Below are 56,981 nucleotides of genomic sequence, written 5' to 3'. Positions count from 1 at the left end.
TCATCCTGTTCTAAAGCAGGCCTCGCATCGCATGCCCCTTGTAGACGCCGAGGATGCGGACTTTCTCGGAAAAGAACCGCAATTCCTCCAACGCCCGGCGCACGTTCGGATCGTTCGGATGGCCTTCGATATCGGCGTAAAACTGCGTCGCCACGAATTTTCCGCCGAGCTGGTAGCTTTCCAGCTTCGTCATGTTGATGTTGTTGGTGGCAAAACCGCCGAGCGCTTTGTAGAGCGCGGCCGGAATGTTGCGGACGTTGAAGACGAAGGTGGTGACGACCTTTTCTTCCGCCGAATTCCGCTGCGCCCATTCCTCGTCGCGGGACAGGACGACGAAGCGGGTGACGTTGTTTTCCGTATCCTCGACATTTTCGGCGATGATCTCGAGCCCGTAGAGATCGGCGGCAAGACGTGGCGCCAAGGCGGCCATCGAGCGGTCGCCGGTTTCCTGCACGAGTTTCGCCGCCCCTGCCGTATCGCCGGCGATCACCGGCTTCCAGCCATTGGCGCGAACGATCTTGCGGCACTGGCCGAGCGCGTGGATATGGCTGTGCACCGTGCGGATCTCGTCCTTGGTAACACCGGGCAGCACCATCAGCTGGAAGCGGATCGGCATGAAATATTCGCCGATGATGTGCAGTCGCGACTCCGGCAGCAGATGGTGGATATCGGCGACGCGCCCGGCGATCGTGTTCTCGATCGGGATCATCCCAATATCGGCATCGCCGTTGTCGACCGCCGTGAACGCATCCTCGAAGGTCTGGCAGGGCAGCGGCTCCATGGTCGGAAACATGTCGCGGCTGGCCATGTCGGAATTGGCGCCGAATTCGCCCTGAAAGGCGATCCTGTTGGTCTTGATGTTCATGATGGTTCCGTCAGTTCGACTTTGCGGAGAGGATGCGCCGCGCTTTTTCGAGGTCGGCGGGAGTATCGACACCGAGCGGAACCGTGTCAACGATCTCGGCGTCGATGCGCATGCCGGCTTCCAGCGCCCGCAGCTGCTCCAGCGATTCGCGCCTTTCGAGCGTTGAGGGGCCGAGCGAGACGAACCGTTCGAGCGCCGCGCGCCGATAGGCATAAAGGCCGATATGATGGTAGAGCGGCCCCTGGCCGTAAGGGGCGGTTGCCCGCGTGAAGTAGAGCGCGTGCAGCCGGGCGGCGGAAATCGGCGAGCCGACGATCTTGACGATGTGCGGCGCGGTCTTGTCCTCCTCATTGTCGATTTCGGTCGTCAGCGTGCCGATATCGACCGCCTCGTTTTCGAGCGGGCGCAAGGCCGCGCGCACTGTTTCCGGATCGATCGTCGGCAGATCGCCCTGGACGTTGACGATGATTTTTGCCTTTCCATCCGGATCGACTTTCGTCAGCGCCTCAAAGATCCGATCGGAACCCGATTGATGATCCGTGCTGGTCATGACGACCTCGAAGCCGGCAGCGGCCACGGCATCGAACACCTGGGTGTCGTCGACGGCGACGACGACGCGGCCGATGGCTGCTTCCCTGGCGCGCATCGCCACCTGCACGATCATCGGCAGGCCGCAAATATCGGCCAGCGGCTTGCCCGGAAGGCGGGTGGAGGCCATGCGCGCCGGGATCAGCACCAGCACGCCATCTAAATTTGAATCACTCATTGTTCAGGCCTTCTATTCCGGGCTGGAAAGTGTCAAAAAGTCTCACGCGCAAGACCATTTAGACAGTTGCAACGAACAGCCAAAAGACATAGGTTCCGCGCGATTTCAAGATGGTCCGGTTTATGATCTGCCGGCTGCAAGGGGAGCATTGCAGATGAATTCATACGTCAATACGGCCGTCGGGGCGCTGCTCGGAACGATTTTCGTTCTGATGTCGGTCTCTATCGCGTCCGAAGGAATCTTCCATTCCGAAGCACCGGAAAAGGAAGGTTTCGCGATCGTTGCCGAAGAGGCGCCCGCTGCTGGCGGCGAGGCTGCGCCTGCCGTTGCCGTTCCGATTGCGCAATTGCTCGCTTCTGCAGATGCCAAGGCCGGCGAGACGGTCTTCAAGAAGTGTCAGGCCTGTCATGACGCCACCAAAGGGGGGCCGAATAAGGTCGGTCCCAACCTCTTTGGTGCCGTTGATCGCCCGATCGCCTCGCATGAAGGCTTTGCCTATTCCGCTGCCATGAAGGATTTCTCCAAGGGCGGCAGCGAGAAGTGGACCTTCGAAAACCTCAACAAGTTCCTGCTGGCGCCAAAGAAGGACATTCCAGGCACCGCAATGGGCTTCGCCGGTCTGGCGAAGGATCAGGACCGCGCCAACGTTATCCTCTACCTGCACACGCTCGCCGATTCGCCGGTGCCGCTGCCGGATCCGAACGCCGCGACGCAGTAGCACGGCAGACATCGCAGGACGTTGAAGCCCGGCCCGCAAGCCGGGCTTTTTCGTTGTGCGGTAACAACATGCGTAAAGCAAAGACCTCAGGCGCCGAGGAAATAGGCCCAGAGCGAAACCGTGATGGCGCCGAGCGCCGTCGTCACCGTGATCGTCGAGGCGGCGAGGCTGTGACCGACGCCGAAGCGATTGGCGATCAGCCAGGCGTTGACGCCTGTTGGGACGGAGGAGGTCAGCACGATCGCTGCCGTCCATTCGGGGCTGAGACCGAGAAGACGGCTCGCCGCCCACACGCAGCCGGGCAGCAGCAGCAGCTTCAGGCTCGAGGTGACGCTGGCGATGCCGAGATTGCCGGAGACGCCGTATCTCTCCAGCGCCATGCCGAGCGATATCAGCGCCGCCGGGCCGGCAATGCCGGCGATCTGCCCGACGACCGTTGCCATCGTTGTCGGCATGGTGAGACCGGAAAGGTGCATGGCCATGCCGGCCGCAAGCCCGATCACCAGCGGGTTGCGTACGAGATTGACTGCGATCTGGCGGAGCACGAGCATCATGCTGCGATCGCTTTTGCCGGCGATCTTGCGCTCGGCATGCTCCATCAGCACCGTGCCGGCGACCATCATCACCGGCAGATGCACGGCAAGCAGGATCGACAGCGCCACCAGCCCTTCGTCGCCGACGGTCCGCTCGACGAGCGGCAGGCCGATGAAGATATTGTTGGCGAAGGCCGAGGACACGCCGGCCAGCACGCCGATCCGTTCGTCGCGGTTAAAGAGGCGTGTGGCGGCGATATGGCCGGCGGTCCAGGTGATGGCGACGCCGGAAAAATAGACGATCCAGAGCCGGAAGGGCGAGGCGCCATGAAAATCCGCCTCGGCGATGGTGCGGAAGAGCAGAAGCGGCACGGCGATCTTGAAGACGAATTCGCTGAGCGCTTCGCCGACATTCGACGCCATCAATCCGCTGCGAACGATCACCCAGCCGATGAGAATCAGGATGAAGATGGGAAGGACGTCGAAAATGATGGCTGACATGCGGGAGGCTGCTCTGCGCGGGGGAGTATACGACTTCTACAGCGCCGCGTCTCTTCCAGAGGCGCAAAGGACGCTGTAGTACTTAGAATTAAGGAATTATGCAGTAGCAGCAAACGGCTTGGATTGAAAAGCCAATCGCCGCCCGATCCGGCAGCCCGGGCATCCGAAAGCAAAAAAAGCGGGCACAGCCCGCTTTTCCGCTCCGGCCTCGCCGGATATCCGGATCACGAAGCTGCCAGTTCATCCGTGGTCAACATCGCGCCGGTAAGATCGAAGGGATCATCCCTCGTGCGCCCGACTGCAACTGAAAGCTGCTCATGCCGGTCTTCTTGCGAGTATTTCTAGATATTGAAAATGACAGGGACATGACGAATAGGCGGCACTTTTGCGAAGAAATAGAGAGACCATCCACCATTTATCCTTCCAAACCGCGGAAATTTCGCTAAGACCAAACCCCGGCTATCACAAACTCCGGGACCCCCCATTTCATGACAAGATTCGATGTTCTGACAGTCGGCAACGCAATCGTGGATATCATTGCCCGTTGCGACGACCAGTTCCTCATTGACAACCAGATCACCAAGGCGGCGATGAACCTTATCGATGCCGAACGCGCCGAACTCTTGTATTCGCGCATGGGACCGGCGCTCGAAGCTTCCGGCGGCAGCGCCGGCAACACGGCGGCGGGCGTTGCCAACCTCGGGGGCAAGGCCGCCTATTTCGGCAATGTCGCCCAGGATCAACTCGGTGACATCTTCACCCACGACATCCGCGCTCAGGGCGTCCACTACCACACCCGGCCGAAGGGCACCTTCCCGCCGACGGCGCGTTCGATGATCTTCGTCACCGAGGACGGCGAGCGTTCGATGAACACCTATCTCGGCGCTTGCGTCGAGCTCGGCCCGGAAGACGTCGAGACCGACGTCGTGGCCGACGCCAAGGTTACCTATTTCGAAGGTTATCTCTGGGATCCGCCGCGCGCCAAGGAAGCGATCCTCGATTGTGCCCGCATCGCCCATGAAAACGGCCGCGAAATGTCGATGACGCTGTCCGACAGCTTCTGCGTCGACCGCTATCGCGGCGAGTTCCTCGATCTGATGCGCTCCGGCAAGGTCGATATCGTCTTCGCCAATCGCCAGGAAGCATTGTCGCTCTACGAGACCGACGATTTCGAGGAGGCGCTGAACAGGATCGCCGCCGATTGCAAGATCGCCGCCGTGACGATGAGCGAGAATGGTGCCGTCATCCTGAAGGGCCGTGAGCGTTTTTACGTCGATGCGATCCGGATCAAGGAAGTTGTGGACACGACGGGCGCCGGCGACCTGTTCGCCTCCGGCTTCCTCTATGGCTACACGCAGGGACGCTCTCTCGAGGATTGCGGCAAGCTCGGTTGCCTGGCTGCCGGCATCGTCATCCAGCAGATCGGTCCGCGCCCGATGACCTCGCTTTCCGAGGCCGCCAAACGGGCAGGGCTTATTTGAAGGCTTCGCCGGGATAGGCGCCCCAGATCTCCGACTGCGCCACCCAGCCCGAGGCGCCGTCGGATTCGGCGCGGCACCAGTCGCCGTTGCATTCGCCGATCGTCAGCATCACGCCGGGTTCGAGCTTGGCGACGATCGAGGCGGAGGGCTGCGCGTCGCGGCGCAGGTTGACATAGATGCCCTTGCCTTTGGTCTTCATCCACGGGGCGGCGATCGCCGCGCGCTGGCCTGACAGCAGCGACTGGTTAACCCAGCCTTCGGTGCCGTCGGCATCGCGGATGCGGCGCCAATTGTCGTATTCCTGGATGATCTCCACCGGCAGGCCGGATTTCAGGTACATCCACGACACGGCGTAATCCGTTCCCGGACCGATGCGCAGGTTGACGCGCTTGGATTTCAGCGTGACGAAACGCGGCAATGGCAGTCCGCTTGGCCCCTTGGCCGCCTGCGCATGGGCGAACTCGACGCTTCCCATGGATGCAGCCAGAGCGATGGCAAGGGCGAGGCAGGACTTTAGGACTTTGCTGCGCATGGAAGTTTCCGTTTGCTCGAATTCGCGGGCAGGCCCGGCCTGCTCGCGGTCCGGGCTCTGACATTCCCCGGCTGCACCACGAGTTTTGTTTGTCTTCGCGTGCGGGTCTGGTAGAAAATGCCCGGAATGGGAAAATTATCACCCCTCTTGGTTAAAGACCTCTGAACAAGGCACCACAGGCAGCCATGACAGCGAAGAAAAAACCGAAGGTCTACATCACCCGCAAGCTGCCGGATGCCGTCGAAACCCGGATGCGCGAACTCTTCGACGCCGAGCTGAACATCGACGACGCGCCGCGTTCCGTTCCCGAGCTGATCGCCGCAGTCAAGACCGCCGATGTGCTGGTGCCGACCGTCACCGATCGCATCGACGCGGCGCTGATCGAGCAGGCGGGACCGCAGATGAAGCTGATTGCGAGCTTCTCCAACGGCACCGATCACATCGACGTCGAGGCGGCTGCGCGCAAGGGCATCACCGTCACCAACACGCCGAACGTCCTGACCGAAGACACCGCCGATATGACCATGGCGCTGATTCTCGCAGTTCCGAGAAGGCTCGGCGAAGGTGCGCGCGTACTGACCGACAAGCCGGGCGAATGGGCAGGCTGGTCTCCCACCTGGATGCTCGGCCGGCGCATTCACGGCAAGCGCATCGGAATCGTCGGCATGGGCCGCATCGGCACGGCGGTGGCCCGCCGCGCCAAGGCTTTCGGCCTGTCGATCCACTACCACAACCGCAAGCGCGTCAATCCGGCCGTCGAGGACGAGCTGGAGGCGACCTATTGGGAAAGCCTCGACCAGATGCTTGCCCGCGTCGACATCGTTTCGGTCAATTGTCCGTCGACCCCGGCGACCTTCCACCTGATCTCGGCCCGCCGTCTGGCACTGCTGCAGCCGACGGCCTATCTCGTCAACACCGCTCGCGGCGACGTGGTCGATGAAGCTGCGCTGATCAAATGCCTGAGGGAGGGCCGGATTGCCGGCGCCGGCCTCGACGTCTTCGAAAACGAGCCTGCCGTCAACCCGAAGCTCATCAAGCTCGCCAATGAGGGCAAGGTCGTGCTGCTACCGCATATGAGTTCGGCGACGATCGAAGGCCGCATCGACATGGGCGACAAGGTCATCATCAATATCCGCACTTTCATCGACGGTCACAGGCCGCCGAATCGGGTACTGCCGGGGCGTTGAAGCGCTGTAAATCAGGTGACGTGGATCGGAGCCGCAAGGACCTTGCGCATCTCGCCAAATGTCGTCCTGGCAAAGCCGGGATGCGCCTTTTCGGCGGTTCTGGAAAATCCCCAGGCGGCAAAGACGGCGTGGTTGTCGGTGAGTTCGATGCGCGTTTCCAGCCGCAAGGCGGGAAGGTCGAGCGCCACAGCGGCCTCCTCGGCAATTGTCAGCAGCCGTTTGCCGAGGCCCTTGCCCTGCACCTCAGGCAGAACGGCGAGCTTGCCGACGTAGAGACAATCGGCTTCCGGCCGCAGGAAGAGGCAACCGACCAGCTTTTCGCCGTCGATGGCGACATGGCCGATCTCGGTCCCGGCCTTTTCGGCCAGTGATGCCGTCGTCAGCTTGAGCGCCGAAGATGGCGGGTCGATCCTACCATTCATGGAGGCGAAGGCGGAAAGGATCAGCGCCAGCAGTTCATCCCAGCGCGTGAAAGTCTGATCAAGCGGAACAATCCTCATCCCGCCTGTCTCTGTGTCGTACGGCGCCGTTTGTAGCGGATGGTGTCGAAGCGGGCCGAGAGCGCGTCGTAGAGCAGCAACCGCCCGACCAGCGGTTCGCCGGTGCCGGTGACGAGTTTGATCGCCTCCATCGCCATCATCGTGCCGATGACGCCGGTCAGCGCGCCGATGATGCCGGCCTCGGCGCATGCGGGAATCAATCCGGCCGGCGGCGCTTCCGGAAACAGGTCACGATATCGAGGGTTGGGCGATCCGTCCTCAGCCGTCTCATAGGGCTTGAGAACCGTCAACGAACCATCGAAACGCCCGACGGCGCCGCTGACGAGCGGGATGCGCGCTTCATCAGCCGCATCGGCGGTGGCATAACGGGTGTCGAAATTGTCGGAGCCGTCGATCAGCAGATCGAAGCCGGAGAGCTGACGGCGGGCGGCCTCCGGGGAGAAGCGTTCCTCGAAGCGGATCAGTCGGACATGCGGATTGAGCCTGGCGATGGCGAAGGCGGCACTCTCGGTCTTCAGCTCGCCGATCGTGCCGGAATCATGGATCACCTGGCGCTGCAGGTTCGACAGCGACACCCGGTCGTCGTCGACGATACCGAGCGTGCCGACGCCGGCTGCGGCCAGATATTGCAGGACCGGCGCACCGAGACCACCGGCGCCGATCACCAGCACGCGGGCGGCTTTCAGTTTTTGCTGGCCCGCGCCGCCAATCTCGGGCAGCAGGATGTGGCGGTGATAGCGCGCGATTTCTTCCGGGCTGAGCGGTTCCATGGCGCCGATGTTATCATGACGCCCGACGCCGGGAAAAGCCGCTTCGGTCATTCGAACACCCTTCCGTCGGCCACCGTGAAAAACTGCGCCCTGTCGCCGAGTGTTGAAAACATCGCGCGGTCCGTTCCGGTCATGAAGGCCTGGCCGCCGAGCCCGTCGATAAGGTCGAATAACGCGGCGCGGCGACCCTCGTCGAGATGGGCCGCGATCTCGTCGAGCAGCAGGATCGGCGCATGGCCGGTGAGATTGCCGACGAGCCGCGCATGCGCAAGCACCAGGCCGACAAGCAGTGCTTTCTGCTCGCCGGTGGAGCAACGCTCCGCCTCCATCGCCTTTTCGCGGTGATGCACGATGAGATCGGCCCGGTGCGGCCCCTCAAGCGTGCGTCCTGCGCCGGCATCGCGGTAGCGGCTCTCCGCCAGCATCTGCGCGTAATCGTCCTCAAGGTCGACCGAGGGGCGCGAGAACTGACCGTCCATGAAGCCTGAGAGCTGCAGCGATGCCGAAGGGAAGGGGGACGTTTCGCGGGTTTCCTCGATCAGTCGGGTCAGCAGGCCGAGCATCTCCTGCCGGGCGAGCGCCATGGCGATGCCGAGGCTTGCCATCTGCTCCTCGATGCCGGCAAGCCAGGAGGGGTCGAAGCGGCCTTCATCCAGCAATTTGTTGCGGCTGCGCATGGCGCGCTCGAAATCGCTGGCGCGGCGGCCATGGGCGGGATCGAGCGACAGCACCAGCCGGTCGAGAAAGCGGCGCCGGTCGGAAGAGGCGCCGGTAAAGAGCCCGTCCATCGCCGGTGTCAGCCAGAGAAGGCGCAGATGGTCGGTCAGTTCGTCGGCAGTCTTTGCCGTCGTGCCATTGATGCGCAGCCTGCGGGCGGTGGTCTCCTCGCCCGTTTCGATGCCGGTGCCGATCTCGACGTCGCCCTCCATGCCGTCGAGCGCGGCGAAGATCGAAAAGCCGCCGGCCGCGCCGACGCGGGTAATGTCGCCATAAGCCGCGCGGCGCAGACCGCGGCCAGGCGAAAGCAGCGAGACTGCCTCCATGAGATTGGTCTTGCCGGCGCCGTTGTCTCCCGTCAGCACGGCATGCCGACCGTCAAGGGCAAGGGCCGCCGCCGCATAGTTGCGGAAGTCTGTCAGCTTCAGACGGGAAAGAGAAACCTTGTGCGGCATCGAATGTCCGGAATCGTAAAGCGTGACAGCTAAGCCCAAGCGGCGCTGATGGCAAGGCTGGCAGCTTTTTGGCCGCGGATCGTGTACCGCCGCTGCTGCCGAACGTCCGGACGCGGCGGCTGGCGCCACAGCCATGGACTTTCGAAATTCGGTTAAAAGTACAACCATCGGAGATGGCCTGACATCGCCAAACCGATCCCGCCGACAGTCATTGCCAATGTCTTCCAGCTCCGGATATTCAGGGTTTGCCGCCATCCTCTAAGGCTACTGACGTTACGTAAAGCCCAAAAAAAGTTGGTTGAATTTTGCAACTGTTGGGTTGAGTTATCCGATGCAAACGATATGGTAAACGGACCGTTTATGTATAAGAGAGTGATGAAGTGCCAGATCCGGTTGATATTATCGTCGGTCGCAACGTCAGACAGTTTCGCGCCCTTCGCCGTGTTTCCCAGCTCGAACTTGGCGAAGCACTCGGACTGACTTTCCAGCAGATCCAGAAATACGAGAAGGGGGCGAACCGCGTTTCCGCCAGCAAACTGCATCAGATCGCGGTTTTTCTCGACGTCGACATCTCCGCTCTCTTCGAGGGTGCCGGCATGTCGCCATTCGGCAGCCGTGTCGAACTCAGCCCCGACGCTTATGCGCTTGCGCTGAGCTACGACAAGCTGAACTCACCGGCAGGCAAGGAAGCGGTCAAGACCATCGTCACCCTCATGATGGGCGAAACGGCCGAAACCACCGCCTGATTCCACCGCAGCAATCACGGTTCCCACGGAAAGCACGACCTATTCAAGGTCTGGATGGCTTCCGGGACACCTGCGGGTGTGCAGCAATATTGGGGGATGACCTGCATCAGAACAAAGACCGGAAGCAGACCGCCTGATTGAGGTTTGATGCCGCGCGCTTCAGTGAATCTCGCATTCGTGCAGCGCCATCAGCAGATCGTCCTGCGTCTGGTGGCCGGCATGATAGAGGTCGATCGCGATGCTGGCGATGGAAAGGCCTTGCTGGCTGCGAAGCTTGATGTTGCGCTCGGCGCACCATGTGTAGATGGCGCCGGCGAGAACGTCGACGTCTTCGGACTGAGAGGAAAAGGCTGGCGCCATGGTCGATACCCTTGGGTTTGGTTGTCCCTCGCTAGAGCGCCGCGCTAAGGACGCTCTATCACTTTGATGTGGTGCATGACCCCGAAAATCGATTCCGATTCTCGGGGTCATGCACTGACGGCAGAGACTGAATTCATTTGGAAAACTTGCAAGCGGCATCATCTGGCTGCGTTAACGCAAGTCGTCGTCCCGTCCGCCGCCGTATCGATCCGGGACAGATTCGCCGGCGTGGACGGTGAATGTCGCAAATTGGGACTCGCGCAACAAAAAAGCCGGAGACGCCTCCGTCCCCGGCTTTTCGTAATGGGCATGTCGATCACAGCTCAGCCTTCGAAGAATTCCTTCATGCGGGCAAAGAAGCCCGTCGATTCGGGATTGTTCTCCTTGGAGGAAAGCTGCTCGAATTCCTGAAGCAGTTCCCGTTGGCGCTTGGTGAGCTTCTGCGGCGTCTCGATCTGGATCTGGATGTAGAGGTCGCCCGTCTGCACCGAACGCAGCACCGGCATGCCCTTGCCCTTGAGGCGGAACTGTTTGCCGACCTGGGTGCCCTCGGGCACGGTGACGCGCGACTTGGTGCCGTCGAGCGTCGCCACGTCGAAGGTTCCGCCGAGCGCGGCCGTCGTCATCGAGATCGGAACGGCGCAATAGAGATCGGCTCCGTCGCGCTGGTAGAATTCATGCGGTTTGACGGACAGGAAGATATAGAGGTCGCCTGCCGGTCCGCCGCGGGCGCCGGCCTCGCCTTCGCCCTGCAGCCGGATGCGGGTGCCGTCCTCGATGCCGGCGGGAATATTGACCGAGAGCGAACGCTCTTCCGTCACCCGACCCTGGCCATGGCACTTCGGGCAGGGATCGGGAATGATCTGGCCGCGGCCATGGCAGGTCGGGCAGGTCCGCTCGATCGAGAAGAAGCCCTGTGCCGCGCGCACGCGCCCCGTTCCCTGGCAGGTGCCACAGTTCTTCGGCTGCGTGCCGGGCTTGGCGCCCGAGCCCGAACAGACGTCGCAGGTGATCGACGTTGGAACCCGGATCTGCGCCGTCTTGCCGGAGAAAGACTCTTCCAGCGTTATTTCCATGTTGTAGCGAAGATCGGCGCCGCGCTCGCGGCCGCCTGACGAGCGCTGGCGCGCGCGCCCTCCACCCATCATCTCGCCGAAGATGTCCTCGAAAATGTCGGAGAAACCGCCGCCGGCAAATCCGCCAGCGCCGCCGCCCATGCCGCCATGCTCGAAGGCCGCATGACCATACCGGTCATAGGCCGCCCGCTTCTGCGGGTCCTTGAGCATCTCGTAGGCTTCGTTGATTTCCTTGAACTTCCGTTCGGCGTCCTTGTCATCCGGGTTCTTGTCCGGATGGTATTTCATCGCCAGTTTGCGAAAGGCGCTCTTCAGCTCTTTCTCGTCCGCCGACTTGGCTACACCCAGAGTTTCGTAAAAGTCCGCTTTTGCCATTAAGGATTAAACCCCGGAAATGGATTTCCGGCTGCCATGGTGAGCAGCCGGATCAGATGTTGAAGCATAACCACGCCGTCGCGGATTACGCGGACTTCTTGCGGTCGTCGTCCTTGATTTCCTCGTAGTCGGCATCGACGACATTGTCGCCGCCTTCCGCGGAGGCATCGCCAGCAGCGCCGCCTTCGGCCTGCTGTGCTTCATAGATCGCCTGGCCGAGCTTCATCGACACTTCCATCAAAGTCTGGGTCTTGGCCTTGATGTCGTCGGCATCGGGCTCGGATGCTTCCGACGCCGTCTTCAGTGCGGCGATCGCATCCGAGATCGCGGTGCGGTCGGCCTCGGAAACCTTGTCGCCATAATCCTTCAGCGACTTTTCCGTGGAATGGATCAGGCTTTCGGCCTGGTTCCGGGCTTCGACGGCCTCGCGGCGCTTCTTGTCCTCGGTGGCATGGGCTTCGGCATCCTTCACCATCTTCTCGATGTCGGCGTCGGAAAGACCGCCGGAAGCCTGGATACGGATCTGCTGTTCCTTGCCGGTGCCCTTGTCCTTGGCCGAAACCTGCACGATGCCGTTGGCGTCGATGTCGAAGGTGACTTCGATCTGCGGCATGCCGCGCGGCGACGGCGGCAGGCCGACGAGATCGAACTGGCCGAGCAGCTTGTTGTCGGCAGCCATTTCACGCTCGCCCTGCGAAACGCGGATGGTCACGGCCTGCTGGTTGTCTTCGGCAGTCGAAAACGTCTGGCTCTTCTTCGTCGGGATCGTCGTGTTGCGTTCGATCAGGCGGGTGAAGACACCGCCGAGCGTCTCGATGCCGAGCGACAGCGGGGTCACGTCGAGCAGCAGGACGTCCTTGACGTCGCCCTGCAGAACGCCGGCCTGGATGGCGGCACCAAGGGCCACCACTTCATCCGGGTTGACGCCCTTGTGCGGCTCCTTGCCGAACAGTTGCTTGACGACTTCCTGTACCTTCGGCATGCGGCTCATGCCGCCGACGAGAACAACTTCGTCGATTTCGGCAGCGGTGACACCGGCATCCTTGAGCGCTGCCTTGCATGGCGCGATCGTGCGCTGGACGAGATCGTCGACCAGGCTTTCGAGCTTGGCGCGGGTCAGCTTCAGCGTCAGATGCTTCGGACCGGATGCGTCGGCCGTGATGAACGGCAGGTTGATTTCGGTCTGCTGCGAAGAGGAAAGCTCGATCTTTGCCTTTTCCGCAGCTTCCTTGAGGCGCTGCAGGGCAAGCTTGTCGTTCTTCAGGTCGATGCCGTTGTCCCTCTTGAACTCAGCAACGAGATATTCGACAAGACGCATGTCGAAGTCTTCACCGCCGAGGAAGGTATCGCCGTTGGTGGATTTCACTTCGAAGACGCCGTCACCGATCTCGAGGATCGAAATATCGAAGGTGCCGCCGCCAAGGTCGTAGACGGCAATCGTCTTGCCTTCTTTCTTGTCGAGACCGTAAGCGAGCGCTGCCGCAGTCGGCTCGTTGATGATGCGCAGGACTTCAAGACCAGCGATGCGGCCGGCATCCTTGGTTGCCTGGCGCTGCGCGTCGTTGAAGTAGGCGGGAACGGTGATGACGGCCTTCTCGACCTTTTCGCCGAGATAGGATTCGGCGGTTTCCTTCATCTTCTGAAGGATCATCGCGGAAATCTGTGCGGGCGAGTAGCCCTTGCCATTGGCTTCGACCCAGGCGTCGCCATTGTCGCCCTTGACGATGGTGAAGGGAACGAGGTGCTTGTCCTTCTCGACGGTCGGATCTTCGTAGCGGCGGCCGATCAGGCGCTTGACTGCAAAGAGCGTATTCGTCGGGTTGGTGACTGCCTGGCGCTTGGCCGGCTGGCCGACGAGGCGTTCGCCATCATCGGAAAATGCCACCATGGAAGGGGTCGTACGCGCACCTTCCGCATTCTCGATAACCTTCGCGTCCTTGCCGTCCATGACTGCGACGCAGGAATTCGTCGTTCCAAGGTCGATACCAATTACTTTTGCCATGTCATTCTCTCCTTGAAGCAAGCTGTCGGAACCCCGAGAAGGCATTTCCCTGACAGCCCCTTACGGGATGGGTCTACTTAAGATTACGCAATCGTGATTGCGGTGATGCGGCGTATATAAGGAGCGGTTTTCTGGACTGCAAGGCGAGAAATGGCCCGGAATCCAGCAAAACGAATGTGTTGCATTCAATTTTTACAGTCGCCGGGAAAGAGGTCGCCCCATGTCCGGAATGCGGCCGATTTTTAGAGCATGTCGCGCAAAACTGCGCAGCCGTTTTGCGACAACGACATAGGTGAAACGAAGACCTGAAGCGCGAGGCGCGACTCCGAAAGATCGCGATGCGCTTTAGAGCATCGGGCTTGTGTTGGACATGCAGCAAAGATCTCACTGGCCCATGATCAGATCGAGCAGCGTCGTGCGCCGCGGCTGGACGGAAGAGGTTGTCTGCGCCCCTCCGACATCCCCAGGTGGCACCACGCCCTGATAGCCCGAACCGCCGCCTTCGGCAATGTCTGCGGGCGGAACCGGGCCATTGCCGGAGCTTGCCGCCTGCCGCCGGACAGGCGCTTGCGGATAACGATTTGCATTGTCGCTGCCGCCGAAGACGCCGGAAATGATGCCGCCGATCGTCGAAGGCGGCGCCTCGGCCGTCATCGGCTGCCCGCTGCCCAACTGCCCACCGCCCGTTTGTCCATTACCAGGGGCGGCCTCAGCCATCGGCTGACCATTGTTCGGATCGGCGATCAACTGGCCGTTGCCGAAGAGCGGTGCCGGCGAAAGACCCTTGTGGGCGGCGATCATGAATTCCTTCCAGGCCTTGGCGGGCAAGCCGCCGCCGGTCACCTTTTTCATCGGCTTGCCGTCGTCATTGCCGAACCAGACCCCGGTGGTCAGGTTGCTGGTGAAGCCGACGAAGAGCGCGTCGCGCGAATTCTGCGTCGTGCCGGTCTTTCCCGCCGCCTGCCAGCCGGGGATCTTGGCGCTCTTGCCGGTGCCGTTGTCGATGACGCCCATCATCATCGCATCCATCTGGGCGGCGATCTGCTCCGAGAGAACACGAGGCGGGCTGTCATAGGTATTTTCGTAGAGAACCTTGCCCTCGGCCGTCGTCACCCGGCGGATGACGTGCGGCGTCGCCTTGTAGCCGCCGTTCATGAAGGCGGCATAGGAGGCGGTGAGTTCCATCAGCGACACCTCGGACGTGCCGAGCGCGATCGAAGCGTTCGGCTGCAGCTCGCTTTCGATGCCGAGCCGGTGGGCAAGCTTGATCACCTGATCCGGCCCGTCATACATCACCAGCTGGGCGGCCACTGTGTTCAGCGACTTGGCAAGCGCGGTCGCCAGCGTCACTTCGCCATTGTATTTTTTCTCGTAATTTTCGGGCGTCCAGTCGCCGATCCGGATCGGCGCGTCGTTGAACACCGAATAGGGCGTCAGCCCCTTCTCGAGTGCTGCAGCATAGACGAAGGGCTTGAACGAGGAACCAGGCTGGCGTTTGGCCTTGACGGCGCGGTTGAACTGGCTCGTCGCATAGTCCCGGCCGCCGACGAGCGCCCGGATCGCGCCGGTGCCGTCGATCGAGACGAGGGCCGCCTGCGAGGCGTCGAGCTTGCCGCCCTCCTTGTCGAGTACGTCGACCAACGATTGCTCGGCCTTCTTTTCCAGCGACTTGTCGATGGTCGTATCGACGATGACGTCTTCCTTGACGTCGCCGATCAGCCCCGGCAGCTCGTCCATCACCATGTCGGCGACATAGTGCCCGGCGCCGGACCAGTAGCTCTTGGCCGAAGCCGGGGTCTGCGACATCGCCGTCTTGACCTCGGAATCGGTGATGAAGCCCTGTTCCCGCATCGCCGCGAGCACGAGCTGGGCGCGCGCATTCGCAGCTTCCGCATCGCGGGCCGGCGAAAGCCGCGACGGCGCCTTGAGCAGGCCGGCCAGCACCGCGGCCTCGCCGAGGTTCACGTCACGCGCCGATTTGTTGAAGTAGCGGCGTGAGGCTGCCTCGACGCCATAGGCGTTCGATCCGAAGAACACCCGGTTGAGATACATGGCAAGGATCTGGTCCTTGGTGTATTTCTGCTCCAGCCAGAGCGACAGCAGCACCTCCTGCACCTTGCGTTCCAGCGTTCTCTCGGGGGAGAGGAAGAGGTTCTTGGCAAGCTGCTGCGTCAGCGTCGAGCCACCCTGGACCATGTGGCCAGCCGTGAGATTGGTCACGATCGCCCGGCCGAGGCCGAGCGGATCGACGCCGAAATGCGAATAGAAACGCCGATCCTCGATGGCGATGACGGCTTCCGGAATATAGGGCGACATGTTTTCGAGCGACAGCGCCTCGCCGCCGGTGGCGCCGCGATTGGCGATGACGCTGCCGTCGACGGCGGTGATCTTGACGTTCGGCGGTCGCTCCGGGATCGCCCATGTGCTGGCGCTCGGCATGCGCGACCCATAATAGACCACAAGCCCGGCAACGCCGATGCCGGCCCAGATGAAAAGCACGACGCACCAGTAGACCATGCGGCGCATAAAGCCGAAAAACCCGCCGCCTTCACGCTCCCGCGGCTCGCGCCGCCGCCGGGGGGCGGCGCGCTGCTGCGGGGGTTTCGAGCCACCGCGGCGCGGAGATCGGCCTCCGGCGATGCGATCGTCGGCATCGAGCGAGAATTCGTCATCGTCGCATGCCGGGCGGCCGCTGAAGGACGGTTCTATTCTGTTGCCTGATCTGCCTCTACCTGCCATCGCGGACCGGTCACACCCCATGTTCGATCGCGAAGCCAACTTCGCATAACGGTGCCCTTCTCCAGCGCCGCGCGTCTTTCAGACGCGCAAAGGACGCTGGAGCACTTTGAGTGCCGCCGTGATCATCCGACTGAACTGTAAATGCGGCGATTTAACGGGGTGTTAATAATGGAAAGCAAAGCAGATCGCGCCGGGCGACAGCACTGGCCTTCAGAACTGGCGGGCCTCGTAATCGTCGAGCGTTTCCGGGTCCTGCTTATATTCCCACTCGCCCAGATGAAAGCGCCGCCAGATCTGGCCGGAAGGGTTGAGGTGCGCCCCATCGGTAAGGCGTACAGGGAGGATCGGATTGTGTTTGTGCCAAACGGTAACATCTATGGCGGCTGCCCGAGGGGCGAAAAGCCCGAGGAAAGCCAGGTAGTCTTGCGTCATCAGGGTCCAGCCTCGAACGGATTAAGATCAATCCGCAACTTCACAAAACTGCAATAAACAATCCCGCAAGACAAGAGCCTCGCGATGGCGCCTCACATCAAATTGTCGGGACCGCATTCGTGGATCGATGCTTCCCCTGCGGCTCCGGTCCTGCTCTCGCCGGCTAAGCGGCACGCCTCATGAACGAAGACCTGAAATGCCTGACGTGAATCACGCGCGATACGACGAATTTTACAGCGCCGCGCGTCTTTTCGAGAAGCGCAAAATAAGGCTGTAACACATTGAATCGCTGCATCGTTTTTCCTCAAATCGATTCTGCTTCAAGGAATTATGCAGCAGGCGGAACCAATAGGCTTCGCGATTGTTTATGAAGAAGCGGGACAGCCCCTCACGTCCCGCGAATGATCGGCCGTCTCCCCTCAACGCGTGCCGATCGACATCAGGCCCGGTGCATCCCTCCCAAGGGAGCGCCGGGCTTTTTCTTGGGTGTTTTCCCTTGGCTTCAAGCCTCTGAAGAGGACGGCGCTACGTCCCCTTTCCGTTTCATTCGTCGCAGGAGGGATCACCGGGGCGGCAATCAAAATTCCTGCGGTCCGGCCTGCGATCATCGCCTCTCCGGTCGTCCCTCTGCCGTTCACCTCTTTGCCGATCGTCCCTTTGCCGATCGTCCCTTTGATTGTCGTCGCGCCAGTTACGATCGCGGTCGCGCCCATCTCGGTCGCCATCCCGCTCGCGCCAGTTACGGTCGCGATCCCGGTTATCCCGATCGCGGTCGCGATCCCGATTGTCGCGGTCGCGGTAGTAATAATCCGGGCCGCGGCTCCAGCGGTCACGGTCGCGATAGAAATCACGGTTGCGGTAATAGCGGTCCCAATAATTGTCGACGCTGAAGCGAATCATCGGAATGCCGAGCGGACGGTAATATTGCGGGCCGACATAGACGCGGCGCTGCTGGTAGAGGGCCTGGACATACTGGCCGGAAACCCAGCCGCGGCCCCCGTAGAATTCGACGTCGCACCAATTGACGTCGGAAAGGCATCCGCGGATCTCGACGGAAGAACCGGCCGGGATGACCGCGACGGCAGGATATCGGGTGCTCGGACCGGCACGCATATTGACGTTCGCCGTCGAGTAGCCCTCGGCAGCCTGCGTTATGGCGGGAACCAGCATAAGCATGCCGGCGGCCGCGATTTTAACAAAGAGATTTTTCACGCTTCTCAGTCCTTGTTGGCACGTTTTTCAGGCGGCGCTTGGCCGCGTTTCCTTGGCATATGCCATTGAAACAAAGGTAGAGCGATCGCCCAGCTGTGTCAGGGCGTTATCATTCGTCTTATCTTTCAATGGCTTATATGTCGCTCGCGATGAACGCAGCTTGAACGGCGAAATGTCTGACAGCCCCTTGGAGCCGCAAGTGGTGTTTCCAGTTCTGTTAACGGTTCGTTAACCTTTCGGCGGCAATCTCGTTGCAATACCCGCTTGCTCCTTGACCACGGATGAACTGGCACTGAGGTGAGCGGATGACGAAAGGCCGGGTCGAACCGGCCTTTTTGTTCTTGCGATTTTGCTAGAGCGCCGCGCGTCCTTTCGATGCGATAGGCACGCCGGCATGCAAGGCGAGCCACGTCCGTTCAGGCAGCGAGCGCCTGAAGAATCCGCACCCAGGAGCGGATGCCCTTGTGGTAGGAGACGAGCTCGTATTTCTCGTTCGGCGAGTGGATGCGATCGTCGCTGAGGCCGAAGCCGACGAGCAACGATTCCATGCCGAGCTTCTTCTGGAAATCTCCGACGATCGGGATCGACCCACCCATGCCGATGACGATGGCGGGTTTCGGCCACTCGTCGGAAAGCGCGTTCTTCGCCTTGGTGAGAACAGGCGAATCATAGGAAAGATGAATCGCCGGCGAGCCGCCATGCGGATGGAACTCGACCGAGCAATCAGCGGGAATCTTCGCACTGATATAGCTGCGGAAGGCCTCGCGAATGGCGGCCGGATCCTGCGTTCCGACGAGTCGGAACGAAACCTTCGCCGAAGCCTTGGCGGCGATCACCGTCTTGAAGCCTTCGCCGGTATATCCGCCCCAGATGCCGTTGATTTCTGCAGTCGGCCGCGCCCAGGTCAGCTCCAGCACCGAACGGCCCTTTTCGCCGGACGGAATGGAAAGGCCGACCTCGCCGAGGAATCTTTCCGCGGTCTTCCCCAGCGTTTCCCAGGACGTCTTGATGTTGTCGGGCGTTTCCTCGACGCCGTCGTAGAATCCGTCGAGCGTAATGCGGCCCGTCTCGTCATGCAGGCCGGCAAGAGCCTCGACGAGAATATGAATCGGATTTGCTGCCGCACCCCCGAAAAGACCGGAATGCAGGTCGCGGTCGGCGGCGGTAACGACCACCTCCTCGCCGACAAGGCCGCGCAGCGCTGCGGCGATCGCCGGCGTGTCGCGGTCCCACATGCCGGTATCGCAGACCAGCGCATAATCGGCCTTGAGTTCGGCGGCATTGGCTTCGAGGAAGGGCTTCAGGGATGGCGAGCCGGATTCCTCCTCGCCCTCGAAGAGAATGGTGATGCGGCAGGGAAGCGCGCCGTTGATCTCCTTATAGGCGCGGCAAGCCTCGACGAAGGTCATCAACTGGCCCTTGTCGTCGGAGGTGCCGCGGCCGGTCAGGATCTTGCGGCCCTCGCCGACATCCTTGATCGATGGTTCGAACGGGTCGTTTTCCCAGAGCTCGATCGGATCGACCGGCTGAACGTCGTAATGGCCGTAGAAGAGAACATGCGGCGCATCGGCGGAAGCGCCGGCATGGTGGGCGACCACCATCGGATGGCCGGGCGTGTCTCGGACCGAGGCTGTAAAGCCGAGCCCTTCAAGATAGGCGACGAGCCATTCTGCGGCCTTTCGGCATTCGGCTTTAAAGGCGGGATCGGTGGAAATCGACTGGATGCGCAGAAGTTCGAACAGCTTGTCGAGGCTCGAGGGAAGATTTTGGTCCGCGCGCGCAAGCACCTGATTGATATCGGTCATTTTCGACTCCTTTTGAAATTCGGCCGGACGATAGACCAAACCAGAAAGGCAGGCGAGGCGGAAAAACAAAAAATCGGCGGCGCCAGAGGCCGGCGAGGCAAAGATCAATATCGGGAAGATTTGCTGGATAATATAGAAGAGAATTCTAATTCAATTTACAGTTATTTAGCATAACCTAAATAGCTTGATCGAATTCAGCTGTGGGAGGGGCAGATGTTTTCGGTCATTGCATGTATTAGGGACGATCACGACTGGCGATTGGTGCTTGTGGCGGCCGCGGTCTGCCTGGTCGGCGCGATGGCGGCGATGCTGCCGCTGTCCCGCGCTCAGGAATGCGATGCCGGGCGGCGCAAGCTCTGGATCGGCGCCTCGGCTTTCGCTTTCGGCACCGGCGTATGGGCAACGCACTTCATCGCGATGCTGGCCTATGACGGCGGCATGCCGATCGGCTACCAGCTTGGCCTGACGGCGCTCTCCTTCCTCCTGTCGGTTGTCGTTTCGTGGGCAGCGATTGTCGTCGCTTCGCAAAACCGCGGCAGGTTTTCACACCTCCGCGGCGGCGTGCTGATGGCGCTCGGCATCGCCTCCATGCACCTGACCGGGATGCAGGCGATCGAAACCCAGGCGGCAATCCTTTATGATCCCGTCATGACGCTGAGCGCGGTTCTTGCGGGAGCGCTGTTGTCGAGCGCCGCCTTTCACGCCTTTTTCCAATTGAAGGGACTGCGGCGGCTCCTCGCCTCGTCAATCACCTTCGTTCTCGCGATCTGCGCTCTCCATTTCATCTCGATGGCCAGCATCACGCTCGTGCCGGATCCCGGCAAGCAAGTTCCGGCAACGGTGCTCGACGCCAGCCTGCTTGCTGCGATCGTCGTGGTGGCGGCGACGGCGCTCATTCTGATTGCGCTCGCGGTGGTCTTTATCGAAAGCCACCTGACGGATCTGAGAGGGCTCGCGAATGCCTCGCAGGAAGGGCTGCTGATTCTGCGCGAAGGCCGGATTATCGATGCCAATGAACGCTTCCAGGGGCTTTCCGGCTGGAAGCTTGCCGATCTTGCCGGCAAGGCGCCATCGGCTGTTTTGACCGCTGTTCAGGGCACAGGGCAGGGCAAGCCTGGTGAGACGCTGCTCAATACCAGAAACGGCAGGGAGATCGCCGTCGAAGTGACGGCGAGCAGGATCGTTTATCGCGGGCACAATTGCGAGGTGCTGGCGGTGCGTGATCTCACCGAGCGCAGGCAGGCCGAGGAGATGATCGAACATCTCGCCCACCATGATGTGCTCACCGATCTGCCGAACAGGTCGCTGTTCGATACCCGCATCCGGCAGGCACTGCAGATGGCCGAACGAAAGAACAGCGAGGTTGCCCTCTTTTATCTCGACCTCGATCGCTTCAAGGCCGTCAACGATATTTTTGGTCATGCCGAAGGCGACCGCATTCTCGGCAAGGTCGCCTCGATCCTGCGCCGCGTGGCCGATGAAAGCGATACGATCGCCCGCCTCGGCGGCGATGAATTCGCCATCATCCAGCCCGCCGGGCAACAGCCGGCGGCGGCGCGAAAACTTGCGGCTGATATCCTCGACGAGTTCGCCGCCGAGATGGACACCGCGCGCGATCCGACTGCCGTCGGGGTGAGCGTCGGCATTGCACTCTATCCCGCCGATGGGGCTACCGCCGAAGAACTCTGCAACAATGCCGATACCGCGCTCTACCGGGTCAAGCATGACGGGCGCGGCAAGGTCTGTTTCTTCGATGCGGAAATGGACAAGGCGGCACGCAACCGCCGCCAGATCGAAAGCGAACTGCGCCATGCGATCACCCGCAACCAGATCCATGTCGACTATCAGCCAATACTCGATGCGCTGAGCGGCGAGATCGGCGGTTACGAGGCCTTGATGCGCTGGAACCGGCCAGGTCACGGCTTGACCGAGCCCGATATCTTCATCCCGATCGCCGAGGAAAGCGGTTCGATTGTCCAGCTCGGCGAATGGGTGTTGCAGCAGGCCTGCAGGGAGGCCGTGCGCTGGCCGCTGCCGTTGAGGATCGCCGTCAATCTTTCGCCGGTGCAATTCATGCTGCCGAACCTCTGTGAGCGGATCGAGGCGACCCTCACTGAGACCGGGCTTGCGCCCGGCCGGCTGGAGCTTGAGATCACCGAGACGGCCCTCATTCGCGATCGCGACCGGGTGATGATGACGCTGCTGCGGCTGCACAAGCTCGGCGTGCACATCGTCATGGATGATTTCGGCACCGGTTTCTCCTCGCTTTCCAACCTACGGTCATTCCCTTTCGACAAGATCAAGGTCGATCGCAGTTTCACCGGCGTGCTGGAACACGATGCGGCGGCGCGCTCGATCGTGCGCGCCATTATCGGCCTTGGTCACAGCCTCGGCATGCCTGTCGTGACGGAAGGCGTGGAAACCGAGATGCAGCGCCGGATCGTCGTCGAGGAAGGCTGCGCGCAAGTGCAGGGCCTTTTGCTCGGCAAGCCGGATGTCGAGCCGAGCGTCAAGCTTGCCGCCCATGAAAACGTCCTGACCGCGCAGATCGAAACCGGGATGTCCTCACTACGACACGCACTCCATGCTGGCGAGTGATCTTACAGCGCCGCGCGTCTTTTCAGACGTCGATTCCGATTTAAGGAATATGCAGTAGTCAGAGCGCCTTGGCGTTTTCCAGAAGCCGGCGGATATATTCGAGCGTCAACTCGCGCTCGAAGACCCTGAAGCCTTTGAACAGCGCAAGGTCGGCCTCGCGCGCCGTCTCGATCGCCTCGGCCTCCATGGCGCGGGCCTTCGGCGTCAGGAAGAGCAGTTGCGCTCGCTTGTCGGAGGGATGCGGCCGGCGTTCGATCAGCCCGTCGCGGACCATGCGCGAAAGCGTATTGGCCATGGTCGCCTGTTCGATATCGACCCGCTCGAGAAGCTGTTTCTGGGTCAGTCCGTCCTCGGCCCAGAGTTCCAGCAGAATGGGGAACTGGCCCGGAGAAAAACCGAGCCCGACCGCGCGCTGGTGCAGCGAGCGGGCAAAACCCTTTGCCAGCTGGCTGGCAAGGTAGGCTCCCGAATCCATGCGGTTAAATCCCATGATTGCAAGTTAGGCTCAAAACCATGCCGGAGACAATGCAGCAAATCGCATACGATGCTCCTAAACATGCAAGCCGTGATGATAATTTCGAGTGCCTGGTAAAACAAAAGTCGCCATGGCCTGGAGGTTGGCCATGGCGACTTTAAAGTGGGGACAAAGGCCCGGAGAGGGGGATAAGGCCTTTGTCCAAGCCTGACGCGGCGGGGGACAAGCCGGTAATCAGACCCGCGACGCAATCAAGCGCCGGTGACATCGATTTGTGTCCGCAAATGTGGTTTTTCAAGGGTCACGCCACGTTACAAATCGGTAACAGTTTGGTGAGCAGGAATCCCGAACGGCCGATTGCCATAATCCCTGGGTGCGAGAACTTTGTATGGACCTCGTCTCATGCCCGCGCTATCCATGCACGCATGAAAAAAGGCGATCACCTCTTCCTAGTCGATGGTTCCGGATTCATCTTCCGGGCGTTTCATGCATTGCCGCCGCTGACCCGCAAGACCGACGGCCTGCCGATCGGCGCCGTGTCCGGTTTCTGCAACATGCTGTGGAAGCTCTTGAGAGATGCGCGCAATACCGATGTCGGCGTGACGCCGACGCATCTTGCCGTCATCTTCGATTATTCCGCCAAGACGTTTCGCAAGGATCTCTACGACGCCTATAAGGCGAACCGCTCCGCGCCGCCGGAAGAGCTCATCCCGCAATTCGGCCTTATAAGAGAGGCGACCCGCGCCTTCAATCTGCCCTGCATCGAGACCGAAGGCTTCGAGGCCGACGACATCATCGCCACCTATGCCCGCCAGGCCGAAGCGACCGGCGCCGATGTCACCATCGTCTCCTCCGACAAGGATCTGATGCAGCTCGTCAGCCCCAATGTCCATATGTATGACAGCATGAAGGACAAGCAGATCGGCATTCCCGATGTCATCGAGAAATGGGGCGTGCCGCCGGAAAAGATGATCGATCTGCAGGCGATGACCGGCGATTCGGTCGACAATGTTCCCGGCATTCCCGGCATCGGCCCGAAAACCGCCGCCCAACTTCTCGAGGAATATGGCGATCTCGATACGCTGCTCGAACGCGCCACCGAGATCAAGCAGGTCAAGCGCCGCGAGACGATCCTCGCCAATATCGACATGGCCAGGCTCTCGCGAGATCTTGTGCGGCTGCGCACAGATGTGCCGCTCGATCTCGATCTCGACGGACTGGTGCTGGAACCGCAGAACGGCCCGAAGCTGATCGGCTTCTTGAAGACGATGGAATTCACCACGCTGACGCGCCGCGTCGCCGAAGCTTGCGATTGCGATGCCGGCGCCATCGAACCGGCGATCGTCCGCATCGAATGGGGTGAGACGGCCCGCGGCCCGGATCTCGATGCGGCCGAGCCCGAGCCCGTTGCCGGCGGCATCCCCGAGGTCTCGGGCGAATCCGTGCCGGTGCCGTCGCGTGCCAAGGCGAAGAGCGCCGTCGAAGGCGCCTTTTCGCCCGCCGATCTTGCCAGGGCGCGAGCCGAGGCCTTTGCGACGCTGCCCTTCGATCATTCGGCCTATGTCACGATCCGCGATCTGGCGACGCTCGACCGCTGGATCGCCGATGCGCGCGCCACCGGCCTCGTTGCTTTCGATACTGAGACCACGTCGTTGGATGCGATGCAGGCCGAACTGGTCGGCTTTTCGCTGGCGATCGCCGACAACACGGCCGATCCCACCGGCACGAAGATCCGCGCCGCCTATGTGCCGCTTGTCCACAAGAACGGCGTCGGCGATCTGCTCGGCGGCGGCCTTGCCGACAACCAGATTCCGATGGGCGATGCCCTGCCGCGGCTGAAGGCATTGCTGGAGGACGAATCGGTTCTCAAGGTCGCCCAGAACCTGAAATACGACTACCTGCTGTTGAAGCGCTACGGCATCGAGACGAGGAGTTTTGATGACACGATGCTGATCTCCTACGTGCTCGACGCCGGCACCGGCGCGCATGGCATGGACCCGCTCTCGGAAAAATTCCTCGGCCATACCCCGATCCCCTACAAGGACGTGGCCGGCAGCGGCAAGGCGAACGTCACCTTCGATTTGGTCGATATCGACCGCGCCACCCACTATGCCGCTGAAGATGCCGACGTGACGCTGCGCCTCTGGCTGGTGCTGAAGCCGCGGCTGGCGGCGGCGGGGCTGACCAGCGTCTACGAACGGCTGGAGCGGCCGCTGTTGCCGGTGCTGGCGCGCATGGAAGCGCGCGGCATCACCGTCGACCGGCAGATCCTGTCGCGGCTCTCCGGCGAGCTGGCCCAGGGTGCAGCAAGGCTGGAGGACGAGATCTACGTGCTGGCCGGCGAACGTTTCAACATCGGCTCGCCGAAGCAGCTGGGCGATATTCTGTTCGGCAAGATGGGCCTTGCCGGCGGCAACAAGACGAAAACGGGGCAATGGTCGACCTCTGCCCAGGTGCTCGAGGATCTGGCCGTTGCCGGTTTCGAATTGCCGCGCAAGATCGTCGACTGGCGCCAGGTCACCAAGCTGAAATCCACCTATACCGACGCGCTTCCGGGTTACGTTCACCCCGAGACAAAGCGGGTCCACACCTCCTATTCGCTGGCATCGACCACCACGGGGCGCCTGTCCTCGTCCGAGCCGAACCTGCAGAACATTCCGGTGCGCACCGCCGAAGGCCGCAAAATCCGCACCGCCTTCATCTCGACGCCTGGGCACAAGCTGATCTCCGCCGACTACAGTCAGATCGAACTGCGCGTGCTTGCCCATGTGGCCGAGATCCCGCAGCTGACCAAGGCTTTCGAAGATGGCGTCGACATCCACGCCATGACGGCGTCGGAAATGTTCGGCGTGCCGGTGGAAGGCATGCCGGGCGAGGTGCGCCGCCGCGCCAAGGCAATCAATTTCGGCATCATCTACGGTATCTCGGCCTTCGGGCTCGCCAATCAGCTTTCGATCGAGCGTTCGGAAGCCGGCGACTACATCAAGAAGTATTTCGAGCGCTTCCCCGGCATCCGCGATTATATGGAAAGCCGAAAGGCCATGGCGCGCGACAAGGGTTATGTCGAAACGATCTTCGGTCGCCGCATCAACTATCCCGAAATCCGCTCTTCCAATCCCTCCGTGCGCGCCTTCAACGAGCGTGCGGCGATCAACGCGCCGATCCAGGGTTCGGCTGCCGACGTCATCCGCCGGGCGATGATCAAGATAGAGCCGGCGCTTGTTGAAGTCGGCCTTGCCGACCGCGTCCGCATGCTGCTGCAGGTGCACGACGAACTCATCTTCGAGGTCGAGGACGAGGATGTCGAAAAGGCGATGCCGGTCATCGTCTCGGTCATGGAAAACGCCACCATGCCGGCGCTGGAAATGCGCGTGCCGCTGAGGGTCGATGCCCGCGCCGCCACCAATTGGGACGAGGCGCACTAACGACTTCCCCAAAAATCGCAAAGATTTTTCTCGCCGCCAAAACTCATTGAAAATGCAACGATTTATCTCCCGGAGTCGTATCGGAACGATACGGCAGGAAGGAACTTATTAACCTTCCTTTTCTATCCCGGTAGGGTCGTAATTTGCAAAGCATGAGTGAGTAGCGGACGCATGCGTTTTCCCAGAACCAATTTGACGGATGCCGGAGATTTTTCCAGCGAGATTGAAACGGACCTTCCGGAGGAAAACCCAGGGGAGAAGCCGGCGGCACCCATCTGGCAGAGCAACTTTTCCCTCGCGCCGAATGTCCGTTTCACCCGCACGCCGGAAACGCTGATCAGCAGGCGGCGCGCGCCGAATGAGCCGGTTCGCGATGATTCGCAGATTGGACAGCAGGCGATACGGATAGAGCCGGTTGCCGTCGATGTGCCGTTCGATATCTATCTGCCAGGGCCGGACGAGATTTCCGTAGCACCGCACAGGGTCGAACTGCAGCAGTCACCTTTGCTTGACGAGCCCGGCGTGCCGGCTTTCCGCGCCAACGCCGAGCTTTCTTCCATTTCGGATTTCGCCTTCTGGGAAGTCATGGCCTTCGAAGAGGCTGAGCCGGTTCGCGCGCCGCCGTTGATATCCTACCCGAAGACCGAGACCTCGCCCGAATCGATCACGTCGCTGTTCCGGATCATGGAGTGGCGCCCCGGCCGGCCGGCCGCCGCTCCCGTCGTCTCCCGCCCGGCCCCGCAGCCCGCCGCAGCCTCCGCGAAGATTGCCGTGCGCCCTGCGGCGGCAATATCCCTCGAAAAGCCCAGGCGCATTCCTGTCGAGGTACCTGTCGTGCCCGCACCTCAGGCGGCGCCAATCTCTCAGCTCGCGGCAGCTCCTCACATTGCATCAGCACCTCAGGCCGCGCCGGTGCCGCAGCGTACGCCGCCCGTTGCCGCGGTCCTGCCGTCGCCGCGCCTGGCCGTGAGGCCCGAAAGGATCGACGCATCCGGCTATGAATTCCCGCCACGTGCCCTGCTGCAGGAACCGCCGGAACGCCTCGGTGAGATCATGTCGCAGGAGACACTGGAGCAGAATGCCGGGCTTCTGGAAAGCGTGCTGGAAGATTTCGGCATCAAGGGCGAGATCATCCATGTCCGTCCAGGCCCCGTCGTCACCCTCTATGAATTCGAGCCGGCGCCGGGCGTGAAATCGTCGCGCGTCATCGGCCTTGCCGACGATATCGCCCGCTCGATGTCGGCGCTCTCGGCCCGCGTTGCCGTGGTCCCCGGCCGCAACGTCATCGGCATCGAATTGCCGAATGTCACGCGTGAAACCGTTTATTTCCGCGAGATGATCGAGAGCCAGGATTTCGAGAAGAGCGGCTACAAGCTGGCGCTCGGCCTCGGCAAGACCATCGGCGGCGAGCCTGTCATTGCCGAACTCGCCAAGATGCCGCATCTGCTCGTCGCCGGCACCACCGGCTCCGGCAAGTCGGTCGCGATCAACACGATGATCCTGTCGCTGCTCTACCGCATGACGCCGGAGCAGTGCCGCCTGATCATGGTCGACCCGAAGATGCTCGAACTGTCCGTCTATGACGGCATTCCGCATCTGCTGACGCCCGTCGTCACCGATCCGAAGAAGGCGGTCATGGCGCTGAAATGGGCCGTGCGCGAAATGGAAGAGCGCTATCGCAAAATGTCGCGCCTCGGCGTGCGCAATATCGACGGTTACAACGACCGCGTGGCCCAGGCCCGCGACAAGGGCGAGACCATCCATGTCATGGTCCAGGTCGGCTTCGACAAGGGCACCGGCACTCCGATCGAGGAAAGCCAGGCGCTGGACCTGACGCCGATGCCTTATATCGTCGTCATCGTCGACGAGATGGCCGACCTGATGATGGTCGCCGGCAAGGACATCGAAGGTGCGATCCAACGCCTCGCCCAGATGGCGCGCGCCGCCGGCATCCATCTGATCATGGCGACACAGCGTCCGTCCGTCGACGTCATCACCGGCACGATCAAGGCAAACTTCCCGACCCGCATCTCCTTCCAGGTGACCTCGAAGATCGACAGCCGCACCATTCTCGGCGAACAGGGCGCCGAACAACTGCTCGGTCAGGGCGATATGCTGCACATGCAGGGGGGCGGGCGGATTTCCCGCGTCCACGGTCCCTTCGTCTCGGATGTCGAGGTCGAAAAGGTCGTCGCCCATCTGAAGACGCAAGGGCGCCCCGAATATCTCGACACCGTCACCGCCGACGAGGAGGAAGAGACGGAAGAGGAAGAAGCCGGCGCCGTCTTCGACAAGAGCGCCATGGCCTCCGAGGATGGCAACGAGCTTTACGAGCAGGCTGTCAAGGTCGTCATGCGCGACAAGAAGTGCTCGACCTCCTACATCCAGCGCCGCCTCGGCATCGGCTACAACCGCGCCGCCTCATTGGTGGAACGCATGGAAAAAGAAGGCCTCGTCGGCCCGGCCAATCACGTCGGCAAGCGCGAGATCGTATCGGGACGGGGCGACGGCGAGTAATCGCCGCCGGCCAGGGCGTCTGACGGATTCTTTTTTACATCATCGAGGCAGCCAGCCGAACCGTCTCGCTGACAAACTCGGTCTTTCCGCCGGTATAAAAATCCCAATCGCCGTCTGCCTCCGCAGCCAGCCGGCGTTTCAGATCGGCATAGGCCTTGGCCCTCTCGGGGTGATCCCTGAGATAGTCGCGAAACAGAATGCGGTCCCGATGCGCGCGATTATTGGGCCCGCAAAGATAGAGCCTGAACCCATAACCGTGATGATCGCGGGTGAAGGCCCATCGTTGCTCTCCTGTGTCGCCGTGGAAGACGAAGTCGGCAGCGCGCACGATCTCGATCGCCGCAGGCAGGAAGGCGTCTGATATCATCACGGCAGCAAGGTCGATCTTCGGCTTGGCCGGCAGGCCGGGCACTGATGTGCTGCCGATATGATCGATGGAAAGCAGGCGGTCACCGAGCAAGGCGGAGACCTCGGTGCTGATCTCGGCAAACAGCCGCGGCCAGGAAGGATCATAGTCGACCACCTTGATGGGGCGCATGCCCTTCCTCTATCTGTTCAGGGTGTCTTGGCCAGCAACCCGTCCAAGATCCCGATCATCTTCTGCTCGGCCTCTTCGAGTGAGCCGCTATTGTCGAGCTCGGTCACGTCGTATTCGCCGCGCACCGTCAGCGGTCCGCGGGCAAGCCGGGCCATGATATCTTCATGCGTCTCGCGGCCGCGCGCTTCCAGCCGGCCGGCGAGCACTTCGGGGCGGGCGGTGACGTTGATGACCTTCAGCCGCGGGAAGGCGGCCTGAAAACGGTGGAGCGCCGAGCGCGAGCCGTTGGCGACGACCACATGGCCTCGCGACAGCGCTACCGAAACCTCGGCCGGAATGCCGTATTTCAGGCCGTGCGCTTCCCACCAGACGGCGAAGGAGCCTGACTGCTCCATGGAGGCAAAACCTTCGAGGGAGACGGAAAGATGGTCTTCGCCGCCGGCGTCACGGTGACGGGTGATGACGCGGCGGACGAAATGCACATTGTCGCGGCCCTTGAAACGCCGGGCCGCGAGGTTCATCAGCGTGTCCTTACCGGCACCGCTCGGTCCGACGACGACGACCATGATGCCGCGCTCGGCTCCGGCTCCGGGGTGGGGTTCGTGCGGCATCATGCGACACGGCGTCCCTGGCGCCAGACGGAGCGCGTCACCGGCACGCCGTGCGAACGATGGACGCGGACAAGATCGGCGCGCAGCCCCGCCGCGATCCGGCCGCGGTCATCGAGGCTGACGGTACGGGCGGGCGTCGACGTCACCATGGCGATCGCCTTCGGCAGTGTAATGCTTTCGACTTCATCGGCGAGGATGAACGGGGCGTGCAGGAGGCTGAGCGGCACGTAGTCGGAGGAAAGCACGTCGAGCACGCCCATCTCGACAAGGTCGCGGGCGGCGATGTTGCCGGAATGGGATTTACCGCGCACGATGTTCGGCGCACCCATCAGCACGCTCATGCCGTGCTCGTGCGAGGCCCGGGCGGCGTCGAAGCTGGTCGGGAACTCGGCCAGGCGCACCCCGTTGTCGATCGCCTCGTCGACATGGGAGAGCGTCGCATCGTCATGGCTTGCCACGGTGATGCCGCGCTCGGCGCAGACGTTGGCGATGGCATTGCGGTGCGGCGTCGAATTGCGCGCCGATTCTGCTTGGCGCTTGGCGACGAAACGGGCGAAGGCCTCGTCGCTCAGGCCGCGCTTCTTCTGGTAGTAGAAAATATATTGATCCATCGTCTGGAACTGACGCTGGCCGGGCGCATGATCCATCAGCGAGACGAGCCGCACATGCCGGTCGTTTTCGAAATCGGCGAAATGTTCGAGCACATTGTCGGCCGAGACCTCGCAGCGCAGGTGGATGAGGTGCTCGGCGCGCAGCCTGCCTTCCGTCTCCGCCGACTGGATGGCATCGGCCATCTCGCGCATCTCGCCATGTTCGAAGCCGCCGTCTTCGTCCGCCCCCATGCGCAGGCAGTCGAACACCGTGGTGATGCCTGAGGTGACGATCTGAGCGTCATGCGCCTGAACCGCGGCGGTCTTGTTCCAGCGAATGCCGGGGCGCGGCTGGTAATGGCCTTCGAGATGGTCGGTGTGCAGCTCGACAAGGCCTGGAATGATGTAGTCGCCTTCAAAATCTTCGCCGGCTACCGAGTTACCCTCGGAGATGTCGGCGATCTTCCCGTCGCGGATGAGGATCGAGCCCGAGAGGATGTCATCCTCGAGCACGATTCGGGCGTTGGAAAACACGGTCTCTTTGCTCATGGCGTCAGGTCTTTCAGCTTTTGGCGCCGGCAAGCGGCAGCCAGGAATGAACTTTGAACGGGGCGCCGCGTGTCTCCTCGATGAAGACGGCAAGGCTGGAAATCGAAAGCGGCCGGCCAGTGAAATCGGCAAAACGCTCGGTCAGGATCGCTTTCATCACCGCGGCGCGCGCCTCGGGCACTTGTCCGCTCAGCGTCATGTGGAAGCCGAAATCCTCCATGACGTAAGGATAACCCCAGCGCTGCAGATTGGCGCGCTCGCTGTCGCTGAGCTTCTCCGGGTTGCGCCGCGCCATATCGGCCTCGGAAAGCGCGGCACGGAACGGTTCGAAGGACCTTACCACCTTCGCGGCGAAATCCTGAAGAGGTTGATGAAGAGAAGAGGGAATGAGGGCAAAAAAACGGCCGAGTTGGCCGAGCACCAGCTCTGGGATCTCGAAGGCGGGCGTGCGCGAGGCAAACTCCTCGGCAACGGTCAGAAGATCCTTCTCAGTGACCGAAGCGGCGAGCGAAAACGGCGCCTTGATCGTGGCGTGAAAGCCGTAGCGGCGGGGGTCGGCGGTCAGCTCGAACTGTTCTGCAGCACCCAGCTGCTGATGTTCCGGTGCAGGATAAGTCTCGCCGGTGAAAGCATTGCGGCCGAGCCAGAGCGAGGCCGCGCCGGTCAGGGGATCATCCTTCGGCGGCGAGAAATAGAGAGCGTAGCGCAAGGCTTTTATCCTGGAGATCGTCCAAACGGGGGAGCGCACTGTGCAGTGATTTGGCGGCGAACCGCAAGCAGGCTCCCGGCTAAAAGATTTCCGTGACAGAATGATGATGGCGTCAGTTCCTCAGTGGCCCTTTTTTCCCATCACGCGCGAACGCAGCGCATTCGAGAGATTGTCGAAGGCGAAGACTACCAGGAGTATTAGAAGCACCATATAGGCGACTTTGTCCCAGTCCGAATTGGTCTTCATGGATTCGAGCAGCTTGAGGCCAATGCCGCCCGCACCGACGGCACCGATTACGGTCGCCGAGCGGGTATTCGATTCCCAGAAATAAAGTGATTGCGAGATGAATACTGGCAGGACTTGTGGAATAACGCCGAAACGTTGAACGGCCACCGGTGCCGCACCGACCGATCTCACGCCCTCACGCTGCTTGTCGTCGATGTTCTCAAGCGCTTCGGCATAGACCTTTCCGAGCGCGCCCGTATCGGTAAAGAAGATCGCCGCGATGCCCGGAAGCGGCCCTGGGCCGAAGGCACGGGTGAAGAACAACGCCCAGATCAGCATGTCGATCGAGCGCAGGAAGTCGAAGAGCCGCTTCGTGGCCCAGTTCGCAGCGCGGCTCCGCGTGATGTTGCGCGCGGCGATGAAGGCGAGCGGGAAAGCGACCAGAGTGCCGAAGAGCGTACCGACAAAGGCCATGACCAGCGTCTGCATCAACTTCGACAGGATGTCGCCATGCTGCCAGCTTGCATTGTTCAGGAAGTTGTCCCACGCCAGCGAGGCATTGGACTGGTTCGGATCGAGCCGTTCACCGGAGAACATCAGGCCGACGACTTCAGGCAGGTTCCGGCCCCAGAAGGGCGACTGCGTATCGAAGAAGAAGTTCGCCCAGCCGAGAAAGCGGCGCTGGACATAGACCTGGCTGGTACGGATTTCCGCCTGTCCAGCGAAGCCGTAATAGACGTTCACCTTGTTGTCGTCCTGCTCCATCTGGGCGGGCGCATCGGACGGCAGGGAGGCGCGATCGCGGGTGATGGTCACGGGATAGAGCTTGCCGCCGATATAGACGTCCACGCGGCTGGGGCTCACTTCCAGGCGATCGCCGTCGCTGCCGAAGGTGACAGTGTATCTGCTCCCATCGGCACTGGGCTTCAGCCAGTAGATGTCGGCGCCTTCAGGATACTGGCGACGGCTTGTCCATTGTGGGACGACCTGATCATTCTGGAAACGCAAACGCGGCTGGGCACGCCAGGAATACCAGTCCTGAACATAGATCGCTGCGCGATCCCAGTTGCCGTTTACGAAAGTCGGAATGACGTTGAAGAAGGCGAAGCAGCAGGCAAGGTAAACGAAGACCGCAGCTGAAATGAGGAGCAGACCCCAGCGCTGCATGAAGCTGCGATGGAAGACGTCCGGATAGGCGGACAGCAGGCGGTTGCGCTCGGCGGCGTTGATGGTCGGAACAGAGGACATCACGCCGCTCCCCGGCCGAATTCGAAGGACTGTTTGCCGATCAGCCGGCGGCGCAGCCAGGCCGAGAACTGGTCGACGCAAATGACGGTGATCAGCAGCAGGATGATGATCGCATAGGTCTTGGCGGCATGGTCGCGGCCGATCGACAGGCTGAATACCTCGCCTATGCCGCCGCCGCCGACGGCGCCGATGATGGTCGAGGCGCGCACGTTGATCTCAGTCCGCAGCAGCGTGTAGGAGACGAAGTTCGGAAGCACCTGCGGCAGGATGGCGAAGCGCACGCGCTCCAGCCAGCCGGCGCCGGCGGCGCGCAGGCCTTCATCCGGCTTCATGTCGGCATTCTCGACGACTTCGAAGAACAGCTTCCCAAGCGCGCCGACAGTATGGACCCATACCGCGATGATCGCCGAAATCGGACCGATCGACAGGATCGCGGCGAGAAGACCGGCGATGACGATTTCCGGGAAGGCGCGCATGATTTCCATGATGCGCCGCACGACCCAGCGCGTCACGCCTGCACCGACCAGATTGGTGGAAGCGAAAAAGCAGAGCAAGAACGCGCCGCTCGCACCGAGAATGGTGGAGACGATGGCGATGTTGAGCGTGATCGCGAGCTGGTAGAAGAAATTCGGGATGTAGAAACTATCGGTGATCCAGACGCGGTCGCTTGTATAGTCGTATTTGATCGAACCGTCGGAGAAGGGCGACGGCAGGTCGAACATGGCGCGGAAGATCTCCAGCGGACTGTCCGGCACGAAGCTCTTCATGAAGTCGAAGAAATAGGGAAGGCGCTCGAAGAACTTGCCCGAATTGGCGCTGTTGGCGAAATCGAGCGAGGCGCCGAGGATGATCAGGAAGACCACGATTGAAACGACGGTATAGATCCGCCGCGTTCGAACCTGGCTCTGATAATGATCGAGGATGGTGCGGGAGCTCTCCTGCAATCCGCTCAGAGAGTCCGCGCCGGCCGAGTGCGCCATATGTGGCTTCCTTCCTGAAAAACGGCGGCATCATCATGATGCCGCCGCGAGATTGTTCAGACTGAGGATCAGCCGCCGATGACGGCCTTACGGGCGTCGATGATCGTCTGGTAGAAGCTCTGGTCGACCGGCGCCCAGTCAACGTAGCCGCCGCCCGTGAACGATTCGAAGCAGCTCTTGTCCGTCTTCGGCAGTTCGGCGAAGTAGGTGGTAACCTTCTTCTGGAGGTCGGCCGGCAGCTTCTGGGAAACCATCAACGGGCCGTTCGGGATGAGCGGCGACTTCCAGACTTCGACGATATCGTCCATGTCGAGCAGGCCCTTGGTGACCATCTGGTGCAGATTTCCGGAGGTGTAGCCCTGCGCCCAGTCGCCTTGGCCGGAACCGAAGGTGGTACCGACGTCGAACTTCTTATCGAGAACGCCGAGAACGAGGTTCTCGTGGCCGCCGCCAAAGCCGGTTTCAGAGAAGTACTGCTTGACTGGAGCACCGGTGTCCTTCGGAAGGGCAACGTTCGGAACAAGGTAGCCGGAGGTAGAGTCCGGATCGGCGAAGCCGAGCTTCTTGCCCTTGGCGTCGGCGAGCGTCTTGATGCCGGAATCCTTGCGGGCAACCATAATCGAGTAGTAGCCGGTCGAACCGTCGGCCTGCTTGGTGGTCAGAACCGGAGTGACGGCGTTCGGATCCTTGATATAGACCGCGGCGTAAGAGGCGGCGCCCATGACGGCGAGGTCGATCGTGCCGCCGAGGAGACCCTGAATGACGCCGTTGTAGTTCGGCGACGGGAAGAGCTGGACTTCGGAGACGCCGGTGGCGGCGATCAGGCCCGGCTTGACGCACTCGGTGCGGCGAACCTGGTCGGCTTCGTTTTCACCGCCATCGAGACCGATGCGGAGGACCTTGACGTCCTGGGCAGCGGCATTGCTGGCGAGGGCGGCGACGGCGATGGTTGCCATCAGGATCTTGCGGAATGCAGACATGGAAGTCTCCTTTTGTGACGTGGTTTGTTTGTCAGTTAGTTTTCCGACCGTTGTCCCGTCGGCCGGAAACGGGTCAGTGCACGGCGGCGGCTTTGGCCACCATGCCGGATGAGACGTCCTCGGCGCGGCGCTTGGATTCGAGGCTGGTCGAGGTCATCGTTTCGTCGATGCCGGCGCCGTCCTTGTCCGTCCCGTAGATTTCCTTCACCGCTACGGCCGTCAGCTCCGAGGGCTGGCCGTCGAAGACGACGCGGCCGCCGGCCATGCCGACGATGCGCTCACAATAGTTGCGGGCGGTATCGAGCGTGTGGAGGTTGGTGATGACGGTGATGCCTTCGCGCTCGTTGATGTCGCGTAGCGCATCCATGACGATCTTGGCGTTCAGCGGATCGAGAGAGGCGATCGGCTCGTCGGCGAGAAGCATCTTCGGGTTCTGCATCAGCGCGCGGGCGATCGCCACGCGCTGCTGCTGGCCGCCGGAAAGCGTGCCGGCTGCCTGCAGCGCCGTCTGCTCGATGCCGAGGCGTTCGAGTGCCGCGATGGCATGGACGCGTTCCTCGCGGGTGAAGATGTTGAGCAGGCTCAGAAGTGTCGAGCGATGATTGAGGCGGCCGAGCATGACATTGGTGAGAACGTCGAGGCGCGGCACCAGATTGAACTGCTGGAAGATCATCGCGCAGTCGCGCTGCCAGTTGCGCAATGCCTGGCCGCGAAGCCCGGAGACCTCGACGCCGGCGAAATGAACGGAGCCGGAGCTCGGCTCCTGAAGGCGGTTGATCATGCGTAAGAGCGTCGACTTGCCGGCGCCGGAGCGGCCGATGATGCCGACCATCTGGCCCTGGGGAATGGCGAGCGTAACGGAATCGACAGCGAGCTTTTTTCCGAAACGACGTGTGACATTCTTCAGCTCGAACATCATGCTCTTCCCTTGCGATCCAGGCCTTGATCAGCATCGCATTAGTCCCGCTTGATGAACCTCGCATGTCATATTTGTGTAAGTCCTGTCACAATTCTTCGCCCCTATATCGGGGGTTTTAACCGCCGTAGCGGGACAGGAAATCTTCCGCGTTAAGGTTGCGAAAATCCTCGAGCGCCTGGCGCAGCCGGTCGTGCTCCCAGTCCCACCACGAAAGCCTGTCCATCCGTTCTCCGACCTCTCTTGGAAAGCGCTCGCGGATGAGTTTGGCCGGTACGCCGCCGACGATCGCATAGGGCGCGACGTCCTTTGAGACGACGGCGCCGGCCCCGATCACCGCGCCGTTGCCGACGTTGACGCCGGGCAGGATGGTCGCGCCGTGACCGATCCAGACGTCGTTGCCGATCGTCACGCGGTTTGCGCGCCGCCAGGCGAAAAAGTCCGTTTCCATGTCGCCGTCCGGCCAGTAGTCGGCGGCGCGATAGGTGAAATGGTGCAGTGTTGCGCGCCAGGTCGGATGGTTGGTGGCGTTGATGCGCACGGCGGCGGCGATATTGACGAACTTGCCGATCGTCGCACACCAGACCGAGCCGTCCTGCATGATGTAAGAGTAGTCGCCGAAGGTGGCCTCGCTGATGCGGCAGCGTTCAGAGACCTCCGTATAGCGCCCGAAAGTGGATTCGCTGACGGAGGCCGTTTCATGAAAGTAGGGCTCGATGCCCAGCTTGCGGCTCATGCAGCGATCTTTCTGGGTGAGAATTGCTGGACTTCGAGGATACGGTCGGCGACGGCTTCGCGCACTTCTTCGTCGTGGAAGATGCCGAGAAGGGCCACACCCGCCTTCTTCTTTTCCGCGATCATGCCGACGACGACGGCACGGTTCCTGGCATCGAGCGAGGCTGTGGGCTCGTCGAGAAGCAGGATCGTGTGCTCGGTGATGAAGCCGCGTGCGATGTTGACGCGTTGCTGCTCGCCGCCGGAGAAGGTGGCGGGCGGAAGCTGCCAGAGCGTTTCCGGCAGATTGAGCCTGGCAAGCAGGGCGCCCGCCTTTTCCCGTGCCGTGACGGCGTCCTCGCCGCGTGCGACCAGCGGTTCGGCAACCACGCCGATCGCCGCGACGCGCGGCACGGTGCGCAGGAACTGGCTGACATAACCGAGCGTATTGCGGCGGACGTTGAGAACGGTGCGCGGATCAGTGGAAGCGAGATCGACGATGCGTCCGTCGTGGCGAATGAGGATCTGGCCGGTGTCGACGGCATAGTTGCCGTAGATCATCTTGAGCAGCGAACTCTTTCCAATGCCCGATGGGCCACCGAGCACGACGCATTCGCCTGACGCAACCGAGAAGGCGACGTCGGAAACGACGGGTAGCTTGATGCCGTCGCGCAGATGCATGGTGAAGCTCTTCGAGACTTCGGAAACGACGAGGGGCGTTGCCATGATTTCTTCTTCCTTGGTTTCGGACCCACAGCGCCGCGCGAGACGCGCAAAGGACGCTGTAACATTTCGAATTGCTCAGACCTGCAGGATCGAGGAGACGAGCAGCTGCGTATAGGGTTCGCGCGGGTCGTCGAGCACGCGGTCGGTGAGCCCGTGCTCGATGACGTAGCCGTCCTTCATCACCATCATCCGGTGTGACAACAGGCGGGCGACGGCGAGATCATGGGTGACGATGATGGCCGAGAGACCGAGATCGTTGACGAGGCCACGCACGAGATCGAGCAGGCGCGCCTGCACCGAGACGTCGAGGCCGCCGGTCGGCTCGTCCATGAAGACGAGGCGTGGGCCGGTGACCAAGTTGCGGGCGATCTGCAGTCGCTGGCGCATGCCGCCGGAAAAGGCGCGCGGCTGGTCGTCGATGCGGTCGGCGTCGATCTCGACACGTTCGAGCCAGTCGATCGCCGAAGCACGGATCTTGCCGTAGTGCCGGTCGCCGATCGCCATCAGCCGTTCGCCGACATTGGCCCCGGCAGAGACGGTCATGCGCAGGCCGTCGGCCGGGTTCTGGTGAACGAAGCCCCAGTCGGTGCGCATCAGGAAACGCCGCTCGGCCTCGTTCATACGATAGAGGTCGCGGTAGCTGCCGTCGCGCATGTGATATTCGACGCTGCCGGTGCTCGGCAGCAGCCGGGTGGAGAGGCAGTTGAGCAGCGTCGTCTTGCCGGAGCCGGACTCGCCGACGATGGCGAGCACTTCGCCGGGCCAGAGCTCGAAGGAGACGTCTCGGCAGCCGATGCGGTTGCCGTAGAATTTCGAAACGTCGCGGACTTTGAGAAGCGGAGTATCGCTCATTCTGCAGCCTCCCGGGCCAGCATCTCGCCGGCATGGCCGTGCGCGCGGCGGTCTTCGCAATGATCGGTGTCGGAGCAGACGAACATGCGCCCGCCCTTGTCGTCGAGAACCACTTCGTCGAGATAGACTTCCTCGGCGCCGCAAAGGGCGCAGGGTTTATCGAAACGCTGGATATCGAAGGGATAATCCTCGAAATCCAGGCTGACGACGTCGGTATAGGGCGGCACCGCATAGATGCGCTTCTCGCGCCCGGCGCCGAAGAGCTGCAGCGCGTCCGACATATGCATCTTCGGATTGTCGAATTTCGGCGTCGGCGACGGGTCCATGACATAGCGGCCATGGACCTTCACGGGATAGGCGTAGGTCCGCGAGATGCGGCCGTTGTGGGCGATGTCCTCATAGAGCTTTACATGCATCAGGCCGTATTCTTCGAGAGCGTGCATCTTGCGCGTCTCGGTCTCGCGCGGCTCGAGAAAACGCAGCGGCTCGGGGATCGGCACCTGGTAGACGAGCACTTGGCCGGGTCCGAGCTTTTCTTCGGGAATGCGGTGGCGCGTCTGGATGATCGTTGCAACCTTGGTATGCGTCGTCACCGCGACATTGGCGACCTTCTGGAAGAAGGCGCGGATGGAAACGGCGTTGGTCGTATCGTCGGCACCCTGATCGATGACTTTGAGCACGTCGTCCGGTCCGATGATTGAGGCCGTCACCTGCACACCGCCGGTGCCCCAGCCATAGGGCATCGGCATTTCGCGCGAGGCGAAGGGCACCTGGTAGCCGGGTATGGCGATCGCCTTCAGGATGGCGCGGCGGATCATCCGCTTGGTCTGTTCGTCGAGATAGGCGAAGTTGTAGCTGGCCAGATCGGTCATTCGGCGGCTTCCTTCATGTCTTCGCCACCGTTGCGGGCGGCTTCGAATTCGCGGCGCATGCGGCGGACGAGATCGAGTTCGGCCTGGAAGTCCACATAATGCGGAAGTTTCAGATGCTCGACGAAGCCCGTCGCCTGGACGTTGTCGGAGTGCGAGATAACGAATTCCTCGTCCTGTGCCGGTGCGGTGATATCCTCGCCGAGCTCTTCGGCTCGAAGAGCCCGGTCGACGAGCGACATCGCCATCGCCTTGCGCTCGCTCTGGCCGAAGACCAGGCCGTAGCCGCGGGTGAATTGCGGCGGCGCCTTGGCCGAACCCTTGAACTGGTTGACCATCTGGCATTCGGTGATCTGGATCGTGCCGAGCGAGACGGCGAAACCGAGTTCCGGCACATCGAATTCCACCTCGACCTCGCCGATGCGGATTTCGCCGGTGAAGGGGTGGTTGCGGCCATAGCCGCGCTGGGTGGAATAACCGAGCGCCAGTAGAAAACCCTCGTCGCCGCGGGCAAGCGCCTGCAGGCGGAGATCCCGGGTCATCGGGAATTCCATCGGCTCGCGGGTCAGGTCGCCGATTTCGTGATCTTCCGGCATGTCGCCGTCGGCCTCGATCAGGCCCTCTTCGCCGAGAATCTCGGAGACACGCATGACACGGCCGGTCTCGGCGGCGCGCTGAGCGGGCGTCTCGACCGCCTCGTCCGAAAGCAGCGAGGGATCGAGCAGGCGGTGGGTATAGTCGTAGGTGGGCCCAAGAAGCTGGCCGCCCGGCAGATCCTTGTAGGTCGCCGAAATGCGGCGTTCGATCGTCATCTCAGCTGTGTCGAGCGGCTTGGAATAGCCGAAACGCGGCAGTGTCGTGCGGTAGGCGCGCAGCAGGAAGATCGCCTCGATCATGTCGCCCCGCGATTGGCGGACGGCAAGTGCGGCGAGCGTGCGGTCGAAAAGCGAGGCCTCGGCCATGACGCGGTCGACGGCGAGCGCCAGCTGCGCCACGATCTGGTCGATGCCGATCGCCGGCAGCGAACGGTCGCCGCGGCGGCGGTCGGCCAGCAGGCGGTGGGCATTGGCGATGGCGGTCTCGCCACCCTTGACGGCAACATACATGAGCTCAGATCTCCGTTGCTGTGATCTTGGTGGTGCGCGGCAGGCAGAGGAAACGCTTGCCCGCCGTCAGCACGATGTCGACGCCGCGCGGAAAGAGCGCACGGTTCTCGGTCCAGAGCCGCAGGAAGGTCTCCGGCAGGCCGGTAGGCGCGATCTCCGTCACGCTCTGGATGCCCGGACCCATCAGCGCCAGCCTGCGGCCGCCCTCGAGTTCGGCGAGTTCGATGATGAGGGTGGTCGAGCGATCGGGATATTCCTGCGTACCTGATGCAAAGAGGCCGAAGGAGGAAAGGGCGATGCCGGCCTCGGTGAAGGCAAAACGCGCTTCGGCTTTTTCGCCGGTCAACGGCGCGCCGGTATGGAAGCCGAGCCACTCCGGCACGGCGGATTTCGCCAGTCCCTGGGAAAGCCAGACGGGCGTGTCGTGGTCGCAAAGCGTCAGCGCGATGGTGCCGGCGGCGATGCCGAGCGGTGCCGGCGGAGCGACGTCGGGCTGAACCGTCTGGATCGTGCCGGGGCGGGCCATGCCGTCCATCAGCATCTTGAAGACGCTCTGGGCATGGAAGACCGGCTCGGCAAAGCCGCCGGTCAGAGCTTCTGTCTTCAGGCCCATCAGTTATCTCCCCGCACCATGGTGAAGAAATCGACGCGGGTTGCCGCCGTCTCGTCCGCCTTGCGGCGTTCGGCATCGGCGATCCGTTCGGCAATCGGTAAAAGCAGCGCCTGTTCGACGAAATCCTTCGTCGCCTCCTCCTGCCAGAGCGCGTCGAAGATCGCCGCAAGCCGGGCCTTTTCGCGGTCGGTGCCGAGCGCCTGTGCATGGCCGACCGAGCCGGAGTCGAGCCGGACCGTCGCCCGCGTCACGGTCACTTCGCCCAGATTGAAGGGAGCTCCGCCGCCGCCGATGCGCCCACGCACCATCACCAGCCCGGTCTCCGGCCCGCGCACCGGATGCGCCGCGGGCTTTTGCGGCAATGCGTCCCAGACCGCCTGGAGTTCGCTGCGCTCCGCGCGCGCCAGCAGATCGGCGGCGCGTTTGCGCCCGGATGCCGTCTGTGACGCAGCGTCTGTCCTGTCCGCTGATATCATCGCCGCTTCCCTTAAAATGTCTATTGATATAGACAACCATACAAGATACACTTAGCTCTAAATCGATGCCGTGACAAGCGTGTGACATTGTCGGGGTGAAATGGCAGAGCAGGGTTGGAATGGCGGGATTGAACCAGGTGCAAAGGCAAACCGGCGTGGCGCTCTGGCGTCAGATCGCCGATCGGATTCGTGAGGCGATCAGCACCGGAGCCTATGACGAAACGGGAATGGTGCCGCCGGAAACGGTCCTGGCCCTGCAATTCGGTGTCAACCGGCATACCGTGCGCAGCGCTTTGGCGGCATTGGCGCAGGAGGGGATCGTGCGTGCGGTGCAAGGTCGCGGCACGATGATCGAACGCAAGGAGCGGCTGAATTTCCCGATCACCCGCCGCACGCGTTTTACCGCCGGCATCGGCGATCAGGCGCGTGAAATGCGCGGCCTTCTGCTCGATGAGGCGAAGGAGGAGGCGAGTGCCGAGATTGCCCGCTGGCTGGGCCTGAAGCCGGGAGAACAGGTGATCCGCCTGGAAACATTGCGCCAGGCAGACAAGCGGCCGGTTTCAAGGGCGACGAGCTGGTTTCCCGCCAAGCGCTTTGCCGGTATCGGCGAGGCCTATCGCAAGCGGGAATCGATCACCAAGGCCTTCGCGGAGCTGGGTCTGGCGGACTATATCAGGGCGACCACCGAGGTGACGGCCGCCCATGCCGATGCAGCCGATATGGCCGATCTCGAACTCACCCCCGGCGCGATCCTGCTGATCGCCAAGGCGATGAATACCGATCTCGACGGCGTGCCGGTGCAATATTCGATCAGCCGCTTTGCGGCCGACCGGGTGCAGTTCACGATCGAGAACTGAGCGCCTTTCCCCGCCGTAGCGGGGAAAGATCAGCTGAGATCAATGTGCGCCCGACATGTCGCCGAGCACTTCTTTGGAAGCGACGGTAGAATCCGCCTTCAGTGTGTAGACCATCGGCACGCCGGTCGCGAGGTTGAGGGCGAGCACACCTTCTTTGCTCAGCTTGTCGAGCACCATGACAAGTGAACGCAGCGAATTGCCGTGTGCGGCGACCAGCACCTTCTCGCCTCTGAGCACGCGCGGCAGGATTTCGGTGAGGTAGTAGGGCCAGACGCGGGCGCCGGTGTCGCGCAGACTTTCACCGCCGGGAGGCGGCACGTCATAGGAACGGCGCCAGATATGCACCTGTTCCTCGCCCCATTTGGCGCGTGCATCGTCCTTGTTGAGGCCGGAGAGATCGCCGTAGTCGCGCTCGTTCAGCGCCTGGTCGCGGATCGTCAGGAGATCGGGCTGGCCGACCTTGTCGAGGATGAGCTTCAGCGTGTGCTGCGCACGCACCAGCACCGAGGTATAGGCGACGTCGAATTTGATACCGTATTCGGCGAGCGCCGCGCCGCCTGCATTGGCTTCCTGGATGCCGAGCTCAGTCAGATCGGGATCTTTCCAGCCGGTGAAGAGATTCTTCAGGTTCCAGTCACTCTGGCCGTGGCGAACGAGGACGAGGGTACCGCTCATGAATATGCCTCCGTAGTATCGTTATGAGGAAGAGAGCCCGAGCACGTCGAGCATGGAATAGAGACCCGGCTTCTTGTCACGCGCCCAGAGGGCCGCCTTGATGGCGCCGCGCGCAAAGATCGAGCGGTCGGCCGCACTGTGCGAAAGGGTGACGATTTCACCTTCGCCGGCAAAAAGCACGGAATGCTCGCCGATGACGGAGCCGCCGCGCAGCGTCGCAAAGCCGATCGTACCCGCCTCGCGGGCCCCGGTATGGCCGTCGCGCACCCGGACCGACTTCGAAGCAAGATCGATGCCGCGCCCTTTTGCCGCGGCGTCGCCGAGGAGAAGGGCAGTGCCGGAGGGCGCATCCACCTTGTGCTTGTGGTGCATTTCCAGGATCTCGATGTCCCAGTCGACAGAATCGAGCGCACGCGCTGCCTGCTCTGCGAGCACGCCAAGCAGGTTGACCCCGAGGCTCATATTGCCCGATTTGACGACGCGCGCATGCCGGGCCGCCGCGGCGATCCTGGCATTGTCGTCGTCCGAACAGCCGGTCGTGCCGATCACATGGACGATGCGGGCTTGCGCGGCGAGGCCTGAGAATTCCACCGTTGCGGCAGGCGAGGTGAAGTCGAGCACGCCTTCGGCATGCAGGAAGGCCTGGAGCGGGTCGTCGCCGATGACGACGCCGGTCGGGCCGAGACCGGCGATTTCGCCGGCATCCTTGCCGACGAAGGGCGAGCCGGCGCGCTCGACCGCAGCATGCAGCCTGACGCCCTCGATGGAATGGATGAGCCGGATCAACGTCTGCCCCATGCGTCCTGCTGCGCCAACCACCACCAGTTTCATCGCAGCATCGCTCATGTCAGTCTCGCCAGATCAGTTTGAATCGGAGGCCGAAGGCCTCTGCAGATTGTTGAGGCGAGCGTAAAGACCGTCGCTGACCTTCGCAAGCGTCTCGTGATTGCCTTCCTCGACGACGCGGCCCTGCTGCATGACGACGATCTTGTCGGCCCGCACCACGGTCGAAAGCCGATGGGCGATGACGACGACGGTGCGTCCGGTCATCGCCTCGTCGAGCGCCTTCTGCACGGCGGCTTCGGATTCGGTGTCCAGGGCCGACGTCGCCTCGTCGAGAAGCAGGATCGGCGCATTGCGCACCAAAGCGCGCGCGATCGACAGCCGCTGGCGCTGGCCGCCCGAAAGCGTCACGCCGTTTTCGCCGACCGGCGTCTCGTAACCCTGCGGCTGTGCCGAGATGAAGTCATGCGCATAGGCAAGCCGGGCCGCCTCTTCCACCTCGGCATCGGTCGCTTCCGGCCGGCCATAGCGGATATTGTCGCGGATCGTGCCTTCGAACAGATAGGGCTGCTGCGAGACATAGGCGAGCTGCTGGCGCAGCGACTTCTTGGTGATGTGGGCGATGTCCTGTCCGTCGATCAGGATTTCGCCCTCGCGCGGATCGTAGAAGCGCGGAATGAGGCTGATGACGGTGGATTTGCCGGCACCTGAAGGGCCGACCAGCGCTGTGGTCGCGCCGCCCTCGGCGATGAAACTGACGCCGCTGAGTACGCTCTCATTGCCGTAGGCGAAGGACACATTGCGGAATTCGATCCTCGCCTGCGTCACCGTCAGCGGCCGGGCATCCGGCAGGTCGCGCTGGCGCGGTTCCATGTCGAGCAGTTCATAGATCATCCGCGCATTGACGACGGCGCGCTCCATCTGCACCTGCAGGCGGGCAAGCCGGCGGGCCGGGTCATAGGCAAGCAGCAGCGCCGTGACGAAGGAGAAGAAGGCGCCCGGCGGTACATTGTAGTAGATCGAGCGGTAGGCGGCATAGGCAAGCACGCTGGCGACGGCAAAACCTGCGAAGCTTTCCGTCAGCGGAGACGTGCGTTCGGAAAGCCGGGCAATCCGGTTGGCCCGGCTTTCGGCGCCTTTGATCAGTTTGTTGACCTTGCGCTCCAGTTCTTCTTCCATCGTGAAGGCTTTCACGATGGCGATGCCCTGGATCGTCTCCTGCATGGCGCCGAGAACATGGCTGTTCAGATGCACGGCCTCGCGGGTGGCCGAGCGCAGCCGCTTGGAAACATAGCGCAGTGCATAAAGCAGCGGCGGCGCCATGATGAACACGGCAAGGCTGAGCAGCGGATCCTGGATGATCATCACGGCGAGCAGCGAAACGAAGGTCAGCAGGTCGCGCACCGTCGAGGTGATCGTCAGGTTGAGCACGTCGCGGATGCCGCTGACATTCTGGCTTACCTGCGCGGCGATATGGGCCGAGCGCGCCTCGCTGAAGAAGCCGACCGAAAGCGTCATCAAATGCGCATAGAGCCGGCGCTGGTAGCGGGCGACGATATCGTTGCCGACCCTGGAAAGCGCCACCGCCTGGCCATAGCTCGCAAAACCGCGCAGCACGAAGGCGATGAAGATCGAAAGACAGATGATCCAGACGACGTCGGCGCGGCGATTGGCGAAGGCCTCGTCGATGATCGCCCGCATGATCCAGGCGGTGAATGCCGTCGAAAGCGCCACCACGATGAGGCAGGCAATCGCAAAGACATAGCCCCAAAGATGATCGCGGCCGTTTTCAGCGATGATGCGCTTCAGGATGCCGGTTACGGTATCGCTGCTGACGCTCTGCGTTCTGCTTTCCGCCGCTTCCAAATAGGGTTTCCTGTCTCGGGCCAAGCGCCCCGTGAGGGCGACACGCACTTTTGCCGGGGTCTATAAAGAGTTGGGATTGGTTTGGCTAGAGCGCCGCGCCTCCGGATAGGAGGTGCCAATGACGCTCTATTGTTCTGCGCCGGGCTCAGCGCCGCCAGCGGCGGCCCTCGGTCGAGACGCCGAAATTCGCCGGCATGCGCGCATAGGAGGAAAGTCCGGCGAGCGCTGCCAGTGGATGTGTCACCACATAGGTCGGGATGGTGCGAAGTAGCGCCGTATGCGGCGCCTTGTCCTCGAAGGCGATGCGGAATTCCGGTCTCTTCAGCGCCGGGAGGATCTTCTGCGAGATGCCGCCGGAGAGATAGACGCCGCCGCGCGCCATGAACACCATCGCCATGTCTCCCGCCACGCGGCCGAGATAGGTGGCAAACAGCGAGACGGTCTCTACCGCCGCCTTGTCGCTGCCGGCAAGCGCGTGCGAGGTGATGTCGGCCGGATCCCTCATCGTCGGCTCGATGCCGTCGACCATGCAGATGGCATGGTAGAGGTTGACGAGGCCGCGCCCGCAGAGGATCTGCTCGGCCGAAACGCGGCCTTCGATCGTCTCGATATGCGGGAAGATGTCATAGTCGCGCTTGCTGCGCGGCCCGAGATCGACATGGCCGCCTTCGCCGGGAACCGGGATCCAGCTGTGCTGGGCATGCACGAGCCCGCCGACGCCGAGGCCGGTGCCCGGTCCGAGCACGACGCGCGACGCGATCATGTCGCCGGTGGCGTCGCCGATGCGTTCGCGGTTTTCATCCGAAAGCGCGGCAATTGCCAGCGCCTGCGCCTCGAAATCGTTGACGACGAGCACATCCTCCATGCCGAGGCCCTCGATCATCGTCTTTGGCCGCACCACCCAGTCGCAATTGGTCAGCGGGATCTCGTCGTCGTTGATCGGGCCGGCGACGGCGAGGATCGCCGAGCGCGGCTGCACGGCGGTTTTGTCGAGCACGCCTTGCTGGATCGCTTCGTCGATCGTGGCGAAATCCGCCGTGCGCACGTTCGGAAACTGCTTCGGCTCGGCATAGGCATCGGTGAGGATGGAGAAGCGGGCATTGGTGCCGCCGATATCGCCGATCAGGATCGGGAAAGGCAGCGGAGCGGTGCTGTTGTTCGGTTTTGGCATGGCCGGTTCCGTGCTGATCAGGCTTTAAGTGTGGGAAGAAGTTTTATAGCGGTCGCGTGGTTGAGCGCCATCGGAATATCGTAGACGATCGCCAGCCGCATCAGCGCCTTTACGTCGACATCGTGCGGCATCGGGGTCAAGGGGTCGACGAAGAAGATCAGGGCGTCGACCTCGCCGGTCGAAATCAGCGCGCCGATCTGCTGGTCGCCGCCGAGTGGGCCGCTTTTCAACCTGACGACGTTAAGATCGGGAGCGGCGTCGAGCACCCGCCCGCCGGTCGTGCCCGTCGCGACGATCTTCCAGCGCGAGAGAATGTCCCGGTTGGCGCGGGCGAACGCTGCCATGTCGTCCTTCTTCTGGTCATGCGCGATCAGCGCAAGGCATTTGCCGCCGGCCATGAAGTGAATCTCCGCCCCAACAATTCAATCGATTTGACCGCTGTATACCAACAGCTTGCGATTTGAAAGACAGTGCATCCGCCCCTTCATTGGATCGCCGGCTTGTCGTTCGGAACCGGGCCGACATCCGGTAACGCCTCATCAGTGTCATCAGCCGACGCGGCTGGCGGAGCGGCGGCGAGCGCGCTTGCGGCGGAGGGTCCACCATAGGTGGCGGCCTGCATCGAAGCAACGGAAGCGGCGTTGAGCACGGCGGCGCAAGCGTTGGGCAGATCGGTGACCATCATCTCACGCGGCGGCTTCGGCGGCTTGGCGCCGGGCTTGGGCGGTTTCGGCGGCGCCCAAGGCGCCGGCGTGAACCAATAGGCGAGCGACTTGTCGCAGCCGTCGCCGGCGGGGACAGGAGCTTGCGGCGTGCATCCGGCAGCGCCCGGCGGGCATTTGATGCGGATGTGGAAATGCGAGTCATGGCCGTATATCGGCCGGAGTTTGCCAAGGTTGGTGCGGTCGCCGGCCCAGGTGTCGCACATCTTCTTCTTGATCGCCGGATTGACGAAGATGCGCTCCACTTCGGGATAGCTCGCCGCGAGCATCAAAAGCCGCGCGCGCGATTCTGTCCATACCTTGGGGTTGACGGTGAGGAACTTGTCCTTCTGCAGCATGCTGGTGAAGGGCAGGTCCTCGCGTTCCTGGGCCGTCATGCGGCGCGCCGGCATCGGGCTAAACCAGATATCGGCATCGAGGCCGATCTGGTGCGAGGAATGGCCGTTGAGCATCGGCCCGCCGCGTGGTTGCGCGATATCGCCGACAAGGATGCCGGGCCAGCCGGCATATTTGACCGCATCCTGCGAAAACCGCTCCAAGAGCGCGATCATCGCCGGATTGCCCCAGCGACGGTTGCGCGAAAGCCGCATCGCCTGCCAGGTCGGGCCATCGGTCGGCAGCGCCACCGCACCCGTCATGCAGCCCTTAGCATAGAAGCCGATCGGCTGCGCTGGCCCCCGCGTCGGCAGGCCGGCGCCGCCGAACAGCGCCTTGGCGCTGCCTGGGCTTGGCGTCTTCTGCTCAGCGCCGACGTCGCCAGCGGCAAGGCCTGCGCCGATCGCGCCGGCAAGCGCCAGTGTGCCTAATGTCCTGAAAGCCTGGGCGAAGCCGAAAGCCATGCTGTTCCCTTAATTCGATGTCGAAGTGATTTGCACTCGAATCTATCCTGAAAAGCGATTTTGGTGAATCGATGATTTGCCGGACGGCCGCAGGAAGGGCCGGTGACGGAAGACCGCAGCGCCTCAGGCATTGACAGGAGCTGACCTTTGACAGGAGCTGGCGGCTCAAAATTTCGCGAGCCCGGCAAAAACCAGACTCTCTCCTGTTTTTCGCCCCTATTTCTCGTATTGTCGTATCCATCAATATTCAGGGGAAGCGTGAATGACGACTCTGTGGTCGAAGATCGGTTTGTTTCTGTCGCTTGCGGGGGCCCTGGCGCCAATGACGGCAACGGCTCAGGACCAGCCGTTTCTGATCGGAAGCTCGGTCATCAGCGAGATGAAGTACAGGCCGGGCTTTGCGCACTTCGACTACGTCAATCCCGATGCTCCGAAAGGCGGAGATCTGCGCCTCTCCGCAAGCGGCGCCTTCGACACCTTCAACCCGCTGCTCGCTAAAGGCCAGGCGGCAGTGGGCTTGACGCTCGTTTACGACACGCTGATGAAGCCCGCCGACGACGAGCTGCTCGTCTCCTACGGTCTGCTTGCCGAAGGGCTGTCTTTTCCCGCCGACGTCTCGAGCACGACCTTCCGCCTGCGCAAGGAAGCGAAATGGGCGGATGGTCAGCCGGTAACGCCCGAGGATGTCATCTTCAGCCTGGATAAGACGAAGGAACTGAATCCCATCAGCGCGAACTACTACCGGCACGTGGTGAAGGCCGAGAAGACCGGCGAACGCGACGTGACCTTCACTTTCGACGAAAAGAACAACCGGGAGCTCCCGAATATTCTCGGTCAGTTGGTGGTCGTGCCGAAACATTGGTGGGAGGGGCAGGGACCAGACGGCAAGCCACGCGATATCTCAAAGACGACGCTCGAGCCGGTGATGGGTTCGGGACCTTACAAGATTGCTTCCTTCTCGCCCGGCGCGACGATCCGTTATGAACTGCGTGACGATTATTGGGGTAAGAACCTCAATGTAAATGTCGGCCAGAACAATTTCCGCAACGTCATCTACACCTATTTTGGTGATCGGGACGTCGAGTTCGAAGCCTTTCGCGCCGGCAATAGCGACTACTGGCAGGAGACCACGGCTGCCCGCTGGGCGACGGGATATGATTTCCCCGCGGTGAAGGAAGGACGTCTCAAGAAAGAGGAGGTTGCAAACCCGCTGCGCGCCACCGGCATCATGCAGGCTCTCGTGCCCAACATGCGACGTGACCTCTTCAAGGACATCAGGGTCCGCGAGGCGCTGAACTATGGACTGGATTTTGAGGAGCTGAACCGCACCGTTGCCTTCAACAGCTACAAGCGCATCGACAGTTATTTCTGGAATACCGAACTCGCCTCCTCCGGCCTTCCACAAGGTAGAGAACTGGAAATTCTGCAGGGCATGAAGGATAAGGTTCCGCCCGAAGTCTTCACGGCGCCCTATGCCAATCCTGTCGGAGGCGATCCGCAAAAGAGCCGCGACAATCTCCGCAAGGCGATTGCGCTTCTGAAAGAAGCCGGCTGGGAGCTCAAGGGCAATCGCATGGTCAATACCAAGACTGGCCAGCAGATGAGTTTCGAGATCCTGTTGTCCAGCCCCATACTGGAGCGCTGGGCGGTGCCCTATGCCAGCAATCTCAGGAAAATCGGCATAGATGCGCGCGTGCGGACGGTCGATGCCTCGCAAAACGTCAACCGCGAACGCAGTTTCGACTTCGACATGATCTGGAATGTCTGGGCGCAGACGATGAACCCCGGCAACGAACAGGCCGACTATTGGGGATCTGGTTCGGTCAATCAGCAGGGGTCTCATAATTACGCGGGCATCGCCAATCCGGCCGTCGATGAACTCATCCGCATGATCATCTTCGCGCCGAACCGCGATGAACAGGTCGCGGCGATCAAGGCGATGGACAGGGTACTGCTTGCAAACCATTACGTCATCCCGCTGTTCTACCGCGGTACCCAGAACATCGTCTATTGGAACACGATCACCCATCCCGCCGAATTCCCGGCCTATAGCCTGGGCTTCCCGGATGCCTGGTGGTCGACCTCGGCGAAATGAGCGGGCTTGCATTGAAGGCGGCCTCGGCTCCAAATGGCGCAAGCGAATCACGACAAGCCGGTACGGCCGGCAAGGGAAGGCTGGCGGATTGAGCAGCATCGGACTGGACGGCAGGCAGACAAGAAGAAGATTTCCGGAGGCTGAAGGCTGATGGGCGCCTATGTCATTCGCCGCCTGCTTCTGATGATACCGACCATCGTCGGCATCATGGCGATTTCCTTCATCGTCATTCAATTCGCACCGGGTGGCCCGGTCGAGCAAGTGATCGCCCAATTGACCGGCCAGGCCGATGGCGCCGATCAGCGCCTGTCCGGTGGCGGTGACCTGATGGGTGACGGAGGAGGGGACGAAGGCTCCAGATATCGCGGCGCCCAAGGGCTCGATCCGGAACTGATCGCCAAACTCGAAAAACAGTTCGGCTTCGACAAGCCGCCGCTGACGCGCTTCGGCGAGATGATGTGGAATTACATCCGCTTCGATTTCGGCGAGAGTTTCTTCCGCAACACATCCGTGCTCGAACTCATCAAGGAGAAGCTTCCGGTATCGATCTCGCTCGGCATCTGGATCCTGATCTTCTCCTATGCCATTTCCATCCCGCTCGGCATCCGCAAGGCAGTCAAGGACGGATCGACCTTCGACGTCTGGACATCGGGCGTCATCGTCGTCGGTTATGCCGTGCCGAGCTTCCTCTTCGGCATCCTGCTGATCGTGCTTTTCGCCGGCGGCTCCTTCTACGACTGGTTTCCGCTGCGCGGCCTGGTCTCCGACAATTTCGATCAGCTCGCCTGGTGGCAGAAGCCGCTCGATTATTTTTGGCACCTCACCCTGCCACTGATTTCGCTTTCGCTCGCAGCCTTCGCGACGACGACCCTGCTGACCAAGAATTCCTTCATCGAGGAAATCAAGAAGCAGTATGTCGTCACCGCCCGCGCCAAGGGTCTGAATGAGCGGCAGGTCCTTTACGGCCATGTTTTCCGCAATGCCATGCTGATCATCATCGCCGGCTTCCCCGGCGCCTTCATTTCCGCCTTCTTCACCGGATCGCTGCTGATCGAAAATATCTTCTCGCTCGATGGCCTCGGCCGTCTCGGTTATCTCTCGGTAGTCAACCGGGATTATCCGATCGTCTTCGCCACGCTCTACATCTTCTCGCTGCTCGGTCTGTTCGTCAGCTTGATTTCCGACCTGATCTACACCTGGATCGATCCGCGCATCGATTTCGAGCGGAGGGATGTCTGATGGACGCCGCCGCAAATCCTGTCACTGCAACCCCCGTCAAGCCGCCGCGCAAGGGGCTGCTATCGCCAACGAACATCCGTCGCTGGAAGAATTTCCGGGCGAACGGCCGCGGCTACTGGTCGCTGTGGCTTTTCCTGCTGCTGTTCGGGCTCAGCCTGTTTGCAGAATTCCTTGCCAACGACCGGCCGGTCATCGCCTCCTACAAGGGCGAAATCCTCTTTCCCGTGCTGATCGACTATCCCGAGGAGAAGTTCGGCGGCTTCCTGGCAGAAACCGACTACCGCTCCTCCGTCATTGCCGACGAGATCAACGCCAATGGCTGGATGATCTGGCCGCCGATCCGTTATTCCTACCGCTCGGTCAATTCGAACATTCCGCATTCGGCGCCGACCGCCCCGTTCTGGCTGATGACGAAAGAGGAGCGTTGCTCCGGCTATCCGCAAGGAATGAACGATCCCGCCTGCACTCTCGGCAATCTCAACTGGCTCGGCACCGACGACCAGGCCCGAGACGTGCTCGCCCGCGTCATCTATGGATTCCGCATATCGGTGCTCTTCGGCCTGGCGCTCACCATCTGCTCGGCGATCATCGGCGTCACGGCAGGTGCGGTGCAGGGCTATTTCGGCGGCTGGACCGACCTCTTGCTGCAGCGTTTCATCGAAATCTGGTCGTCGATGCCAGTGCTTTACATCCTGCTGATCATCGCCGCCATTCTGCCGCCAGGCTTCTTCGTGCTGCTCGGCATCATGCTGCTCTTTTCCTGGGTCGGTTTCGTCGGCATCGTGCGCGCCGAATTCCTGCGCGCCCGCAATTTCGAATATGTCCGCGCCGCCCGTGCGCTCGGCGTCAACAACCGCACCATCATGTGGCGGCACATGCTGCCGAACGCCATGGTCGCGACACTGACCTTCCTGCCCTTCATTCTGTCCGGATCGATCACGACGCTGACTTCGCTCGATTTCCTCGGCTTCGGCATGCCGCCCGGCTCCCCTTCGCTCGGCGAGATGATCGCCCAGGGCAAGACCAACCTGCAGGCGCCCTGGCTCGGGCTGACGGCCTTCTTCACCATGTCGATCATGCTTTCCCTTTTGATCTTCATCGGCGAAGCCGTGCGCGATGCCTTCGATCCAAGGAAGACGTTTCAATGAGTGGCATGACAGAACCGCTTCTTTCCGTCCGCGATCTCTCGGTTGCCTTTCATCAGGGCGGCGAAACTTCGCTCGCCGTCGATCACATTTCTTTCGATATCGCCAAAGGCGAAGTCGTGGCGCTCGTCGGCGAATCCGGCTCCGGCAAATCGGTCTCGGCTAACTCGATCCTGCGGCTTTTGCCCTATCCCTCCGCAAGCCATCCCTCCGGCGAAATCCTGTTCAAGGGCAAGGACCTTCTGAAGGCGTCGGAGCGGGCCCTGCGCGAGGTGCGCGGCAACGACATCACCATGATCTTCCAGGAGCCGATGACCTCGCTCAATCCGCTTCATACGATCGAGAAGCAGATCGCCGAGATCCTCGCCCTACACCAGGGGCTCACCGGCCAGGGGGCGCGTGAGCGCGTGCTGGAACTGTTGAATCAGGTCGGCATCCGCGAACCGGAAAAGCGGCTGAAGGCCTATCCCCACGAACTGTCAGGCGGCCAGCGCCAGCGCGTCATGATCGCCATGGCGCTCGCCAACCGGCCGGAGTTGCTGATTGCAGACGAGCCGACCACGGCGCTTGACGTCACCGTGCAGGCGCAGATCCTCGAATTGCTGCGACAGTTGAAGGCCGTCCACGGCATGTCGCTGCTGTTCATCACCCACGATCTCGGCATCGTGCGCAAATTCGCCGATCGGGTCTGCGTCATGACCAAGGGCAAGATCGTCGAAACCGGGACGGTCGCGGAGGTCTTCGCCAATCCCAAGCACGACTATACCCGCCACCTTCTCGCTTCCGAACCGCGTGGCGAGCCGCCGCTTGCCGATCCGTCGAAACCATTGGTGATGGAAGGTTCGGATATCCGCGTCTGGTTCCCGATCAAAGCAGGGCTGATGCGTCGGGTCGTCGATCACGTCAAGGCAGTCGACGGCATCGATCTTTCGCTGCGCGCCGGCCAGACTCTCGGCGTCGTCGGCGAGTCCGGTTCCGGTAAGACCACGCTTGGCCTGGCCCTCACCCGGCTGATCTCCTCGCAAGGGCGAATTGCCTTTGTCGGGAAGGATATAGCCGGCTATTCATTCAGCGAGATGCGGCCGCTGCGCAACCAGCTGCAAGTCGTCTTCCAGGATCCCTATGGGTCGCTCAGCCCCCGCATGTCGGTCGGCGATATCGTCGCCGAAGGGCTGAAGGTGCATGAGCGCTCCCTGACATCGGAAGAGCGTGACCAGCGCGTCTGCTGGGCGCTGGAGGAAGTGGGTCTCGATCCCCTGACCCGCTGGCGTTATCCGCACGAATTCTCCGGCGGCCAGCGCCAGCGCATCGCCATCGCCCGGGCCATGGTGCTGAAACCGCGCTTCGTCATGCTCGACGAGCCGACCTCCGCGCTCGACATGAGCGTGCAGGCGCAGGTGGTCGATCTCCTGCGCGATCTGCAGAAGAAGCATGACCTCGCCTATCTCTTCATCAGCCACGACCTGAAGGTGGTGAAGGCGCTCGCCAACGACGTCATCGTCATGCGTTTCGGCAAGGTGGTGGAGCAGGGACCGTCCTCGGAAATCTTCCGCGCGCCGAAGGACGATTACACCCGGGCGCTGATGGCCGCCGCTTTCAACATCGAGGCGGTGCCGACACCCGCCGTACAGCAATAAAGAAGATCATGCCCGCAAGTTCTCCCGTTCTCGTCGACATCAAGTTCAATCCCGAAGGCGTCGCCCGCGTGCTGAAGACCGCCTTTGCCGACCGCGGCAGCATCAATCTTGCCGATCCGGCCGATCGGTCGCGCGATCTCCGCGAGGTCGAATACGCGCTTCTCTGGAAGCCCGATGCCGATCTTTTCGTGCGGGCGCCGAACCTCAAGGTCATTTTCTCGGGCGGCGCCGGCGTCGACCACATCATCGGCATGGACGGCCTGCCTGAGATCCCGATCGTCCGCTTCGTCGACCGCAGCCTGACGACTCGCATGAGCGAATGGGTGGTCATGCAATGCCTGATGCATCTGCGCGGCCAATACGCCCATGACAGCCACCAGCGGCAGCGTGAATGGGCCAAGCTGATCGCGCCGGAGGCGGCGGAAGTGACGGTCGGCGTCATGGGTCTCGGTATTCTCGGGCAGGATGCCGTCGCCAAGCTGAAAGTGATGGGGTTCAACGTCATCGGCTGGTCGCGCAGCCGCAAGCAGATCGACGGCGTCGAAACCTTCGATGCCAGCGGGTTGGACAGCTTCCTCGCCAGGACCGATATCCTCGTCGGCCTGCTGCCGCTGACGCCTGAAACATCAGGCTTCTATGACGCCGGGCTGTTTGCGAAGCTGCGCCGCAACGGCGCGCTCGGGCAGCCGGTCTTCATCAATGCCGGCCGCGGTAATAGCCAGGTCGAGGCCGATATCGTGTCCGCCATCCGTAACGGCACCCTCGGCGGCGCTTCCCTCGATGTCTTCGAGGCCGAGCCGCTTGCCGCCGACAACCCCTTGTGGGAATTGCAGAACGTCTTCATCACGCCGCACGACGCGGCAGTCTCAGAAGAAAACGCGCTGTTCCGTCATGTCGAGACGCAGATCGCCCGCTTCGAGCGCGGCGAGCCGCTACAATTCGTGGTCGACCGCGCCGTCGGCTATTGAGCTTTCGGAACCTTCCAGACAGCCACCCGTTTCCTCTGCGAAAATCGTCGCGGCCGTATCGGCCCGTCAAGACAGCGGAAGGAGACGATGATGGCCCATCAGACCGAAACGCGCTGGGAAAAGTCGGATGGAAAGCTTCACAAGGAAGAGCAGATCCCGCCCGTGAAGGCAAGGCAAGGACGCATGGGTTATCGCATCCTGACGGTGCTGATCGTCGCGCTGGTGCTTGCCTTCGTGGTTTGGATCCCGGTCGAAATCTGGGGTAGTCGTGAGGCCGACGAAGTGGCACCGCAACAGCCGGGTCAGCAGCTCCAGTCGCAGCAGCCTGCTCCGGCTCCCGCGCCGACGCTACAAAACGGTACTGCCGTACCAACCGAAACGCCGAACACCACGCCGGCCGCTCCGAATGTGGCGCCTGCAACTCCGGCCCAATAATCGTAAGCAAATCATGTTCACGTCCCGCCGCCACACCGCGGCGGGACGTTCATCGTTTTGTCTGGACTTTAGCCTCCGATTTTTCGATAAGAAGGCGCACGAGCCGGTTTTGTGCGCCGGCTGGGAACTTGGCAGTGCCCAGGATTTTGGCAGCACCTGACCGGAGTGGACAGGGGCGGGAGTTTGATGGCCAGGACCGATATTGCAAGACGCGTCTACAATCACGCCTGGAAACTCGATCCGATCATCCGCAGCCTGATCGATACCGACTTCTATAAGCTCCTGATGTTGCAGATGATCTGGAAGCTTTATCCGGACGTGAACGCTTCCTTCACCCTCATCAATCGTACCAAGCGGGTACGTCTGGCCGAGGAGATCGACGAAGGCGAGTTGCGCGAGCAACTCGATCATGCCCGCACGCTGAGACTTTCCAAGAAGGAGATGATCTGGCTTGCGGGTAACAGCTTCTATGGTCGCGCGCAGATCTTCGAACCGGAATTCCTTGCGTGGCTTTCCAATTTCCAGCTTCCCGAATACGAGCTGTCGAAGAAGGACGGGCAATATGTGCTGGATTTCCACGGATCGTGGAAGGAAACCACCATGTGGGAAATCCCGGCGCTCGCCATCGTCAACGAGCTGCGCTCGCGCTCGGCGATGAAGGCGCTCGGTCCCTTCACCCTCGATGTGCTCTATGCGCGCGCCAAGGCGAAGATGTGGTCGAAGGTCGAACGGCTGAAAGAACTGCCGGGCCTACGCATCTCCGACTTCGGCACCCGTCGCCGGCACAGTTTCCTCTGGCAGCGCTGGTGCGTCGAGGCGTTAAAGGAAGGCATCGGCCCGGCCTTTGCCGGTACCAGCAACGTATTGCTGGCGATGGATTCCGATCTCGAGGCCGTCGGCACCAATGCTCACGAGCTGCCGATGGTGGCCGCCGCCCTTGCCGAAACCGATGAGCAGCTGCGCAACGCCCCCTACAAGATCCTGCGCGACTGGAACAAGCTCTATGGCGGCAACCTTCTGATCGTTCTGCCGGATGCCTTCGGCACCGCCGCCTTCCTGC

The 56,981-nt window shown here is 61.9% G+C and carries 51 protein-coding genes (1 of these 51 only partly in view); 15 read left to right on the top strand and 36 right to left on the bottom strand.

Features of this window, described 5'->3' with window-relative positions:
- Positions 1–10: 10 nt before the first annotated feature.
- Positions 11–865: a prephenate dehydratase gene (locus OIU37_RS19110; protein ID WP_003544355.1), complete on the bottom strand. Its 855-nt coding sequence runs from the start codon at positions 863–865 to the stop codon at positions 11–13.
- Between the two features lie 10 nt (positions 866–875).
- Positions 876–1,631: a 3-deoxy-manno-octulosonate cytidylyltransferase gene (locus tag OIU37_RS19105; RefSeq protein ID WP_168317273.1), complete on the bottom strand. Its 756-nt coding sequence runs from the start codon at positions 1,629–1,631 to the stop codon at positions 876–878.
- Positions 1,632–1,785: 154 nt separating this feature from the next.
- Between OIU37_RS19105 and OIU37_RS19100 the strand changes: the two genes are divergently transcribed.
- Entirely contained in the window at positions 1,786–2,349 is a 564-nt protein-coding gene (locus OIU37_RS19100) for a cytochrome c family protein (protein ID WP_168312102.1), read from the top strand.
- A gap of 86 nt (positions 2,350–2,435) precedes the next feature.
- On the opposite strand, the gene OIU37_RS19095 is transcribed toward OIU37_RS19100, so the two are convergent.
- Complete coding sequence (locus tag OIU37_RS19095; RefSeq protein ID WP_180694171.1) at positions 2,436–3,383, bottom strand: AEC family transporter; 948 nt, start codon at positions 3,381–3,383, stop codon at positions 2,436–2,438.
- A 488-nt stretch (positions 3,384–3,871) separates the two neighbouring features.
- Between OIU37_RS19095 and OIU37_RS19090 the strand changes: the two genes are divergently transcribed.
- Positions 3,872–4,864 (top strand): adenosine kinase, encoded by a 993-nt coding sequence (locus OIU37_RS19090; RefSeq protein ID WP_264258398.1) that lies wholly within the window; start codon positions 3,872–3,874, stop codon positions 4,862–4,864.
- On the opposite strand, the gene OIU37_RS19085 is transcribed toward OIU37_RS19090, so the two are convergent.
- Positions 4,857–5,396, bottom strand: a complete 540-nt coding sequence (locus OIU37_RS19085; RefSeq protein ID WP_180694170.1) for an SH3 domain-containing protein — start codon at positions 5,394–5,396, stop codon at positions 4,857–4,859. The two genes, OIU37_RS19090 and OIU37_RS19085, sit on opposite strands and share 8 nt — an antisense overlap.
- A gap of 185 nt (positions 5,397–5,581) precedes the next feature.
- On the opposite strand from OIU37_RS19085, the gene OIU37_RS19080 reads away from it, so the two are divergent.
- A complete protein-coding gene (locus tag OIU37_RS19080) occupies positions 5,582–6,583 on the top strand; it encodes a D-glycerate dehydrogenase (RefSeq protein WP_064653534.1) in 1,002 nt (333 codons plus the stop codon).
- Between the two features lie 11 nt (positions 6,584–6,594).
- Here the strand turns inward: OIU37_RS19080 and OIU37_RS19075 are convergent, their stop codons facing one another.
- Genes OIU37_RS19075 through recF form a run of 3 tightly spaced genes read right to left on the bottom strand, consistent with a single transcriptional unit; the run spans position 6,595 to position 9,025 of the window.
- Positions 6,595–7,083 (bottom strand): GNAT family N-acetyltransferase, encoded by a 489-nt coding sequence (locus OIU37_RS19075; RefSeq protein WP_264258396.1) that lies wholly within the window; start codon positions 7,081–7,083, stop codon positions 6,595–6,597.
- On the bottom strand, positions 7,080–7,904 hold the full coding sequence (locus OIU37_RS19070; protein WP_264258395.1) for a molybdopterin-synthase adenylyltransferase MoeB: 825 nt from the start codon (positions 7,902–7,904) through the stop codon (positions 7,080–7,082). The genes OIU37_RS19075 and OIU37_RS19070 overlap by 4 nt, the downstream gene beginning before the upstream one ends.
- Entirely contained in the window at positions 7,901–9,025 is a 1,125-nt protein-coding gene (gene recF / locus OIU37_RS19065) for a DNA replication/repair protein RecF (RefSeq protein WP_264258394.1), read from the bottom strand. Before recF ends, OIU37_RS19070 begins: the two co-directional genes overlap by 4 nt.
- 380 nt (positions 9,026–9,405) lie before the next feature.
- Here recF and OIU37_RS19060 point away from each other — a divergent pair, with 380 nt between their 5' ends.
- The gene (locus OIU37_RS19060; protein ID WP_168312094.1) at positions 9,406–9,771 is read left to right on the top strand and encodes a helix-turn-helix domain-containing protein; all 366 of its coding nucleotides are present in this window, start codon (positions 9,406–9,408) and stop codon (positions 9,769–9,771) included.
- 159 nt (positions 9,772–9,930) lie between these two features.
- Here the strand turns inward: OIU37_RS19060 and OIU37_RS19055 are convergent, their stop codons facing one another.
- From OIU37_RS19055 to OIU37_RS19025, 7 genes are all read right to left on the bottom strand, one after another.
- Entirely contained in the window at positions 9,931–10,131 is a 201-nt protein-coding gene (locus tag OIU37_RS19055; RefSeq protein ID WP_003544370.1) for a hypothetical protein, read from the bottom strand.
- Positions 10,132–10,454: 323 nt separating this feature from the next.
- Entirely contained in the window at positions 10,455–11,582 is a 1,128-nt protein-coding gene (gene dnaJ, locus OIU37_RS19050; protein WP_168312095.1) for a molecular chaperone DnaJ, read from the bottom strand.
- Between the two features lie 85 nt (positions 11,583–11,667).
- Positions 11,668–13,584 carry a molecular chaperone DnaK gene (gene dnaK, locus OIU37_RS19045; RefSeq protein WP_129422290.1) on the bottom strand — a complete coding sequence of 639 codons (1,917 nt, stop codon included), beginning with the start codon at positions 13,582–13,584 and terminating at the stop codon, positions 11,668–11,670.
- A gap of 384 nt (positions 13,585–13,968) precedes the next feature.
- Positions 13,969–16,323 (bottom strand): transglycosylase domain-containing protein, encoded by a 2,355-nt coding sequence (locus OIU37_RS19040; RefSeq protein ID WP_264258392.1) that lies wholly within the window; start codon positions 16,321–16,323, stop codon positions 13,969–13,971.
- Between the two features lie 210 nt (positions 16,324–16,533).
- Positions 16,534–16,755 carry a hypothetical protein gene (locus OIU37_RS19035; RefSeq protein WP_182209067.1) on the bottom strand — a complete coding sequence of 74 codons (222 nt, stop codon included), beginning with the start codon at positions 16,753–16,755 and terminating at the stop codon, positions 16,534–16,536.
- 543 nt (positions 16,756–17,298) lie between these two features.
- Positions 17,299–17,967 carry an SH3 domain-containing protein gene (locus OIU37_RS19030; RefSeq protein ID WP_171602053.1) on the bottom strand — a complete coding sequence of 223 codons (669 nt, stop codon included), beginning with the start codon at positions 17,965–17,967 and terminating at the stop codon, positions 17,299–17,301.
- Between the two features lie 416 nt (positions 17,968–18,383).
- Positions 18,384–19,772, bottom strand: a complete 1,389-nt coding sequence (locus OIU37_RS19025) for a dipeptidase (RefSeq protein WP_264258391.1) — start codon at positions 19,770–19,772, stop codon at positions 18,384–18,386.
- A gap of 213 nt (positions 19,773–19,985) precedes the next feature.
- On the opposite strand from OIU37_RS19025, the gene OIU37_RS19020 reads away from it, so the two are divergent.
- Positions 19,986–22,370: an EAL domain-containing protein gene (locus OIU37_RS19020; RefSeq protein WP_171602051.1), complete on the top strand. Its 2,385-nt coding sequence runs from the start codon at positions 19,986–19,988 to the stop codon at positions 22,368–22,370.
- A gap of 58 nt (positions 22,371–22,428) precedes the next feature.
- On the opposite strand, the gene OIU37_RS19015 is transcribed toward OIU37_RS19020, so the two are convergent.
- Positions 22,429–22,845 (bottom strand): MarR family winged helix-turn-helix transcriptional regulator, encoded by a 417-nt coding sequence (locus OIU37_RS19015; protein ID WP_003583451.1) that lies wholly within the window; start codon positions 22,843–22,845, stop codon positions 22,429–22,431.
- Between the two features lie 425 nt (positions 22,846–23,270).
- Here OIU37_RS19015 and polA point away from each other — a divergent pair, with 425 nt between their 5' ends.
- Both polA and OIU37_RS19005 read left to right on the top strand, forming a co-directional pair.
- Positions 23,271–26,270 (top strand): DNA polymerase I, encoded by a 3,000-nt coding sequence (gene polA, locus OIU37_RS19010; RefSeq protein ID WP_264258389.1) that lies wholly within the window; start codon positions 23,271–23,273, stop codon positions 26,268–26,270.
- Between the two features lie 171 nt (positions 26,271–26,441).
- On the top strand, positions 26,442–28,787 hold the full coding sequence (locus OIU37_RS19005; protein WP_264258388.1) for a DNA translocase FtsK: 2,346 nt from the start codon (positions 26,442–26,444) through the stop codon (positions 28,785–28,787).
- Positions 28,788–28,821: 34 nt separating this feature from the next.
- Here the strand turns inward: OIU37_RS19005 and OIU37_RS19000 are convergent, their stop codons facing one another.
- The 15 genes from OIU37_RS19000 to phnG form a co-directional block, all read right to left on the bottom strand.
- A complete protein-coding gene (locus tag OIU37_RS19000; protein WP_264258386.1) occupies positions 28,822–29,325 on the bottom strand; it encodes a GrpB family protein in 504 nt (167 codons plus the stop codon).
- A gap of 17 nt (positions 29,326–29,342) precedes the next feature.
- Entirely contained in the window at positions 29,343–29,939 is a 597-nt protein-coding gene (gene phnN, locus OIU37_RS18995) for a phosphonate metabolism protein/1,5-bisphosphokinase (PRPP-forming) PhnN (RefSeq protein WP_180694157.1), read from the bottom strand.
- Positions 29,936–31,075, bottom strand: a complete 1,140-nt coding sequence (locus tag OIU37_RS18990) for an alpha-D-ribose 1-methylphosphonate 5-triphosphate diphosphatase (RefSeq protein ID WP_264258384.1) — start codon at positions 31,073–31,075, stop codon at positions 29,936–29,938. The genes phnN and OIU37_RS18990 overlap by 4 nt, the downstream gene beginning before the upstream one ends.
- 13 nt (positions 31,076–31,088) lie before the next feature.
- Entirely contained in the window at positions 31,089–31,784 is a 696-nt protein-coding gene (locus OIU37_RS18985; protein ID WP_171602045.1) for a DUF1045 domain-containing protein, read from the bottom strand.
- A 120-nt stretch (positions 31,785–31,904) separates the two neighbouring features.
- Positions 31,905–33,257, bottom strand: coding sequence for a phosphonate ABC transporter, permease protein PhnE (gene phnE, locus OIU37_RS18980; RefSeq protein ID WP_264258382.1), 1,353 nt, complete (start codon positions 33,255–33,257; stop codon positions 31,905–31,907).
- Positions 33,257–34,237, bottom strand: a complete 981-nt coding sequence (gene phnE, locus OIU37_RS18975) for a phosphonate ABC transporter, permease protein PhnE (protein ID WP_168317256.1) — start codon at positions 34,235–34,237, stop codon at positions 33,257–33,259. The genes phnE (OIU37_RS18980) and phnE (OIU37_RS18975) overlap by 1 nt, the downstream gene beginning before the upstream one ends.
- Positions 34,238–34,305: 68 nt before the next feature.
- Positions 34,306–35,217, bottom strand: a complete 912-nt coding sequence (phnD, locus tag OIU37_RS18970) for a phosphonate ABC transporter substrate-binding protein (RefSeq protein ID WP_171602043.1) — start codon at positions 35,215–35,217, stop codon at positions 34,306–34,308.
- A 73-nt stretch (positions 35,218–35,290) separates the two neighbouring features.
- Positions 35,291–36,133: a phosphonate ABC transporter ATP-binding protein gene (phnC, locus tag OIU37_RS18965; protein WP_171602042.1), complete on the bottom strand. Its 843-nt coding sequence runs from the start codon at positions 36,131–36,133 to the stop codon at positions 35,291–35,293.
- A gap of 118 nt (positions 36,134–36,251) precedes the next feature.
- Entirely contained in the window at positions 36,252–36,869 is a 618-nt protein-coding gene (locus OIU37_RS18960) for a DapH/DapD/GlmU-related protein (RefSeq protein WP_264258380.1), read from the bottom strand.
- Positions 36,866–37,573, bottom strand: a complete 708-nt coding sequence (phnL, locus tag OIU37_RS18955; protein ID WP_264258379.1) for a phosphonate C-P lyase system protein PhnL — start codon at positions 37,571–37,573, stop codon at positions 36,866–36,868. The genes OIU37_RS18960 and phnL overlap by 4 nt, the downstream gene beginning before the upstream one ends.
- 75 nt (positions 37,574–37,648) lie before the next feature.
- Entirely contained in the window at positions 37,649–38,425 is a 777-nt protein-coding gene (gene phnK, locus OIU37_RS18950; RefSeq protein WP_131629991.1) for a phosphonate C-P lyase system protein PhnK, read from the bottom strand.
- Complete coding sequence (locus tag OIU37_RS18945; RefSeq protein ID WP_180694151.1) at positions 38,422–39,297, bottom strand: alpha-D-ribose 1-methylphosphonate 5-phosphate C-P-lyase PhnJ; 876 nt, start codon at positions 39,295–39,297, stop codon at positions 38,422–38,424. The genes phnK and OIU37_RS18945 overlap by 4 nt, the downstream gene beginning before the upstream one ends.
- The gene (locus tag OIU37_RS18940) at positions 39,294–40,400 is read right to left on the bottom strand and encodes a carbon-phosphorus lyase complex subunit PhnI (protein ID WP_264258377.1); all 1,107 of its coding nucleotides are present in this window, start codon (positions 40,398–40,400) and stop codon (positions 39,294–39,296) included. The genes OIU37_RS18945 and OIU37_RS18940 overlap by 4 nt, the downstream gene beginning before the upstream one ends.
- Positions 40,401–40,404: 4 nt before the next feature.
- Positions 40,405–41,013: a phosphonate C-P lyase system protein PhnH gene (gene phnH, locus OIU37_RS18935; protein ID WP_264258376.1), complete on the bottom strand. Its 609-nt coding sequence runs from the start codon at positions 41,011–41,013 to the stop codon at positions 40,405–40,407.
- The gene (gene phnG, locus OIU37_RS18930) at positions 41,013–41,489 is read right to left on the bottom strand and encodes a phosphonate C-P lyase system protein PhnG (protein WP_264258374.1); all 477 of its coding nucleotides are present in this window, start codon (positions 41,487–41,489) and stop codon (positions 41,013–41,015) included. The genes phnH and phnG overlap by 1 nt, the downstream gene beginning before the upstream one ends.
- Before the next feature lie 119 nt (positions 41,490–41,608).
- Here phnG and phnF point away from each other — a divergent pair, with 119 nt between their 5' ends.
- Positions 41,609–42,346, top strand: a complete 738-nt coding sequence (gene phnF, locus OIU37_RS18925) for a phosphonate metabolism transcriptional regulator PhnF (RefSeq protein ID WP_264258373.1) — start codon at positions 41,609–41,611, stop codon at positions 42,344–42,346.
- Positions 42,347–42,385: 39 nt separating this feature from the next.
- Here phnF and OIU37_RS18920 read toward each other — a convergent pair whose 3' ends face one another.
- From OIU37_RS18920 to mepA, 6 genes are all read right to left on the bottom strand, one after another.
- Positions 42,386–43,021 (bottom strand): 2,3-bisphosphoglycerate-dependent phosphoglycerate mutase, encoded by a 636-nt coding sequence (locus OIU37_RS18920; RefSeq protein ID WP_072640036.1) that lies wholly within the window; start codon positions 43,019–43,021, stop codon positions 42,386–42,388.
- Positions 43,022–43,042: 21 nt separating this feature from the next.
- The gene (gene dapB, locus OIU37_RS18915) at positions 43,043–43,867 is read right to left on the bottom strand and encodes a 4-hydroxy-tetrahydrodipicolinate reductase (RefSeq protein WP_264258372.1); all 825 of its coding nucleotides are present in this window, start codon (positions 43,865–43,867) and stop codon (positions 43,043–43,045) included.
- Between the two features lie 15 nt (positions 43,868–43,882).
- Positions 43,883–45,670, bottom strand: a complete 1,788-nt coding sequence (locus OIU37_RS18910) for an ABC transporter ATP-binding protein (protein WP_180694147.1) — start codon at positions 45,668–45,670, stop codon at positions 43,883–43,885.
- A gap of 145 nt (positions 45,671–45,815) precedes the next feature.
- Positions 45,816–46,841, bottom strand: coding sequence for a glucokinase (locus OIU37_RS18905; RefSeq protein WP_264258371.1), 1,026 nt, complete (start codon positions 46,839–46,841; stop codon positions 45,816–45,818).
- Positions 46,842–46,858: 17 nt separating this feature from the next.
- Positions 46,859–47,239: a methylglyoxal synthase gene (locus OIU37_RS18900; protein WP_264258369.1), complete on the bottom strand. Its 381-nt coding sequence runs from the start codon at positions 47,237–47,239 to the stop codon at positions 46,859–46,861.
- Positions 47,240–47,325: 86 nt separating this feature from the next.
- On the bottom strand, positions 47,326–48,402 hold the full coding sequence (mepA, locus tag OIU37_RS18895) for a penicillin-insensitive murein endopeptidase (RefSeq protein ID WP_240604334.1): 1,077 nt from the start codon (positions 48,400–48,402) through the stop codon (positions 47,326–47,328).
- A gap of 262 nt (positions 48,403–48,664) precedes the next feature.
- Here mepA and OIU37_RS18890 point away from each other — a divergent pair, with 262 nt between their 5' ends.
- From OIU37_RS18890 to pncB, 7 genes are all read left to right on the top strand, one after another.
- The gene (locus OIU37_RS18890; protein WP_264258368.1) at positions 48,665–50,497 is read left to right on the top strand and encodes an extracellular solute-binding protein; all 1,833 of its coding nucleotides are present in this window, start codon (positions 48,665–48,667) and stop codon (positions 50,495–50,497) included.
- Positions 50,498–50,647: 150 nt separating this feature from the next.
- Positions 50,648–51,736, top strand: coding sequence for a microcin C ABC transporter permease YejB (locus tag OIU37_RS18885; protein WP_240604332.1), 1,089 nt, complete (start codon positions 50,648–50,650; stop codon positions 51,734–51,736).
- Positions 51,736–52,884 carry an ABC transporter permease gene (locus OIU37_RS18880; protein ID WP_168312747.1) on the top strand — a complete coding sequence of 383 codons (1,149 nt, stop codon included), beginning with the start codon at positions 51,736–51,738 and terminating at the stop codon, positions 52,882–52,884. The genes OIU37_RS18885 and OIU37_RS18880 overlap by 1 nt, the downstream gene beginning before the upstream one ends.
- Positions 52,881–54,518 (top strand): ABC transporter ATP-binding protein, encoded by a 1,638-nt coding sequence (locus OIU37_RS18875; protein ID WP_264258366.1) that lies wholly within the window; start codon positions 52,881–52,883, stop codon positions 54,516–54,518. The genes OIU37_RS18880 and OIU37_RS18875 overlap by 4 nt, the downstream gene beginning before the upstream one ends.
- An 8-nt stretch (positions 54,519–54,526) precedes the next feature.
- Positions 54,527–55,486: a glyoxylate/hydroxypyruvate reductase A gene (locus OIU37_RS18870; protein ID WP_264258365.1), complete on the top strand. Its 960-nt coding sequence runs from the start codon at positions 54,527–54,529 to the stop codon at positions 55,484–55,486.
- Positions 55,487–55,573: 87 nt separating this feature from the next.
- Positions 55,574–55,921: a hypothetical protein gene (locus tag OIU37_RS18865; RefSeq protein ID WP_171376577.1), complete on the top strand. Its 348-nt coding sequence runs from the start codon at positions 55,574–55,576 to the stop codon at positions 55,919–55,921.
- Positions 55,922–56,107: 186 nt separating this feature from the next.
- Positions 56,108–56,981: the 5' portion of a nicotinate phosphoribosyltransferase gene (gene pncB, locus OIU37_RS18860; RefSeq protein WP_180694140.1), read on the top strand. 431 nt of this gene lie beyond the right edge of the window; only the first 874 of its 1,305 coding nucleotides appear in the window; it begins with the start codon at positions 56,108–56,110; the stop codon falls past the right edge of the window.

The sequence above is a fragment of the Rhizobium sp. BT-226 genome, assembly GCF_025847085.2.
Taxonomy (GTDB): domain Bacteria; phylum Pseudomonadota; class Alphaproteobacteria; order Rhizobiales; family Rhizobiaceae; genus Rhizobium; species Rhizobium sophorae.
Note: the sequence above shows the minus strand (reverse complement) of the source record. Positions and strands in the feature narration are given on the sequence as shown.

Bases quoted from the DNA above. Each gene is read 5' to 3' on its own strand.
- OIU37_RS19110 (WP_003544355.1), bottom strand. From the start codon at position 865: ATGAACATCAAGACCAACAGGATCGCCTTTCAGGGCGAATTCGGCGCC.
- OIU37_RS19105 (WP_168317273.1), bottom strand. From the start codon at position 1,631: ATGAGTGATTCAAATTTAGATGGCGTGCTGGTGCTGATCCCGGCGCGC.
- OIU37_RS19100 (WP_168312102.1), top strand. From the start codon at position 1,786: ATGAATTCATACGTCAATACGGCCGTCGGGGCGCTGCTCGGAACGATT.
- OIU37_RS19095 (WP_180694171.1), bottom strand. From the start codon at position 3,383: ATGTCAGCCATCATTTTCGACGTCCTTCCCATCTTCATCCTGATTCTC.
- OIU37_RS19090 (WP_264258398.1), top strand. From the start codon at position 3,872: ATGACAAGATTCGATGTTCTGACAGTCGGCAACGCAATCGTGGATATC.
- OIU37_RS19085 (WP_180694170.1), bottom strand. From the start codon at position 5,396: ATGCGCAGCAAAGTCCTAAAGTCCTGCCTCGCCCTTGCCATCGCTCTG.
- OIU37_RS19080 (WP_064653534.1), top strand. From the start codon at position 5,582: ATGACAGCGAAGAAAAAACCGAAGGTCTACATCACCCGCAAGCTGCCG.
- OIU37_RS19075 (WP_264258396.1), bottom strand. From the start codon at position 7,083: ATGAGGATTGTTCCGCTTGATCAGACTTTCACGCGCTGGGATGAACTG.
- OIU37_RS19070 (WP_264258395.1), bottom strand. From the start codon at position 7,904: ATGACCGAAGCGGCTTTTCCCGGCGTCGGGCGTCATGATAACATCGGC.
- recF (WP_264258394.1), bottom strand. From the start codon at position 9,025: ATGCCGCACAAGGTTTCTCTTTCCCGTCTGAAGCTGACAGACTTCCGC.
- OIU37_RS19055 (WP_003544370.1), bottom strand. From the start codon at position 10,131: ATGGCGCCAGCCTTTTCCTCTCAGTCCGAAGACGTCGACGTTCTCGCC.
- dnaJ (WP_168312095.1), bottom strand. From the start codon at position 11,582: ATGGCAAAAGCGGACTTTTACGAAACTCTGGGTGTAGCCAAGTCGGCG.
- dnaK (WP_129422290.1), bottom strand. From the start codon at position 13,584: ATGGCAAAAGTAATTGGTATCGACCTTGGAACGACGAATTCCTGCGTC.
- OIU37_RS19040 (WP_264258392.1), bottom strand. From the start codon at position 16,323: ATGGCAGGTAGAGGCAGATCAGGCAACAGAATAGAACCGTCCTTCAGC.
- OIU37_RS19035 (WP_182209067.1), bottom strand. From the start codon at position 16,755: ATGACGCAAGACTACCTGGCTTTCCTCGGGCTTTTCGCCCCTCGGGCA.
- OIU37_RS19025 (WP_264258391.1), bottom strand. From the start codon at position 19,772: ATGACCGATATCAATCAGGTGCTTGCGCGCGCGGACCAAAATCTTCCC.
- OIU37_RS19020 (WP_171602051.1), top strand. From the start codon at position 19,986: ATGTTTTCGGTCATTGCATGTATTAGGGACGATCACGACTGGCGATTG.
- OIU37_RS19015 (WP_003583451.1), bottom strand. From the start codon at position 22,845: ATGGATTCGGGAGCCTACCTTGCCAGCCAGCTGGCAAAGGGTTTTGCC.
- polA (WP_264258389.1), top strand. From the start codon at position 23,271: ATGAAAAAAGGCGATCACCTCTTCCTAGTCGATGGTTCCGGATTCATC.
- OIU37_RS19005 (WP_264258388.1), top strand. From the start codon at position 26,442: ATGCGTTTTCCCAGAACCAATTTGACGGATGCCGGAGATTTTTCCAGC.
- OIU37_RS19000 (WP_264258386.1), bottom strand. From the start codon at position 29,325: ATGCGCCCCATCAAGGTGGTCGACTATGATCCTTCCTGGCCGCGGCTG.
- phnN (WP_180694157.1), bottom strand. From the start codon at position 29,939: ATGATGCCGCACGAACCCCACCCCGGAGCCGGAGCCGAGCGCGGCATC.
- OIU37_RS18990 (WP_264258384.1), bottom strand. From the start codon at position 31,075: ATGAGCAAAGAGACCGTGTTTTCCAACGCCCGAATCGTGCTCGAGGAT.
- phnE (WP_264258382.1), bottom strand. From the start codon at position 33,257: ATGTCCTCTGTTCCGACCATCAACGCCGCCGAGCGCAACCGCCTGCTG.
- phnE (WP_168317256.1), bottom strand. From the start codon at position 34,237: ATGGCGCACTCGGCCGGCGCGGACTCTCTGAGCGGATTGCAGGAGAGC.
- phnD (WP_171602043.1), bottom strand. From the start codon at position 35,217: ATGTCTGCATTCCGCAAGATCCTGATGGCAACCATCGCCGTCGCCGCC.
- phnC (WP_171602042.1), bottom strand. From the start codon at position 36,133: ATGTTCGAGCTGAAGAATGTCACACGTCGTTTCGGAAAAAAGCTCGCT.
- OIU37_RS18960 (WP_264258380.1), bottom strand. From the start codon at position 36,869: ATGAGCCGCAAGCTGGGCATCGAGCCCTACTTTCATGAAACGGCCTCC.
- phnL (WP_264258379.1), bottom strand. From the start codon at position 37,573: ATGGCAACGCCCCTCGTCGTTTCCGAAGTCTCGAAGAGCTTCACCATG.
- phnK (WP_131629991.1), bottom strand. From the start codon at position 38,425: ATGAGCGATACTCCGCTTCTCAAAGTCCGCGACGTTTCGAAATTCTAC.
- OIU37_RS18945 (WP_180694151.1), bottom strand. From the start codon at position 39,297: ATGACCGATCTGGCCAGCTACAACTTCGCCTATCTCGACGAACAGACC.
- OIU37_RS18940 (WP_264258377.1), bottom strand. From the start codon at position 40,400: ATGTATGTTGCCGTCAAGGGTGGCGAGACCGCCATCGCCAATGCCCAC.
- phnH (WP_264258376.1), bottom strand. From the start codon at position 41,013: ATGGGCCTGAAGACAGAAGCTCTGACCGGCGGCTTTGCCGAGCCGGTC.
- phnG (WP_264258374.1), bottom strand. From the start codon at position 41,489: ATGATATCAGCGGACAGGACAGACGCTGCGTCACAGACGGCATCCGGG.
- phnF (WP_264258373.1), top strand. From the start codon at position 41,609: ATGGCGGGATTGAACCAGGTGCAAAGGCAAACCGGCGTGGCGCTCTGG.
- OIU37_RS18920 (WP_072640036.1), bottom strand. From the start codon at position 43,021: ATGAGCGGTACCCTCGTCCTCGTTCGCCACGGCCAGAGTGACTGGAAC.
- dapB (WP_264258372.1), bottom strand. From the start codon at position 43,867: ATGAGCGATGCTGCGATGAAACTGGTGGTGGTTGGCGCAGCAGGACGC.
- OIU37_RS18905 (WP_264258371.1), bottom strand. From the start codon at position 46,841: ATGCCAAAACCGAACAACAGCACCGCTCCGCTGCCTTTCCCGATCCTG.
- OIU37_RS18900 (WP_264258369.1), bottom strand. From the start codon at position 47,239: ATGGCCGGCGGCAAATGCCTTGCGCTGATCGCGCATGACCAGAAGAAG.
- mepA (WP_240604334.1), bottom strand. From the start codon at position 48,402: ATGGCTTTCGGCTTCGCCCAGGCTTTCAGGACATTAGGCACACTGGCG.
- OIU37_RS18890 (WP_264258368.1), top strand. From the start codon at position 48,665: ATGACGACTCTGTGGTCGAAGATCGGTTTGTTTCTGTCGCTTGCGGGG.
- OIU37_RS18885 (WP_240604332.1), top strand. From the start codon at position 50,648: ATGGGCGCCTATGTCATTCGCCGCCTGCTTCTGATGATACCGACCATC.
- OIU37_RS18880 (WP_168312747.1), top strand. From the start codon at position 51,736: ATGGACGCCGCCGCAAATCCTGTCACTGCAACCCCCGTCAAGCCGCCG.
- OIU37_RS18875 (WP_264258366.1), top strand. From the start codon at position 52,881: ATGAGTGGCATGACAGAACCGCTTCTTTCCGTCCGCGATCTCTCGGTT.
- OIU37_RS18870 (WP_264258365.1), top strand. From the start codon at position 54,527: ATGCCCGCAAGTTCTCCCGTTCTCGTCGACATCAAGTTCAATCCCGAA.
- OIU37_RS18865 (WP_171376577.1), top strand. From the start codon at position 55,574: ATGATGGCCCATCAGACCGAAACGCGCTGGGAAAAGTCGGATGGAAAG.